General features: G+C 67.9%; 50 protein-coding genes, 2 tRNA genes, 3 rRNA genes and 1 pseudogene (1 of these 56 running past the window's edge). 21 read left to right on the top strand and 35 right to left on the bottom strand.

From position 1 onward, the window contains the following. The 5 genes in view from AUV07_RS13260 to AUV07_RS13240 are tightly spaced (at most 48 nt apart) and all read right to left on the bottom strand, a layout consistent with a single transcriptional unit that may run on beyond the window. Positions 1-103, bottom strand: the start of a protein-coding gene (locus AUV07_RS13260; protein ID WP_062636757.1) for an ABC transporter permease. Its footprint begins 683 nt before the window's first position; only the first 103 of its 786 coding nucleotides appear in the window; it begins with the start codon at positions 101-103; its stop codon lies off the left edge, out of view. Between the two features lie 4 nt (positions 104-107). Next, the gene (locus AUV07_RS13255) at positions 108-1,055 is read right to left on the bottom strand and encodes an ABC transporter ATP-binding protein (protein WP_062636755.1); all 948 of its coding nucleotides are present in this window, start codon (positions 1,053-1,055) and stop codon (positions 108-110) included. 48 nt (positions 1,056-1,103) lie between these two features. Beyond that, positions 1,104-1,304 carry a helix-turn-helix transcriptional regulator gene (locus AUV07_RS13250; RefSeq protein ID WP_062636753.1) on the bottom strand — a complete coding sequence of 67 codons (201 nt, stop codon included), beginning with the start codon at positions 1,302-1,304 and terminating at the stop codon, positions 1,104-1,106. Continuing rightward, positions 1,301-1,720 (bottom strand): hypothetical protein, encoded by a 420-nt coding sequence (locus AUV07_RS13245; protein WP_062636751.1) that lies wholly within the window; start codon positions 1,718-1,720, stop codon positions 1,301-1,303. Before AUV07_RS13245 ends, AUV07_RS13250 begins: the two co-directional genes overlap by 4 nt. Further along, positions 1,717-2,793 (bottom strand): ABC transporter permease, encoded by a 1,077-nt coding sequence (locus AUV07_RS13240; protein WP_062636749.1) that lies wholly within the window; start codon positions 2,791-2,793, stop codon positions 1,717-1,719. The genes AUV07_RS13245 and AUV07_RS13240 overlap by 4 nt, the downstream gene beginning before the upstream one ends. A 159-nt stretch (positions 2,794-2,952) precedes the next feature. On the opposite strand from AUV07_RS13240, the gene AUV07_RS13235 reads away from it, so the two are divergent. From AUV07_RS13235 to AUV07_RS13220, 4 genes are all read left to right on the top strand, one after another. Further along, positions 2,953-3,267, top strand: coding sequence for a hypothetical protein (locus tag AUV07_RS13235; protein ID WP_157524069.1), 315 nt, complete (start codon positions 2,953-2,955; stop codon positions 3,265-3,267). 34 nt (positions 3,268-3,301) lie between these two features. Continuing rightward, the gene (locus AUV07_RS13230) at positions 3,302-3,919 is read left to right on the top strand and encodes a hypothetical protein (RefSeq protein WP_062636746.1); all 618 of its coding nucleotides are present in this window, start codon (positions 3,302-3,304) and stop codon (positions 3,917-3,919) included. 83 nt (positions 3,920-4,002) lie between these two features. Then, entirely contained in the window at positions 4,003-4,458 is a 456-nt protein-coding gene (locus AUV07_RS13225; protein ID WP_062636744.1) for a hypothetical protein, read from the top strand. Then, complete coding sequence (locus tag AUV07_RS13220; protein ID WP_062636742.1) at positions 4,455-5,894, top strand: tetratricopeptide repeat protein; 1,440 nt, start codon at positions 4,455-4,457, stop codon at positions 5,892-5,894. The genes AUV07_RS13225 and AUV07_RS13220 overlap by 4 nt, the downstream gene beginning before the upstream one ends. Positions 5,895-5,915: 21 nt before the next feature. On the opposite strand, the gene AUV07_RS17390 is transcribed toward AUV07_RS13220, so the two are convergent. The 7 genes and pseudogenes from AUV07_RS17390 to nrdH all read right to left on the bottom strand — a co-directional run bounded on the left by AUV07_RS17390 (position 5,916) and on the right by nrdH (position 11,766). After that, on the bottom strand, positions 5,916-6,527 hold the full coding sequence (locus AUV07_RS17390; protein WP_082802955.1) for a metallophosphoesterase: 612 nt from the start codon (positions 6,525-6,527) through the stop codon (positions 5,916-5,918). Next, positions 6,524-6,976, bottom strand: coding sequence for a hypothetical protein (locus AUV07_RS13215; RefSeq protein ID WP_231868269.1), 453 nt, complete (start codon positions 6,974-6,976; stop codon positions 6,524-6,526). Before AUV07_RS13215 ends, AUV07_RS17390 begins: the two co-directional genes overlap by 4 nt. A 159-nt stretch (positions 6,977-7,135) precedes the next feature. Then, positions 7,136-7,306, bottom strand: a pseudogene (locus AUV07_RS18235) (nucleotidyltransferase domain-containing protein); the annotation flags it as partial. A 534-nt stretch (positions 7,307-7,840) separates the two neighbouring features. After that, positions 7,841-8,821 (bottom strand): class 1b ribonucleoside-diphosphate reductase subunit beta, encoded by a 981-nt coding sequence (gene nrdF, locus AUV07_RS13210; RefSeq protein WP_025102609.1) that lies wholly within the window; start codon positions 8,819-8,821, stop codon positions 7,841-7,843. A gap of 79 nt (positions 8,822-8,900) precedes the next feature. Beyond that, positions 8,901-11,045, bottom strand: coding sequence for a class 1b ribonucleoside-diphosphate reductase subunit alpha (nrdE, locus tag AUV07_RS13205; RefSeq protein WP_062636739.1), 2,145 nt, complete (start codon positions 11,043-11,045; stop codon positions 8,901-8,903). Continuing rightward, complete coding sequence (nrdI, locus tag AUV07_RS13200) at positions 11,042-11,476, bottom strand: class Ib ribonucleoside-diphosphate reductase assembly flavoprotein NrdI (protein WP_062636737.1); 435 nt, start codon at positions 11,474-11,476, stop codon at positions 11,042-11,044. Before nrdI ends, nrdE begins: the two co-directional genes overlap by 4 nt. 56 nt (positions 11,477-11,532) lie before the next feature. After that, positions 11,533-11,766 carry a glutaredoxin-like protein NrdH gene (nrdH, locus tag AUV07_RS13195; protein WP_017202656.1) on the bottom strand — a complete coding sequence of 78 codons (234 nt, stop codon included), beginning with the start codon at positions 11,764-11,766 and terminating at the stop codon, positions 11,533-11,535. A gap of 422 nt (positions 11,767-12,188) precedes the next feature. Here nrdH and AUV07_RS13190 point away from each other — a divergent pair, with 422 nt between their 5' ends. From AUV07_RS13190 to AUV07_RS13170, 5 genes are read left to right on the top strand one after another with little or no spacing between them, the layout of a single operon-like run. Beyond that, positions 12,189-13,352, top strand: coding sequence for an MFS transporter (locus AUV07_RS13190; protein WP_051582162.1), 1,164 nt, complete (start codon positions 12,189-12,191; stop codon positions 13,350-13,352). Beyond that, positions 13,349-14,266 carry a sugar kinase gene (locus tag AUV07_RS13185; RefSeq protein WP_062636735.1) on the top strand — a complete coding sequence of 306 codons (918 nt, stop codon included), beginning with the start codon at positions 13,349-13,351 and terminating at the stop codon, positions 14,264-14,266. The genes AUV07_RS13190 and AUV07_RS13185 overlap by 4 nt, the downstream gene beginning before the upstream one ends. A gap of 40 nt (positions 14,267-14,306) precedes the next feature. Then, positions 14,307-15,065 carry an alpha/beta fold hydrolase gene (locus AUV07_RS13180; RefSeq protein ID WP_062636733.1) on the top strand — a complete coding sequence of 253 codons (759 nt, stop codon included), beginning with the start codon at positions 14,307-14,309 and terminating at the stop codon, positions 15,063-15,065. Further along, positions 15,062-16,222, top strand: coding sequence for an acyl-CoA dehydrogenase family protein (locus tag AUV07_RS13175; RefSeq protein ID WP_062636731.1), 1,161 nt, complete (start codon positions 15,062-15,064; stop codon positions 16,220-16,222). The genes AUV07_RS13180 and AUV07_RS13175 overlap by 4 nt, the downstream gene beginning before the upstream one ends. Positions 16,223-16,277: 55 nt before the next feature. After that, positions 16,278-16,745, top strand: coding sequence for an Lrp/AsnC family transcriptional regulator (locus AUV07_RS13170; protein WP_025102615.1), 468 nt, complete (start codon positions 16,278-16,280; stop codon positions 16,743-16,745). A gap of 9 nt (positions 16,746-16,754) precedes the next feature. On the opposite strand, the gene AUV07_RS13165 is transcribed toward AUV07_RS13170, so the two are convergent. Continuing rightward, on the bottom strand, positions 16,755-18,269 hold the full coding sequence (locus AUV07_RS13165; protein WP_062636729.1) for a PucR family transcriptional regulator: 1,515 nt from the start codon (positions 18,267-18,269) through the stop codon (positions 16,755-16,757). Positions 18,270-18,393: 124 nt separating this feature from the next. Here AUV07_RS13165 and AUV07_RS13160 point away from each other — a divergent pair, with 124 nt between their 5' ends. Together AUV07_RS13160 and AUV07_RS13155 are read left to right on the top strand one after the other, a co-directional pair. Next, entirely contained in the window at positions 18,394-19,878 is a 1,485-nt protein-coding gene (locus AUV07_RS13160; protein ID WP_062636728.1) for a CoA-acylating methylmalonate-semialdehyde dehydrogenase, read from the top strand. Between the two features lie 15 nt (positions 19,879-19,893). Continuing rightward, a complete protein-coding gene (locus AUV07_RS13155) occupies positions 19,894-21,282 on the top strand; it encodes an aspartate aminotransferase family protein (protein WP_062636726.1) in 1,389 nt (462 codons plus the stop codon). A 20-nt stretch (positions 21,283-21,302) separates the two neighbouring features. Here the strand turns inward: AUV07_RS13155 and AUV07_RS13150 are convergent, their stop codons facing one another. After that, positions 21,303-21,575, bottom strand: coding sequence for a metal-sensitive transcriptional regulator (locus tag AUV07_RS13150; protein ID WP_025102619.1), 273 nt, complete (start codon positions 21,573-21,575; stop codon positions 21,303-21,305). Between the two features lie 36 nt (positions 21,576-21,611). On the opposite strand from AUV07_RS13150, the gene AUV07_RS13145 reads away from it, so the two are divergent. Then, positions 21,612-22,889, top strand: coding sequence for a DUF445 domain-containing protein (locus tag AUV07_RS13145; RefSeq protein WP_062636723.1), 1,278 nt, complete (start codon positions 21,612-21,614; stop codon positions 22,887-22,889). A 1-nt stretch (position 22,890) separates the two neighbouring features. Then, the gene (locus tag AUV07_RS13140) at positions 22,891-23,805 is read left to right on the top strand and encodes an arginase family protein (RefSeq protein WP_062636721.1); all 915 of its coding nucleotides are present in this window, start codon (positions 22,891-22,893) and stop codon (positions 23,803-23,805) included. 12 nt (positions 23,806-23,817) lie between these two features. Here the strand turns inward: AUV07_RS13140 and hutI are convergent, their stop codons facing one another. From hutI to hutH, 3 genes are read right to left on the bottom strand one after another with little or no spacing between them, the layout of a single operon-like run. Next, a complete protein-coding gene (hutI, locus tag AUV07_RS13135) occupies positions 23,818-24,984 on the bottom strand; it encodes an imidazolonepropionase (protein WP_062636719.1) in 1,167 nt (388 codons plus the stop codon). Next, complete coding sequence (gene hutU, locus AUV07_RS13130) at positions 24,981-26,639, bottom strand: urocanate hydratase (protein WP_062636717.1); 1,659 nt, start codon at positions 26,637-26,639, stop codon at positions 24,981-24,983. The genes hutI and hutU overlap by 4 nt, the downstream gene beginning before the upstream one ends. Continuing rightward, the gene (hutH, locus tag AUV07_RS13125; protein ID WP_062636715.1) at positions 26,632-28,173 is read right to left on the bottom strand and encodes a histidine ammonia-lyase; all 1,542 of its coding nucleotides are present in this window, start codon (positions 28,171-28,173) and stop codon (positions 26,632-26,634) included. Before hutH ends, hutU begins: the two co-directional genes overlap by 8 nt. 94 nt (positions 28,174-28,267) lie before the next feature. Here hutH and AUV07_RS13120 point away from each other — a divergent pair, with 94 nt between their 5' ends. After that, positions 28,268-29,005 (top strand): IclR family transcriptional regulator, encoded by a 738-nt coding sequence (locus AUV07_RS13120; protein ID WP_231868275.1) that lies wholly within the window; start codon positions 28,268-28,270, stop codon positions 29,003-29,005. Between the two features lie 81 nt (positions 29,006-29,086). On the opposite strand, the gene rrf is transcribed toward AUV07_RS13120, so the two are convergent. The 9 genes from rrf to AUV07_RS13070 form a co-directional block, all read right to left on the bottom strand. After that, positions 29,087-29,203 (bottom strand): 5S ribosomal RNA (gene rrf / locus AUV07_RS13115). A 111-nt stretch (positions 29,204-29,314) separates the two neighbouring features. Then, positions 29,315-32,417, bottom strand: a 23S ribosomal RNA gene (locus tag AUV07_RS13110). 409 nt (positions 32,418-32,826) lie between these two features. Continuing rightward, a 16S ribosomal RNA gene (locus AUV07_RS13100) occupies positions 32,827-34,351 on the bottom strand. Together the 16S, 23S and 5S rRNA genes form the textbook arrangement of a ribosomal RNA operon. Positions 34,352-34,843: 492 nt before the next feature. After that, positions 34,844-36,196 carry an MFS transporter gene (locus tag AUV07_RS13095; protein WP_231868268.1) on the bottom strand — a complete coding sequence of 451 codons (1,353 nt, stop codon included), beginning with the start codon at positions 36,194-36,196 and terminating at the stop codon, positions 34,844-34,846. 42 nt (positions 36,197-36,238) lie between these two features. Further along, positions 36,239-37,453, bottom strand: coding sequence for an alpha-hydroxy acid oxidase (locus tag AUV07_RS13090; RefSeq protein WP_062636711.1), 1,215 nt, complete (start codon positions 37,451-37,453; stop codon positions 36,239-36,241). Between the two features lie 151 nt (positions 37,454-37,604). Beyond that, positions 37,605-38,333, bottom strand: a complete 729-nt coding sequence (locus AUV07_RS13085) for a GntR family transcriptional regulator (RefSeq protein WP_062636709.1) — start codon at positions 38,331-38,333, stop codon at positions 37,605-37,607. Positions 38,334-38,474: 141 nt separating this feature from the next. After that, positions 38,475-38,547, bottom strand: a tRNA-Ala gene (locus AUV07_RS13080). Between the two features lie 91 nt (positions 38,548-38,638). Further along, a tRNA-Ser gene (locus AUV07_RS13075) sits at positions 38,639-38,729 on the bottom strand. 45 nt (positions 38,730-38,774) lie between these two features. Then, positions 38,775-39,821: a hypothetical protein gene (locus tag AUV07_RS13070; protein ID WP_062636708.1), complete on the bottom strand. Its 1,047-nt coding sequence runs from the start codon at positions 39,819-39,821 to the stop codon at positions 38,775-38,777. Positions 39,822-39,997: 176 nt separating this feature from the next. Here AUV07_RS13070 and AUV07_RS13065 point away from each other — a divergent pair, with 176 nt between their 5' ends. Next, on the top strand, positions 39,998-40,780 hold the full coding sequence (locus AUV07_RS13065; protein WP_025105489.1) for a hypothetical protein: 783 nt from the start codon (positions 39,998-40,000) through the stop codon (positions 40,778-40,780). Positions 40,781-40,783: 3 nt separating this feature from the next. Here AUV07_RS13065 and cydC read toward each other — a convergent pair whose 3' ends face one another. Genes cydC through AUV07_RS13040 form a run of 5 tightly spaced genes read right to left on the bottom strand, consistent with a single transcriptional unit; the run spans position 40,784 to position 47,222 of the window. Then, on the bottom strand, positions 40,784-42,451 hold the full coding sequence (cydC, locus tag AUV07_RS13060) for a thiol reductant ABC exporter subunit CydC (protein ID WP_157524067.1): 1,668 nt from the start codon (positions 42,449-42,451) through the stop codon (positions 40,784-40,786). Then, positions 42,448-44,106, bottom strand: coding sequence for a thiol reductant ABC exporter subunit CydD (cydD, locus tag AUV07_RS13055; protein WP_062636706.1), 1,659 nt, complete (start codon positions 44,104-44,106; stop codon positions 42,448-42,450). Before cydD ends, cydC begins: the two co-directional genes overlap by 4 nt. Further along, positions 44,103-45,131 (bottom strand): cytochrome d ubiquinol oxidase subunit II, encoded by a 1,029-nt coding sequence (cydB, locus tag AUV07_RS13050; RefSeq protein ID WP_025105486.1) that lies wholly within the window; start codon positions 45,129-45,131, stop codon positions 44,103-44,105. Before cydB ends, cydD begins: the two co-directional genes overlap by 4 nt. Positions 45,132-45,145: 14 nt before the next feature. Continuing rightward, complete coding sequence (locus AUV07_RS13045) at positions 45,146-46,561, bottom strand: cytochrome ubiquinol oxidase subunit I (RefSeq protein ID WP_025105485.1); 1,416 nt, start codon at positions 46,559-46,561, stop codon at positions 45,146-45,148. Next, positions 46,548-47,222, bottom strand: coding sequence for a helix-turn-helix transcriptional regulator (locus AUV07_RS13040; RefSeq protein WP_025105484.1), 675 nt, complete (start codon positions 47,220-47,222; stop codon positions 46,548-46,550). Before AUV07_RS13040 ends, AUV07_RS13045 begins: the two co-directional genes overlap by 14 nt. Before the next feature lie 100 nt (positions 47,223-47,322). On the opposite strand from AUV07_RS13040, the gene radA reads away from it, so the two are divergent. After that, a complete protein-coding gene (gene radA, locus AUV07_RS13035) occupies positions 47,323-48,690 on the top strand; it encodes a DNA repair protein RadA (protein WP_062636704.1) in 1,368 nt (455 codons plus the stop codon). 17 nt (positions 48,691-48,707) lie between these two features. On the opposite strand, the gene AUV07_RS13030 is transcribed toward radA, so the two are convergent. The 4 genes from AUV07_RS13030 to AUV07_RS13015 form a co-directional block, all read right to left on the bottom strand. Continuing rightward, a complete protein-coding gene (locus tag AUV07_RS13030; RefSeq protein ID WP_025105482.1) occupies positions 48,708-49,127 on the bottom strand; it encodes a hypothetical protein in 420 nt (139 codons plus the stop codon). A gap of 241 nt (positions 49,128-49,368) precedes the next feature. Beyond that, positions 49,369-50,013, bottom strand: a complete 645-nt coding sequence (locus tag AUV07_RS13025) for a hypothetical protein (protein ID WP_062636702.1) — start codon at positions 50,011-50,013, stop codon at positions 49,369-49,371. 61 nt (positions 50,014-50,074) lie between these two features. After that, entirely contained in the window at positions 50,075-50,575 is a 501-nt protein-coding gene (locus AUV07_RS13020) for an amino-acid N-acetyltransferase (protein WP_025105480.1), read from the bottom strand. A 110-nt stretch (positions 50,576-50,685) separates the two neighbouring features. Beyond that, positions 50,686-53,217 (bottom strand): ATP-dependent Clp protease ATP-binding subunit, encoded by a 2,532-nt coding sequence (locus tag AUV07_RS13015; RefSeq protein WP_025105479.1) that lies wholly within the window; start codon positions 53,215-53,217, stop codon positions 50,686-50,688. Between the two features lie 175 nt (positions 53,218-53,392). Here AUV07_RS13015 and AUV07_RS13010 point away from each other — a divergent pair, with 175 nt between their 5' ends. The 5 genes from AUV07_RS13010 to AUV07_RS12990 all read left to right on the top strand — a co-directional run bounded on the left by AUV07_RS13010 (position 53,393) and on the right by AUV07_RS12990 (position 56,950). Next, positions 53,393-54,016, top strand: a complete 624-nt coding sequence (locus tag AUV07_RS13010) for a hypothetical protein (protein ID WP_062636700.1) — start codon at positions 53,393-53,395, stop codon at positions 54,014-54,016. Continuing rightward, positions 54,016-54,648 carry a hypothetical protein gene (locus AUV07_RS13005; RefSeq protein WP_062636699.1) on the top strand — a complete coding sequence of 211 codons (633 nt, stop codon included), beginning with the start codon at positions 54,016-54,018 and terminating at the stop codon, positions 54,646-54,648. Before AUV07_RS13010 ends, AUV07_RS13005 begins: the two co-directional genes overlap by 1 nt. Further along, positions 54,645-54,881: a helix-turn-helix domain-containing protein gene (locus AUV07_RS13000; protein ID WP_062636697.1), complete on the top strand. Its 237-nt coding sequence runs from the start codon at positions 54,645-54,647 to the stop codon at positions 54,879-54,881. The genes AUV07_RS13005 and AUV07_RS13000 overlap by 4 nt, the downstream gene beginning before the upstream one ends. A 162-nt stretch (positions 54,882-55,043) precedes the next feature. Next, positions 55,044-55,385: a hypothetical protein gene (locus AUV07_RS12995; protein WP_025105474.1), complete on the top strand. Its 342-nt coding sequence runs from the start codon at positions 55,044-55,046 to the stop codon at positions 55,383-55,385. Between the two features lie 143 nt (positions 55,386-55,528). Further along, the gene (locus tag AUV07_RS12990; RefSeq protein WP_197462145.1) at positions 55,529-56,950 is read left to right on the top strand and encodes a dicarboxylate/amino acid:cation symporter; all 1,422 of its coding nucleotides are present in this window, start codon (positions 55,529-55,531) and stop codon (positions 56,948-56,950) included. The last annotated feature ends 59 nt before the right edge of the window (positions 56,951-57,009 follow it).

The raw sequence follows: 57,009 nt of genomic DNA, 5'->3' as shown, positions 1-57,009 counted from the left end.
GCGACAGGAACATGAAGACGATGACACCGGCGGTGAAACCCGAACGCACGAGTTCTCGGAAACTCGCCGCCGAGACCTGCCCAGTGGAGGAGCGCGTCGCCATCCGACTACGCCGCCCCCTCGGCAGAGGCGTCATCCGCTGAAGCTTCGCTCAGCTCGAGGAACAGATCCTCCAAGGTGCCCCGCTTGATATCGAAGTTCCTCGCGCTGAAGCCCGGGACGAAGGTGATCTTGCGAATGAGGTCGTCCGGCGCCGCCGTGCGCGTACGAACGCGACGCCCACGTCCCGTGACCTCTACCTCGTAGTCGATCACCCCAGGGAGGCCGTCCAGCGCCGCCAGGTCGGCGTGCCCGTCCACGTCGAAGGACACCACCGTTTCGGCCTCGCGAGCGAGGATCAGCGCTTCCGGCGTATCGAGGGCGACGAGCTTCCCGGAGACGAGTATCCCCACCCGGTCGCAGAGCTCCGTGGCTTCGTCCATATGGTGCGTGGAGAGGAGCACCGTCACCCCCCGTGCCGACAAGGCTCGGATTGTGGCCCAGAGCGCCTGACGGGCCGAGGGGTCGAGCCCCGCCGAAGGCTCGTCGAGAATGACGACTTCCGGATCCCCGACGAGCGCCACCCCGAGCAGGAGCCGGCGAAGCTGGCCACCGGACAGATCCTTGACCCGAGTGCGGGCCTGCTCGTCGAGGCCGACCGACTTTCGGATCGCTGTCGGTTCGGCTCCCGCAGCGTAGAAGGACCGGAAGAGAGTGAGCGTCTCGTCGACGGAGAGACTCTGGAAGAGGCTCGCCGATTGCGGCTGGATAGCGACCCGCTCGGCGAATGCTCGCCTGTCGCGATTGGGAGTCATTCCCAGTACCTCGACTGACCCCCTGCTAGGGCTGCGGAGCCCGACAAGGCACTCGATCGTCGTCGTCTTCCCGGCTCCGTTCGGCCCCAGCAGGCCGAAAACCTCACCGGGACGGACGGCGAAGGAGATGCCCCGTACTACCTCCTTATCCCCGTAGCGCTTCTCCAGGTTCTGTACAGAAATCGCTTCCGCTTGCTGCATGGTGGTCTGACTTTCTGTGCGAGGGGTTTGTGTACGGTCCTGCCGCGGTCAGGGTTGCTGCTCGGAGAAGAAGATCTGCTCGATCGGCAGCCCGAACACGGCGGCGATCCGAAAGGCAAGCGGCAGCGAGGGATCGTACTTCCCCACCTCCAGCGCGTTCACCGTCTGCCGCGACGTACCCAGCAGGTCGGCGAGCTGCGCTTGCGTGAGCCGACGCTCGCCCCTGAGCTCCTTCAATCTGTTCCTCATCGTCTCGTCGTCACCACTCCGGCGATGCACCAGGTCATCAAGCCTGCAGACAGGATCAGCCATTCCGAGGCCGCGACCTGTGCTCCGACGAGCGAAGCGAGCCCGAACCCGAAGGCGGTGAGCGTGGTCGCCGCGAAGCTCACCGAGAACGTCACGAGCAGCGCACGCTTCTCGTACTCGGCAGCGCGTCGAAGGTGACGCCAGACCGCCACCACGACCCATCCGGCGCCCCCCATCGCCACCACCGCCGCGACTGTCTGGAGGACAGCGTCCGACGTCTCGCTCGGCGCCTGCATGAGCACTGCCAGGCTTCCCAGCATCAGTGCCAAACCGGGGATCATCTCGAGGAGGTAGCGGCGACTCGCCTTCCGCTCGTGCGCGGAGAACCGGGAATCGTCGACATCGCGTCGGTTCATCGCTTCGTTCCGATCGTGCCGCGACGCACGGGCTCTCTGTCCCAGGAGAACAGCCGTGCAGCGAGGACGAAGGCGACCGCACCGCATACGGCCATGAGCACCCAGAGCGCCGAGAGCGGCAAATCGGGCTCGATCCCCGCGAGGTCGGCTCCCAGCGCTTGAATCATCCACGTCGTCGGGATCACGTTGAACAGCACTTGGAGTGGCCCTGGGATGATCTCGGACGGAAGGATTCCGCCGCCGAGGCCGACGAGCAGCATCGTGAGCGTCACAGCCAACTGCTGCATGTTCGCGGCATTCCGGGCTCGCGAACCCAGCAAGAAAGCGAGGGGAAACAGCATCACCAGGCTCAGCAGCATGGATATCGAAAGCCGCCAGAGCATCCCCGGCTCCACGTAGTGGCGTGTCGCGGCGATGACGAGGACCACACCGAACTCCACCAGGGCGAAGCAGAGCCTGGCGGGAATCAATGACAGCACGAGAGTGTCGTTTCGGAGGGGAGTCGTCCCGAGCAGGCGCAGCGTTCCCCGCTCGCGCATGGAGACGAGGGGGACCGCGGTACCGACGAACGCGATGGCCATGAGCCCCAGGCCGAGCGCAGGAGCCAGGTTCGCTTGGAGGATGTCGGCCTTCCACACGCCTTCCGAATCCACGACCGTGATGTCCATGATCTCGACACCCGCACCCCGAACCGCTTGCCAGACGCCCTGCCAGGCAGGGGTCTCGTCAGCGGACACCACCATCGTGACTTTCCCCTCGGCCTCCTGCACAAGGACGTTCGCTGCGCTCGGATCGTTGACCAGGTCGATACCGCGCTCGGAGAGAACGGAGTCGATGCGACCGGCCAATCCGGCGTCGGAGCCGTCCACCACGACTCGAGGGGACCCGCTACCCGCCAACATCAGACTGAGTGCCCAGATGACCAGCAGGAAGAAGCCGAACAGGAACAGTGTCGCGAACCCGGTCTGAAGAGTCCTGCTGAGGTCCTTGGTGTCAGCGGCGACGAGCTGCCGAAAAGGCGATGGGCGGGGACTGCCGGCCGTCGCGATCCGTTTCCCGGCGTCGTTCGTCATACCCATCCTTCTGTCAAGCGTCCTTGACAGGAAGGTAGGTCAGCAACCTGGCGCAGGTCAAGGTTCGCGATATACCGGCAGTTCCGCAGTCGACCCGGACAGCGTCGAGCGCTTGGTCCGCTGTTCGTCGGGGTATCGCGTGATCGCTAGGATCGCGGGGTGACTCAGATGCCTCCGTTGCCCCGTCGCCGCGCCTTCGGATGCGGAGTCGCCTCCGCCGCCGTGGCGGTCGTCGGGATCCTGCCGACCGCGATCGTCTTCGTCCTGGCGGGGACGGCGGACCCGAACTACGGATGGCTGGTGTTCCTCACGCTGCCGCTCGCGGTCCTCTTCGGTGGCATCGCCCTCATCCTCGGCGTGATCGGGCTCGTCTTCGCCCGCGCCGACGGCGGAGGGTATGCGTGGCCCGTCGTCGGAGCCGTGCTCGGCGTCCTGGCGCTCCTTCCCGCCGCCGCGTTCCTGTGGGGCGGCTGATCTCGTGCGCCAGAACCCGCCCGCCAACAGACTGATGCTCGCGATAGCTGCCGCACTGGCGGCGTTCTTCGTCTGGGGGGCACTCGTGCGCCCCCTGTTGGACGGCGAGCCGCCCGTCGCGACCTCGCTCGTGTTCGGCGCTGGCGTGGCACTCGCCGGTCTGATCATCTGGATCGTGCTCGGACGCATCCAGCGACTGCAGCGCGCCCAGCGGCGAGCGCTGCGGGAGCGTGAGCCGCAGGCACGGATCTTCGGCTCCTACGCCCTCAACGGCGTGGCCACCTACCTTTCGCGCACGATCCCCCTTCTCGGACTCGGCGCCGCACCGCGCGGCCTCCTGACGGCGAGCCCCACCGGGGTCATCGAGCCCTCGGGGTTTCGGCTGGTCCGCGGAGGCGCGCGGCTCCTCACGGCCTACAGCGTTCCCCGGGATCGGATCCAGGGTGTGACGAGAGGCGGCATCCAGGAGGGTGCCTTCCTCTATCCGACCCTGGTGATCGTGGTCTCGCAGGAAGCGGGACAGGTCGCGATCCCGGTGCCGGTGACCAGGGACGACGCGCCGCTTCGCCGGGAGTCGCCGGACGGCATGGATCGCCTCATCTCCGATGCGGCACGGATCTGGGGCGTCCCGGTACTCGGGGACGGCGACTGACGCGAGCGACGCCGCGACCGGAATCGACGCGCGAGAGCGGGTGACTCATGCGTAAATCGACAGCGTGGTGGTTGATTGCAGCGATGACCGCCGTCTCGCTCATCGCCCTCGGCCTCGTCATGACCTACCGCTTTTCGACTCCGCTCGTCGATCCTGCTCCGCCGACGCCGGACTGCGGGGTCCAGGCGCTCGTCGTCGGCGTGACGATGGCGGCAGCGACGGCGGGTGGCCTCGGCGCGGGCGTGTACGCGACGAAACGCGAGGTCGCCCGAGGTCGAATCGTCGGCTGGACCGCCGCCGCGATGCTCGCGGGCACCGTTCTGGGAGCGATTCTGGCCTTCGTGCTGAGCGCACGCACCCATTGTCCGTCGGAGACTCCTGGCGACGACAGAGATGAATTGCGCTACGCCAACGATCCTCCGGAACGCCGCCGCCCTGCCACTGGCTATTGCCGCGTGCAGTCGACCGCACTATTGGTGAAGTCCGTCGAGCCCTCCTGCGCCAGACGACACCCTCGCCTCGGTACAGTCAGTTCGTGACTACAACTCCACTTCCACTGCGGATCTTCTTGGCTACTCCTGGAGACTTGAGCGACGAGCGACAGGTCGTCGCCAATACGGTCGCTGAGCACAACAGACGCCGTCGGGGCAAGACGAACGTAGTGTTCGAGATCGTAGGTTGGGAGCAGGTCCGGGGCACCGCCCGACGCCCCCAAGAGGCGATCAATGAGCTGATCAGCGAAAGCCACTTCATGATCGTCATGTTCAGGCAGAAGTGGGGTAGCGAGCCCGGAAGCCCGTGGGGCTACACGTCTGGTACCGAAGAAGAACTCTTTACCGGCCTGCTAGAACTCGGGCAGGGAGATCAGCCGATGAGAGACGTTTGGGTGGCGTTCATGTCGCACGTAAGCCCGGAAGAACGCGTGACTCGCCTCAAGGAGCAAATGGTGCGCGAGCATTCGATGCTGTTCGAAGCCACCGCCGGTGTCCGGGAACTCAAAGACAAGCTTGCCGAGCGACTCGCTAGTTGGGAGAACATGGCGTCAGCGAAGCGTCCCCGTCATATCGATCTGATCTCGTCGACGGGTCGAGAGATGCTGAAGGCAGCGCGGCTTCGCATCGCCGGGGAGAAGCTGGTCGACTTGGGCCAGCCCGCCGCGGGTCGAGCAAGTCTCGCCGAGGCTGCCGCCATCGGGGGGCCAGTTGAGAACCTGGCCTACGCACGTCTTCTGGCTAGGCAGGGGGAACTCGACGAGGCATTTGACTCAACGCAGCTAGCCATCGATCAGTGCCTCGAAGGAGCGTCGGATCTATACTCCAACCTCACGGCTGAGGCAATCGCCGCCCAAGCAGGCGTGCTTCGAAGGCAAGGCGAAACACACGCTGCGATTGGTCGTCTTGAACACGCTCTCACCCTCCTGATCGAGGATGACCCGTTCACGAATCGGATACGTACAACCATCTTGGACAATCTGGGCATCGCTCATCAGAGCCTGCGTCAGCTTGAAAAAGCGGAAACAGCCTTCCAAGAGTCACTTGAGATTCGGACGAGCTCTTCTCACGAACACGAGATCGCACAGTCCCTTATCAACCTGGCTCGGCTCGCCGTCGCAGCGAGAGACCTACCGGCAGCTTTGGATCGAGCAACGAAGGCTGAAGAACACCTTCAGCACTCCGCAGCAACGGCTCTGCACGCTAATGCCGCGACGCTACTGGCGCAGGTGCATCTCCGCCTCGGAGACCCCGGCGCCGCCATTACACATGCGGAACGCGCGCTCGCGCTGAACCAGCAGTTCGCCAACACTCAAGGCGAAGCCATCTCACTTCTCTTGCTTGCGCAGTGCTTTCGTGCCGCAGGCAATCCAGATGAAGCAATCGATTATGCGAGCCGTTGTCTACGGATCAACGAGGACATGGATAACGCGACCGGAATCGAACGGGCTCGGTGGTTGCTCACCGAACTTGGCGCCGCGTGAGGTCGATGCCCGAAAAGCCATTTAGACGCGCGATCCTCCAAGGTCCACCTGAATGTACTCGCGGCTTGGCCAAAGAAAAGCCGTCAATCGACCCCCCTCGTCGCCACAACCGGTATCAATCTCGGCCGATCGCCAACGAACCTTCGGGAACATTCCGGACGGTCGATGCGCGGTAACAACGAACTTGCCCAGATTCCAGTGGGCTGGCGCGCCCAGCGGCTCATGCTGAGCCATAATACGGAAAGCGCTGAAGCGTCGAGGCATCGCGCGAATAGCATCGAGGTGTACCGCTGGCAACGCCCGATGGAATTCGGAGAAGACTTCAGCTCCAACAACGTCTCCCACATACGACCGTATCGTCGCAGCCCCTCCCATCTTCAAAAACACGCGCAGATCCTGAGTGTCGACGGCGCGGAGCAACTCTGCTTCGTGGTTCCCCCGCAACAGCGTTGCGGAGCCGTCAAGCATCATCGGAACTAGTCGGTCAAGAACACCACTCGAACTAGGCCCCTTGTTTATGTAGTCGCCAAGGAAAACCAGATGGTCCACTGCCCCCTCACGTAGAGAATCCAGAATTCCTTCGAGGGCTTCGATCGACCCGTGTACGTCACCCACAAACGCGAGACTTCTCATAGCAGGATCTTCTCCACCTCTGCATACACCGACCCTGCTCCAGACGAACCGAGGATCAGGAACGCCGCCGAGAGGAGGTCCCCCGGCTTTCCCCATTCGTTGACCACACTTGCCTCCAGCGAACCATGACGGCTCTCAGGGAAGCCGCCCACCAGTGGCGCAAGGCGCTCAAGGCAGTTCTGCAGCTCCGCTGCGGAGGCCGACGTCCGACGCCTCGAAGCGAGCAAGTCGGTGAGATCTGGATCCTCCAGTCGACGAGCGATCTCCCTCACCGAAAAACACGGTTCGCCCTGCTGGATCGCCTCCGCATAAAGGCAACTGCGCAGCAGATATCGAGCCTGCCGGAGCATCCCTTCGAGATATCTGGGCAAGTCGCGCGAGGGGGTTGTGAACAGCGATGACATGGTCTTGGCACGGCTCAGCAGACGCTCCGTATCTACATCGCCCATGGCTTGTACGGAGCGAACGAGGGAACCCGACGGGTCCCAAAGAATCTGCGCGTCTCTGCGGAGGTGCGCGCCAAACAGAGTACCGATTCCAGTCTGCAGTTGCGCCTCGGTGTAAAAGCTGACACTCACATCGGCGGAGCTAAGACTGGGGCGAGAATGAGGGACTAAAGCCAACACATCTAGGTCCGACCCATTGACCGCGTCTCCACGAGCTCGACTCCCATAGATCAACACGGCCTCCGTATCGCGGGGAAGCCGAGGGAATCGCCGGACGATTGAACCCGGGACGTCGAGCGCTCTCAGCGGCTCGACCAACTCAGGTTTGACCATATTCGCTCCAAAAGTAGGAGAATCTCCCTCAGCACACTACTCCGACAACCGGGTTGAGCGTCGAGGCAGCGTGCTCGCTCATTCTTCTTAGCCGGCGTCCGTGCCCGCCCGAGGAAGCTCACCTTCAGGCCAACCTCGTAGCCTGGGTCGTATCTCGCTGCGGCCTATGAGAATACGGAGCATGCGGGGTCGGTTCAGACTGGAACGCACCGCGTCTCTATTTCACGAGTACGCGTACACCAGCTGATGTACCACAGCACCCAAAAGCACGCTTGATCAGCGAGATCTCAGCGATTGGTATCCCGCAAATAACCGCTAACGATCCCGCCCCGAGAATAGTGAGGTGGAGGGGTTGACGCTCGCCGGAGCATCTGAACATCCCGCTTCATTACAGCGCTTGAGTATGGGCCTCTGCCGGGCTTTCACCAACGCGATCGGCTGTAGGCCAAGCAGAAACGCCCAAAGGCCAACTAGCGGCGTCCCCTGTCACGAACCTGGTGCGGCGCCACACTGCGTGACGCCGCACTCACGCGATCAGAAGTCCCAGTCGTCGTCTTCCGTGGCCTCGGCCTTGCCGATGACGTAGGAGGAGCCCGAGCCGGAGAAGAAGTCGTGGTTCTCGTCCGCGTTCGGGGAGAGCGCCGACAGGATCGCCGGGTTCACGTTGGTGACGCTGGAGGGGAACATCGCCTCGTAGCCCAGGTTCATGAGGGCCTTGTTGGCGTTGTAGTGCAGGAACTTCTTGACGTCCTCGGTCAGCCCGACGCCGTCGTAGAGGTCCTGCGTGTACTGCACCTCGTTGTCGTAGAGCTCGTAGAGCAGCGAGAACGTGTAGTCCTTGAGCTCGTCCTTGCGCGCCTGGTCGGCCGTCTCGAGTCCGCGCTGGAACTTGTAACCGATGTAGTACCCGTGCACGGCCTCGTCGCGGATGATGAGGCGGATGAGGTCGGCCGTGTTCGTCAGCTTCGCCTTCGACGACCAGTAGATCGGCAGGTAGAAGCCCGAGTAGAACAGGAACGACTCCAGCAGCGTCGAGGCGACCTTGCGCTTGAGCGGGTCGTCTCCCTGGTAGTAGTCCATGATGATCTGCGCCTTCTTCTGAAGGTTCACATTCTCCGTGGACCAGCGGAACGCCTCGTCGATCTCCTTCGTCGACGCGAGCGTCGAGAAGATCGAGGAGTAGCTCTTCGCGTGCACCGACTCCATGAACGCGATGTTCGTGTAGACGGCCTCCTCGTGAGGCGTGATCGCGTCGGGGATCAGCGACACCGCGCCGACGGTGCCCTGGATCGTGTCGAGGAGCGTGAGCCCGGTGAACACCCGCATGGTGAGCAACTGCTCGTCGGGGGTGAGCGTGTTCCACGACTGCACGTCGTTCGACAGCGGCACCTTCTCCGGCAGCCAGAAGTTGTTCACCAGACGGTTCCAGACCTCGAGGTCCTTGTCGTCCTGGATGCGGTTCCAGTTGATCGCCTGCACGCTGGAGACCAGCTTGAGCGGGGAGTGAGGAGTCATTCTTGTCCTAGTTCCTGGGTCACTGAGCCTGTCGAAGTGTGGGTCACTGAGCCTGTCGAAGTGTGAGCCTGTCGACGTGTCAGAGCATGCACGAGACGCACTCGGTCATGTCGGTGCCCTCGAGCGCCAGCTGACGCAGACGGATGTAGTAGATCGTCTTGATGCCCTTGCGCCATGCGTAGATCTGGGCCTTGTTGATGTCACGCGTGGTGGCGGTGTCCTTGAAGAACAGCGTCAGCGACAGACCCTGGTCGACGTGCTGCGTGGCCGCGGCGTACGTGTCGATGACCTTCTCGTAGCCGATCTCGTACGCGTCCTGGTAGTACTCCAGGTTGTCGTTCGTCATGAACGCCGCCGGGTAGTAGACGCGACCGAGCTTGCCTTCCTTGCGGATCTCGATCTTCGAGGCGATCGGGTGGATCGAGGAGGTCGAGTTGTTGATGTAGGAGATCGAGCCCGTCGGCGGCACGGCCTGCAGGTTCTGGTTGTAGATGCCGTGCTCCTGGATCGACGCCTTGAGCTGGACCCAGTCCTCCTGCGTCGGGATGTGCTTGCCCGCGAAGAGCTCCTTGACCTTCTCGGTCTCCGGGACCCAGGCGCGGTCGATGTACTTGTCGAAGAACTCGCCGGACGCGTAGGTCGAGTCGGCGAATCCGTCGAACGCCGTGCCGCGCTCGATCGCGAGCTGGTTCGAGGCGCGCAGCGCGTGGAACAGCACGGTGTAGAAGTAGATGTTCGTGAAGTCGACACCCTCCTCCGAGCCGTAGAAGACGTGCTCGCGGGCGAGGTAGCCGTGCAGGTTCATCTGACCCAGGCCGATCGCGTGCGACCGGTCGTTGCCGTCCTCGATCGAGCGGACCGAGCGGATGTGGCTCTGGTCGCTGACCGCAGTGAGCGCGCGGATCGCGGTCTCGACCGTCTGGCCGAGGTCGTCGGCGTCCATCGACAGCGCGATGTTCATCGAGCCGAGGTTGCAGGAGATGTCCTTGCCGATCTCCTTGTACGACAGGTCGTCGTTGTAGGTGGTCGGCGTGTTCACCTGCAGGATCTCGCTGCAGAGGTTCGACATGTTGATGCGCCCCTTGATGGGGCTGGCCTTGTTGACCGTGTCCTCGAACATGACGTACGGGTAGCCGGATTCGAACTGGATCTCGGCGACAGTCTGGAAGAACTCGCGGGCGTTGATCTTCGTCTTCTTGATGCGCGGGTCGTCGACCATCTCGCGGTACTTCTCGGTCACCGAGATGTCGCCGAAGGGCACGCCGTAGACCTTCTCCACGTCGTACGGCGAGAACAGGTACATGTCCTCGTCGTTCTTGGCGAGCTCGAACGTGATGTCCGGCACCACGACACCGAGCGACAGCGTCTTGATGCGGATCTTCTCGTCGGCGTTCTCGCGCTTCGTGTCGAGGAAGCGCATGATGTCGGGGTGGTGGGCGTTGAGGTACACCGCACCCGCACCCTGACGCGCGCCGAGCTGGTTGGCGTAGCTGAAGCTGTCTTCGAGGAGCTTCATGACGGGGATGATGCCCGAGGACTGGTTCTCGATCTGCTTGATCGGGGCGCCCGCCTCGCGGATGTTCGACAGCAGCAGGGCCACGCCGCCGCCGCGCTTCGAGAGCTGGAGTGCGGAGTTGATGCCGCGGGCGATCGACTCCATGTTGTCCTCGATGCGCAGCAGGAAGCAGCTGACGAGCTCGCCGCGCTGGGCCTTGCCCGCGTTGAGGAAGGTCGGGGTGGCCGGCTGGAAGCGACCGGAGATGATCTCCTCGACGAGGTTCACGGCGAGCTTCTCGTCGCCGTCCGCCAGGGCGAGCGCGGTCATCACGACGCGGTCCTCGAAGCGCTCGAGGTAGCGCTTGCCGTCGAACGTCTTCAGCGTGTAGCTCGTGTAGTACTTGAAGGCACCCAGGAACGTCTCGAAGCGGAACTTCTTCGAGTAGGCGAGATCGTTGAGCTTCTGCACGAAGTCGAACGAGTACTTCTCGATGACGGCGCCCTCGTAGTACTCCTTCTCCACGAGGTAGTCCAGGCGCTCCTTGAGCGAGTGGAAGAACACCGTGTTCTGGTTCACGTGCTGCAGGAAGTACTCCCGTGCGGCGCGCTTGTCGGCGTCGAACTGGATCTTCCCGTTCGCGTCGTACAGGTTCAGCATCGCGTTGAGCGCGTGGTAGTCCAGGCCCTCGTACGCGGGGTTCACCTTGAATGCCACTGTCTCGGTCACCGAAGATTCCACCGTCGTTCCAATCCGTCGCTCACGCGATCCACGTCGTCCTGTGTGCCGAAGATCTCGAGCCGATACAAGTGAGGCACGTGACACTTGCGGCTGATGATGTCGCCGGCGAGGCAGAACGCGTCGCCGAAGTTGGTGTTGCCCGCGGAGATGACGCCGCGGATGTGACGCCGGTTGCGCTCGTCGTTGAGGAACCGGATCACCTGCTTGGGCACGGCCCCCTTCTCGACCCCGCGCCCGGCACCCCCGCCATAGGTGGGGGTGACCAGCACGAAGGGCTCGTCGACGACGAGGTCCTCTTCGTTCCGGTGGAGGGGGATGCGTCGGGCGGGAAGCCCGAGCTTCTCGATGAAGCGCGCGGTGTTACCCGACACGCTCGAGAAGTAGACCAGGAGCGGCGCTGCGGTCGCGACGGCGCTCATAGCTCTCTCCTTGGGTTCCTGAGCCTGTTGAAGGGCCGGGTGGCGAGCCTGTCGGACTACGCCAGGCGGGACGCGAGCTCGTCGATCTTGTCGGGACGGAAGCCCGACCAGTGGTCCTCGTCCGTGACGACGACCGGCGCCTGCATGTAGCCGAGCGCCTTGACCTGCTCCAGGGCCGTCGGGTCCTCCGACAGGTCGTGGATCTCGTACTCGATGCCCTTGGCATCCAGGGCACGGTAGGTCGCGTTGCACTGGACGCAGGAAGGCTTGGTGTACACCGTGATCGACATCTGAACCCCTCAAATCTCTGGTTTCTCCGGCAGACCTCCGCCGGGATCTCAATACTACATATAGGGACGGACATTCGGTGCGACCACAAGGGGTAGTAGTTACATCCGTGTAGTTTTTCCACCGCTCTCCACTGATACAACACAGGTTGTCCACCGTTTCTTCCACAGGCGGACCCCCTCTCCCGGGGTCGTCGACCCGCGGGAAATCGCGGCTGGGAGGAGCCTGTGAGAGATCCATCCACAGGCGGCACCATACGAGGGGCTTCCGACATCCCCAGGCCTGTGGAATTCGCCCGTCGGCGTGTCCACGGCGTGTCGCGGCGTGTCGGTCACCGAACCGTCCCACCGACGTCCGCGCCGCCCGGTACCGTTGTCGAGTGGCGGGCTATCGGGATCTTCTTCGCACGCCGGGAGTGGGCCGCATGATCGCCGCCCAGCTCACCGCGCGCTTCCCCAACGGGATGATGTCCTTGGCGATCCTGCTGCACGTCGAGCAGCAGACCGGATCGTACGGATCGGCGGGCCTCGTGCTCGCCGCGACCAGCGTCGGCCAGGCGGTCGCCGGCCCCATCACCAGCCGGTGGATGGGCGCGTGGGGCATGCGGCGGGTGCTGACCCTCACCCTGTCCGTCTGCGTGATCGCCGTGCTCGGTCTCGGGCTGCTGCCGCTCTCCGTCCCCGGCTACATGGCTCTCGGCATGATCGCCGGCCTGTCGACTCCGCCCGTGCAGGCGGCCGTCCGCACGATCTACCCCAAGCTCGTGAACGCCGGCCAGCTCACGCCGCTGTTCTCCCTCGACGCGTCCCTGCAGGAGATCATCTGGGTGCTGGCCCCGGTGGTCATCACCCTCGTCTCCACCCAGGTCGGCACCATGGAGGGTCTGCTCCTGGTGGCGATCGTCCTCGTCGCCGGCGGCGCGTGGTTCATCCTCTCCCCCGAGGTCGGCCGCGTGCGCATCCCCCGCAGCCGCAATGCGCTGGGCAAGGTCGTCCTTAAGCCGCCCGTGCTCCTCGCCACGGTCATCGGCTTCCTCCTCATCGGCGCCTGCTCGGCGGTCGAGGTCGGCGTGGTCGCGACGTTCGAACACGGCAGCCTCGCGGCGGGCCTCATCCTCGCCGTCTTCTCCGCCGGCAGCCTGGCCGGCGGTCTCGCCTTCGGCCACATCCCGATCGGCCCGTGGGCGATGGCGCGCCGCCTGCTCATCGTCACCGTGGGCCTGGCCCTCACGATGGTGATGCTCAACGTCTTCTGGCTGGGCGGCACGCTCATCCTCGCCGGCATCGGCATCGCTCCCGCCCTCGCGGTGCTGTTCGCCATCACCACGGCCAGCGTGAAGTTCAGCGAGACCGCCGAGGCCTTCGGCTGGGCGGGCACCGGACAGCTCATCGGCGCCGCGGCCGGATCGGCGGTCGCCGGCTTCCTCGTCGACGTCGGCGACTGGCGCGGCGCCTACCTGGCCGCCACCATCTTCGCGGGCGTCGGACTGCTCGTCTCGATCGTGTTCGTGCGCTCCTTCCCCGATCTGCGTCACCGCGACGCGAGCCCCCATCCCGACACCGAGCCCCTGGCGGTCACCCCCTCATGAGCCCCTCCGTCCCGTCCTCCTCCCCCGCGATCGTGTGCGTCGGCGAGTCGATGGCACTGATCACGCCCACCGGCGCCGACCTCGCGTCCGCCGACACGGCGTCGATCACGCACGCGGGCGCGGAGGCGAACGTCGCGGTCGGCGTGGCGGCCGCGGGCCACCGCGCCGCCTGGGCCTCCCGCCTCGGCGACGATCCCCTCGGCCGGCGTCTCACCGCTGAGCTGGAACGGCGCCGCGTCGAGCTGTGGACCGAGCTCGACGCCGAGGCGCCGACCGGCGTGATGTTCAAGGATCCCGGCGTGGAGTCGTCGGCCGTCTACTACTACCGCCGCGGCTCGGCCGCCTCGCGCATGGCACCGGGGTTCCTGTCCCCCGCGCAGCTCGCCGGCGTGCGCATCGTGCACACCACGGGCATCACCCCGGCACTGTCCGCGACGTGCCTGGCGATGGTCGACCAGCTCTTCGCCGACGCGCGCACCGCCGGAGCCGTCGTCTCGTTCGATGTCAACGACCGCCGGGCACTGTGGAGTCCCGAGGAGGCGTCCGCCACCCTGGCTCGCCTGGCCGACGCCGCCGACATCGCCTTCGTCGGCCGCGACGAGGCCGAGCGCATCTGGGGCACCGCCACGGCGGCGGAGATCCGCGCCCACCTCCCGCACTGCGGTCTGCTCGTCGTCAAGGACGGCGACGTCGGCGCGACGGCGTTCGCGGGCGACGCGGACCCGGTGTTCGTTCCCGCGCCGGTGGTCGACGTCGTCGAGCCCGTCGGTGCCGGCGACGCCTTCGCGTCCGGGTTCCTCGCCGCGACGCTCGACGGCGCCGACCTCGAGACCCGCCTGGCTGCCGGACACGAGGCCGCCGCACGGGTGCTCCGCATCGCGGCCGACCTGCCGCCCCTGGAGCCCGCGCGCTGACGCCGCCCGCCACGTCCCGGCGCGGTCGTAGGCTGGTGCCATGCCCGCTCCCGTCCCCCTCCCCCGCCTGAGCTGGGGCGATGCCGCTGCGCCGCGACGCGCCCTCCTCGTGCACGGTCTGGGATCGTCCGGCGCGCTCATGTGGCGGCTCGGCGACGCCCTCGCAGCGGCCGGCTGGCACGCGACGGCGGTGGACCTGCGCGGCCACGGAGACGCCCCGCGCACGCTCGACTACTCCGTCGCAGCGTACGCCGCGGACCTCGCCGCCACGCGCCCTCCCGGTGCGGGCGCCTGGGATGCCGTCGTCGGACACTCGCTCGGCGGCGCCGCCGGGACGGTGGCCGCCGCGGACGACGCGGACTGGACACGACGCCTCGTCCTCATCGATCCCGCGATCCATGTCGTCCAGCAGGACGCGGCCGACGTCCGCCGCAGCCAGGAACGCGCCTTCGCCGACAACCGCCTCGACGCGGTGCGGCAGGAGCACCCGCACTGGCACCCGCAGGACCAGGAGCTCAAGGTCGACGCTGTCCGACGGGCGAGCGCGTGGGCGGTCGAGCAGACCAGCGCACAGAACCAGCCGTGGGACGTCCGTGCGCACGCAGCCCGCCTGACCGTGCCCACGCACGTGATCGGCGGCGATCCCGCCGTCTCCAGCATCTTCACCGGAGCCCTCGCCGACGAGGTGCTCGCGAGCAACCCCCGCATCTCCCTGTCGGTCGTGGCCGGCGCCGGTCACTCGGTGCATCGCGACCGCCCGGAGGAATCCATCCGACAGCTCCTGGAGGCTCTGGCATGACCGACTTCGACCCGTCGGCGTATCTCCCCGACGACCTGCTCGACCGCATCCGCGAGCGCGCACCCCTCCACGACAGGGAGAACACCTTCCCCCAGGCCGACCTCGACGAGCTCCGCGCGGCCGGCTACCTGTCGATCCTCGTGCCCCGGGAGCGCGGCGGCGCGGGACTCGGCCTCGAGCAGGCCGCCCTCCTCCAGCAGCGGCTCGCGGGGGCCGCGCCCGCGACCGCTCTGGCGATCAACATGCACCTCGTCTGGACCGGCGTCGCCAAGGTCTTCTCGGACCGCGGGGTCCCCGGTCTCGAGTTCGTGCAGGACGGCGCCGTGGCCGGCGAGGTCTTCGCGTTCGGCATCAGCGAGGGCGGCAACGACCTCGTGCTGTTCGGGAGCGATACGGCGGCGGTCCCGGACGGCGCCGGGGGTTACGCCTTCACCGGCACCAAGATCTTCACCTCGCTCGCGCCCGTGTGGACGAAGCTCGGCCTGCACGGACTCGACACCACGAGCCCGGACGCGCCGAAGCTCGTGTTCGCCTTCGTCGACCGCACGTCCGCGGTCACCACCGCCGACGACTGGGACACCCTCGGTATGCGCGGCACCCAGAGCCGGACCACGCGCCTCGACGGGGCCGTCGCGGACGCGGCGCACGTCGTGCGGCGCATCGACCCCGGCCCGAGCCCCGACCCGATCGTCTTCGGCATCTTCGCGGTCTTCGAGATCCTCCTCGCCTCCGTCTACACCGGCATCGCCCGGCGGGCCCTCGAGCTTGCGGTGGCGACGGCCCATCGACGTCGCTCCAAGAAGAGCGGCGCCGCGTACAGCCAGGACCCGGACATCCGCTGGCGGATCGCCGACATGGCCCTCGCCTACGACGCCCTCCCTCCGCAGATCGCCGCCCTCGCCCGCGATGTCGACGAGCGCGCGGACCGCGGCGCCGGCTGGTTCCCCGCACTCTCGGGCGTCAAGCATCGCGCGGTGACGATGGCCAAGCACGTCGTCGACGAGGCCATGCTGGTGGCCGGCGGCGGCTCGTACTTCAGCGCCAACGAGCTCTCCCGGCTGTATCGCGACGTCCTCGCCGGCGCGTTCCATCCCTCCGACCCGGAGTCGGCGCACGCCACCGCGGCGAGCGCCTGGCTGGGCCCGATCGAGGCCTGAGCGGGCTCACGCACACCCCGTTGTCCACGACCGTCCGCGGTGCCAAGATCACACCATGGCACCGTCGAAGAAGGACCATACCCTCGACGCGATCTCCAAGACCATCGTCGAGATGCTGCAGGAGGACGGGCGGCGCTCGTACTCCGAGATCGGCCGGATCGTCGGCCTGAGCGAGGCCGCCGTCCGGCAGAGGGTGCAGCGGCTCACCGAGTCCGGGGTGATGCAGATCGTCGCGGTGACGGATCCGATGCAGCTCGGCTTCCACCGGCAGGCGATGGTCGGCGTCAAGGTCGCTGGGGACGCTCGAGGCGTGGCCGAGGCGATCGCCGACATCGACGAGGTCGACTACGTCGTGATCACGGTCGGATCGTTCGACGTGCTCGTCGAGGCGGTGTGCGAGGACGACGACCATCTGCTGGCTCTCGTCAACGACCGCATCCGGCCGATCCCGGGCGTGGTGTCGACGGAGACCTTCATCTACGCGAAGCTCCAGAAACAGCAGTTCGCCTGGGGCACGCGCTGACGGTCGGTCTCAACGCGGCCGCGTCTCCTCGCGGCGGCGGGCGAGGAGGGCGAGGTGCAGGGCGGCGAGGGTCTCCCCGTCGTCCAGATCGGCGCCGAGCAGGTCGCCGATGAGCGCGAGGCGCTGATAGAACACCGAGCGCGAGAGATGGCTCGCGGCCGCCGCCGCCGAGCGGTTGCCCGGGTGCGCGACGAGGGCGGCGAGGACCGCGATCAGGTCTCCGCGGCGATCCCGGTCGTGACGGACGAGGGGATCCAGCATCTGCTCGCTGTGCGCCTGGAGCCGCCGGTCGTCGCGCAGAGCGGATACGAGGCGTTCGAGCGGCCGGTCGGCGACGCGGCGGACCGCCGGCACGTCGCCCCCGGACGGCCGTGCGGCGAGGTCGAGCGCGGCGCGGATCGAGGCCAGGAGCCCGCGGACGCCTTCCGCGCTCGGTCCGACGGTCACGGGCGCACCGTCGGAGAGGTGCGCGAGGACGGCATCGGTCAGCGCGTCGGATCCGGCAGCCACGAGCAGGACCAGGTCCGCTCCCCGCCGAGCCCCCACCGCGGACAACCCCGCCGCACGCGCGCGGGCGACGAGCGTCTCGGCGTCCTCGTCCGTGCGGAAGACGAGGCCGGAGACGGTCCCGCCCGAGAGGTCGAGCCCGAGTCTCCGGAGCCGGACCTCGACGTCCTCCTCGCGGGCGAACCGCGCGCCGAGAAGATCCTCGACGAGGCTGCGATGGGCGAGCACGGTCCACGCCCCCTCCCCATCGGCGAGGCAGCCGAAGGCGAGGGCCGTCGCTCCCAGCTCCAGGACCGTGGACCGACCGGCGGGATGCGGCGGACCCTCCGCCGCGATGAGCCAACCCCAGCGCACACCGCGCGCCTGCACGGGCACCCGATCGCCGCCCCGCTCCGCCTGGCGGAGGGCCTCGCCGACCGGGACGCGGAGCGCTTCGACCGCGACGACCTCCCCCGCCGGATTCTCGAGGTGGACCGGGGCGTCGAGCGCGCGGGCGACCTCGGACACGATGAGGTCGGCCGGCGCGCCGCGGAGGCTGAGGGTCGTGAAGAGGTCGTGCAGGCGCTGACGCTCGCGGAGCGCCGCGGTCTGGGCCTCGATCAGCGCGCGGTGCACGGCCTCGGTCACCGCGACGAACTTGACCTCCGCCCCGAGCGCGATCAGGGCGAGGCCCGAGGCGGCACAGGCCTCGACGACCGCGACCGGGACGCGGGGCATCCGCGGGCCGAGTTCGACGACGATGCCGCACACCCCGACCGCCGCCAGCTCCGCCACGAGCACGCGCAGCGCTGCGGGGCTCGTCGGCCAGGCCGCGCCGGTCGTGAGCAGCAGCTCGCCGCCGTCGAGCAGGCGGGCGACGGCGGCGCTGTCCGAGGCGTGGACCCACCGGACCCCGGCGTCGAGCGCCGGGCCCCCGACGAGGACGGTCGGCGCCCCCGCCTGCACCGCAGGAAGCGCGAGCACGTCCTCGACACGCAGCACCGACGGCGATCGATCCGGACGATCTGTCCGATCCATCGGAAAGTCCTGACGCTCTGCCACTCCGCACGCGCTCCGTTTCCTGTCAACATGGGCCGAGCCCCAGCGTAACGACCCTCGGTCAGAGTGTGCGAGACGCGATCCCCTCTGCGAAGGAGCACTCGTGGACATCGTCCGTCACGTCATCAACGGCACCGAGACCGCCGAGGCGGCCCGCCGCGGCCCCGTCTTCGATCCGGCGACAGGAGCCGTCACGAAAGAGGTCGCCTTCGCCTCGGCTACCGAGGTCGACGCCGCCGTGGCCGCCGCTGCTGCCGCCCTCCCGGCGTGGCGGGAGACGAGCCTCATCAAACGCGCCGACGTCTTCTTCCGGCTCCGTCAGCTCCTCAAGGAGCGCACGGACGAGCTCGCCGCCATCGTCACGTCCGAGCACGGCAAGGTCCTGTCCGACGCGGCCGGCGAGGTGTCCCGGGGCATCGAGAACGTCGAGTTCGCCGCCGGGCTGGTGCATCTGCTCAAGGGGGAGCGCAGCGAGCAGGTCGCCCGCGGGGTCGACGTGCACTCCGTCAAGCAGCCGGTCGGCGTGGTCGCGACCATCACCCCGTTCAACTTCCCGGTCATGGTGCCGCTGTGGATGGTCGCCTCCGCCATCGCGTGCGGCAACACCGTCGTCCTCAAGCCCAGCGAGAAGGATCCGTCCGCGGCGGTCTGGCTCGCACGGCTGTTCCGCGAGGCCGGTCTCCCGGACGGCGTCCTCAACGTCGTGCACGGCGACCGGGAGGCCGTCGACGCGCTCCTCGGCTCCCCGCGGGTGCAGGCGGTGAGCTTCGTCGGGTCGACCCCGATCGCCCGCTCGATCTACGAACGGGCGTCCGCCGCCGGGAAGAGGGTCCAGGCGCTCGGCGGCGCGAAGAACCACATGGTCGTGATGCCCGACGCCGACATCGACGCGGCCGCCGACGCCGCCGTCTCCGCAGCCTACGGCTCCGCGGGCGAACGCTGCATGGCGGTGTCCGTACTCGTGGCGGTGGGCGACATCGCCGACGACCTCGTCGCCGCGATCGCCCGCCGCATCGACGGCCTCTCGATCGGCCCCGGCACGGACCCGGCGAGCGAGATGGGCCCCCTCATCACCGCGGAGCACCGTGACCGGGTCGCCTCCTACGTCACGGAAGCTCCCGGGGAGGGCGCCACGGTCGTCGTCGACGGCACCACGAAGCGGTTCGACGGCGACGGCTTCTTCCTCGGGGTGAGCCTGATCGACGACGTCACACCCGGCATGCGCGTCTACGACGACGAGATCTTCGGCCCGGTCCTGTCCGTCGTGCGCGTGAGCTCCTACGCGGAGGCGGTCGCCCTCGTCAACGCGAACGCCTACGGCAACGGGACCGCGATCTTCACGCGCGACGGCGGGACGGCGCGGCAGTACGAGTTCGACATCGAGGTCGGCATGGTCGGCGTCAACGTCCCGATCCCGGTGCCCATCGGCGCGTACTCGTTCGGCGGGTGGAAGGACTCGCTCTTCGGCGACGCGCACATCTACGGCCCGGAGTCGGTGCACTTCTACACGCGGTCGAAGGTCGTGACGACGCGGTGGCCCGACCACACCCCGTCGCAGATCGACCTCGGCTTCCCGAGCAACCACTGACGAGGAGCGATCACGATGACGACCTTCACCGACCGCCACGGAGTCTCCTCTCCGCTCCCCGCCCCGGACGCCGAGGCGCAGGTGCGCGCCGACGACCGCGCCCATGTCTTCCACTCCTGGAGCGCGCAGGCGCTGATCGACCCGCTGCCGGTCGCCACCGGTCGGGGCTCGACGTTCTGGGACTACGAGGGCACCGCCTACCTCGACTTCTCCAGCCAGCTCGTGAACCTCAACCTCGGCCACCAGCACCCGGACCTCGTCGCCGCGATCCAGCAGCAGGCCGGGCGGCTCGCGACCATCCAGCCGTCGATGGCCAACGACGTGCGCGGGGAGCTCGCCCGTCTCATCGCCGAGGTCGCTCCCGACGGGTTCGAGAAGGTGTTCTTCACGAACGGGGGTGCGGAGGCGAACGAGTACGCGGTGCGCATGGCCCGGCAGGCCACGGGCCGCCGGAAGGTGCTGTCGATGTACCGCAGCTACCACGGCTCCACCGCGACCGCGATCTCCCTGACCGGCGACCCGCGCCGCTGGGCGAACGACGTCACGGACACCGGGGCCGTGCGGTTCTTCGGACCGTACCTCTACCGCTCCCCGTTCCACAGCGAGACGCTCGAGCAGGAGACGGAGCGCGCCCTCGCGCATCTGGAGCAGACCATCCAGCTCGAGGGGCCGCAGACCATCGCCGCGATCATCATCGAGACGGTCGTCGGCACCAACGGGGTGCTGCTTCCGCCGCCCGGCTATCTGCCCGGGGTGCGCGCGCTCTGCGATCGCTACGGGATCGTCTTCATCGCGGACGAGGTGATGGTGGGATTCGGCCGGCTCGGCGAGTGGTTCGGGATCGACGCCTTCGAGGGCCGCCCCGACCTGATCACCTTCGCGAAGGGCGTGAACTCGGGCTACGTGCCCCTGGGCGGCGTCGTGATCTCCGACCGCATCGCCGCGGCCTTCGACACCGTCCCGTTCGCGGGCGGACTGACGTACTCCGGGCACCCTCTCGCCTGCGCGGCCGGTGTGGCCACGTTCGAGGTGTTCCGCCGCGACGGCATCCTGGAACGGGTGCGCGACCTCGGCGAGCGGGTCGTCGGTCCGACCCTGCGCTCGTGGGCGCAGTCGCATCCGAGCGTGGGCGAGGTGCGCGGTCGCGGGCTGTTCTGGGCGGTGGAGCTCGTGCGGGATCAGCAGACCAGGGAGCCGCTGGTGCCGTTCAACGCGAGCGGTGCCGACGCCGCCCCGATGACGGCGTTCGCCGCCGCCGCGAAGCGGGCAGGGGTCTGGCCTTTCACGCACTTCCACCGCGTGCACATCGCTCCGCCGCTGGTGATCGAGGAGGCGGAGCTGGTGCGGGGGTTGGCAGCGATCGAGGAGGCGCTGGCGGTCGCCGACGGGTACACGGTCGGCTGAGAGGCGTCCCCCGCCGGCCACTACTTTCGGTCGAAGTCGAACGCCTTGAGCAGCTCGCCGACGGCCTTGTCGCGCTCCTCGCCGCCGTCCTCGAACATGTGGGTGACGTGCGTGCGGAGGTGGTTCTCCAGCAGCAGACGGTTGAGCGACTCGAGGGAGCGCTGGATCGCGCGGGACTGCGTGATGATGTCCATGCAGTACTCCTCGTTCTCGATCATCCGCGCGACGCCGCGCATCTGACCCTCGAGGATGCTGGTGCGGTGCAGGGCGCGCTTCTTGATGTCTTCGATCACGTATCGAGGCTACTCGCCCCGTGAAAGGATGACGTCATGCCGCGAACACCCACGACGCTGCTCTCCGTCGCCGACCAGGAGCGCCGGCGCGCGCTGCGGCGGATGAAGGCCGTCGCGCTCGGGGCGCTGATCTTCATGGCCCTCGCCTTCGTCGTCGCCTTCGCGTTCCAGGAGCGGGTCGGCGGGCTCGCGTACGTCCGCGCCGCCGCGGAGGGCGGCATGGTCGGCGCGCTGGCGGACTGGTTCGCGGTGACCGCGCTGTTCCGCCGTCCGCTCGGCCTGCCCATCCCGCACACTGCGATCATCCCGAACCGCAAGGACGAGATCGGCCGCACGCTGGGCGAGTTCGTGGAGACGAACTTCCTCGCCGCCGACGTCGTGCGCACCAAGCTGACCAGCACCGCGATCGCCCTCCGCGCCGGGGAGTGGCTCCGCGAGACCCCGCACGCCGAGCGCGTGGCGGCCGAGGGGGCGACGGTCGCGACGGCCGTGCTGAACGCGCTGAGCGACGATGACGTGCGCGACCTCCTCGCCGACCTCGCCCGCGAGCACCTCGTCGCACCGGAGTGGGGGCCGCCCGCCGGAACGTGGCTGGAGAAGATCGTGGAGGCGGAGGCGCACCACGGTGCCGTCGACCTCGCGGTGGACAGCATCGGGCGATGGCTCGACGCGAACGCCGCCTCCTTCACCGGACTCGTCTCCCGGCGCCTCCCCGGATGGATGCCGAAGATCGCGCACCGCCTCATCGACGACACGGTGTACAACGAGGCGGTCAAGTTCGTCCGCGCCGTGCAGGCCGACCCACGGCATCCGGCCCGCCTCGCGATCGACGGGTACCTGTCCCGCCTCGCGGACGCCCTGCAGAACGATCCCGCGACGCGCGAGAAGCTGGAGAACGCCAAGGCCGCCCTCTTCGACAGCCCGCGCGTCGGCGCCCTCGCCGCGGAGGCGTGGAACACCGCCAAGAACGGACTCCTCACCTCCCTCGCCGACCCGGAGAGCGGGCTGCGGCGCCGCGCCGTGCAGGCGCTGCAGGAGGTCGGCGAGCGGCTCACGACCGACGCCGCCCTGCAGCGCCGCGTCGACACGTGGGTCTCCGATGCGGCCGTCTTCCTCGTCGACCGGTACCGGCACGACATCGCCTCGATCATCACCGACACCGTGGAGCGCTGGGATCCCGCCGAGACCACCGAGAAGATCGAGCTCATGGTCGGCCGCGATCTGCAGTACATCCGCCTGAACGGCACCGTCGTCGGCGCCCTCGCCGGCCTCGCGATCTTCACCGTCGCCCACGCCCTGATCCCGGGAGTCTGACATGGCACTGTCCCACGATCCGCTCTGGCCGCGCGCCGGCGCCTGGCCCGCGTTCGAGGGCACGGCCGATGCGGTGCTCCTCGGCGTCCCGACCTGGCGCACCTCCCTGTCCCCGACCGGGGCGCACGCGACCCCGGCCGCGATCCGCGAGGCGCTCCCCCGCTACGGCACGACGGTCCTCGGCCCACCGACGATCGACCTGGACGAGGTGCTCCGCATCGCGGACGCCGGGGACGTGCCGGAGCCGGACGGCGACGCGGGAGAGGCGCGGACGATCGAGCGGGTCCGGGAGCTGTCGGACGCCTCAGACCTCGTCATCGCCCTCGGCGGCGACAACTCCCTCACCTACCCGGTCGCGCTCGGCGCCCGGGCGACGGGCCTGATCACGTTCGACGCCCACTTCGACCTGCGCGACGGTGTCTCCAACGGCACCCCGGTGCGGCGACTCGTCGAGGACGTCCCCGCCGCGGCAGGCGTCCCGACGGCCCGCGTCGACCCCACCCGCATCGTGCAGATCGGCCTCGCCGACTTCGCGAACTCCGCCGCCTACGCCCGGCGCGCGGCGGACTGGGGCATCCGGGTCATCACCCTCGACGACGTGCGCCGTCGCGGCATCGCCGACGTCGTGGCCGAGGCGGTCGAGGTCGCGGGCGCGGGCGACGCCGCCCGGGTACACCTCGACATCGACGTGGACGTGTGCGACCGCGCGGTCGCACCCGGCTGCCCGGCCAGCGTCCCCGGAGGCCTGGCGGCGTGGGAGCTGCGCGCCCTCACCCGTGGTGTCGCCATCGATCCGCGGGTCGCGAGTGCCGACATCGCCGAGGTCGACGCGACCGCGGACGCGGAGGACGGTCGCACCGTGCGACTCGCTGCCCTCTGCGTGCTCGAGCTGCTCGCCGGTCTCGCGGCACGCTAACCCGAGCCACCCTCAGACGACGGCCGTCCCATCCTTCCAGACGCGCTGCACCAGCGGCACGCCCGGGCGATACGCCAGGTGCACGCGGGAGGGGGCGTCGAGCAGCACGAGGTCTGCGCGCGCCCCGGGGGCGATCCGGCCGATGTCGTCGCGCCGGAGTGCCCGCGCCCCGCCGGCGGTGGCGGCCCAGACCGCCTCCGCCGTGGTCATACCCATGTCCCGCACGGCGATGGCGATGCAGAAGGCCATGGACGAGGTGAAGCTGGACCCCGGGTTCGTGTCGCACGCCAGCGCGACCGTCACACCCGCGTCGAGGAGCCGGCGCGCATCCGGATAGGGCTGCCGCGTGGAGAACTCCACGCCGGGCAGCAGCGTGAGCACCGTGTCCGATGCGGCGAGCGCGGCGATGTCCGCGTCGGTGAGGTAGGTGCCGTGATCCACCGACGCCGCCCCCAGCTCGACCGCCATCCGCACGCCGTCGCCCCGACCGAGCTGGCTCGCATGCACCCGAGGAGCGAGACCCCGGGTGATGCCCGCCTCCAGGATCCGCCGTGACTGCGCCACCGTGAAGGCGCCGGTCTCGCAGAAGACGTCGATCCACCGGGAGTGCGGGGCGCAGGCGTCGAGCATCGGCCCCACGACGAGGTCGACATAGGCATCGGGGTCGTCGGCATACTCGACCGGGACCACGTGCGCACCGAGGAACGTGACCTCCGGCGTCACCTCGGCGGCGAGGCGCACGAGGCGCTCCTCCTCCGCGACGGCGAGACCGTAGCCGCTCTTGATCTCGACCGTGGTGGTGCCCTGCGTCCGCAGCTCCTCGATGAACCCGTGCAGTCGGGCGCGGAGCTCGTCGTCGGTCGCCGCCCGCGTCGCCTGGACCGTCGACCGGATGCCGCCCGCCGCGTACGGCTGCCCCGCCATGCGCGCCTCGAACTCCGCCGCCCGATCGCCGCCGAAGACGAGGTGGCTGTGGCTGTCGACGAATCCGGGGATCACGGCCCGACCCCCGGCGTCGACGACCTCATCGGCCGCGGGAGCCGTGGCGGACGAGCCCACCCACGCGATCCGCGCGCCGTCGATCAGCACGGCCGCCTCGCGGAGCGTGCCGGTCGGGTCGCCCCCGGCGGTGACGTTGGTCGTCAGCTCCCCGATCCCGGAGATGAGCGTCGTCGTCACAGCATCGGCACCTTCAGTCCGCGGTCGCGCGCGACCTCCTTGGCGTGGTCGTACCCGGCGTCCACGTGTCGCATGACACCGGTGCCGGGGTCGTTCGTCAGCACCCGGGCGAGCTTCTCCGCCGCGAGGGCCGAACCGTCCGCCACCGTGACCTGCCCGGCGTGGATCGAGCGTCCGATCCCCACCCCGCCGCCGTGGTGCAGCGACACCCACGACGCCCCGGAGGCGGTGTTGAGGAGGGCGTTGAGCAGCGGCCAGTCGGCGATCGCGTCGGAACCGTCCTTCATCGCCTCGGTCTCGCGGTACGGCGACGCGACGGAACCGGAGTCGAGGTGGTCGCGGCCGATGACGATCGGCGCGGACAGTTCTCCCGAGGCGACCATCTCGTTGAACTTGAGTCCGGCGAGGTGCCGCTCCTGGTAGCCGAGCCAGCAGATGCGCGCCGGCAGGCCCTCGAAGTGGACGGCCGACCCCGCCTTGTCGAGCCAGCGGTGCAGGGCGGTGTCCTCGGGGAACAGCTCGGCGATCGCGCGGTCCGTCTTGAAGATGTCCTCCGGGTCTCCGGACAGCGCCACCCAGCGGAACGGTCCTCGCCCTTCCTCGAACTGCGGGCGGATGTAGGCGGGGACGAATCCGGGGAACGCGAACGCCCGGTCGAAGCCGCCGAGCTGCGCCTCCGCGCGGATCGAGTTGCCGTAGTCGAACACGGCCGCCCCCGCGTCCTGGAAGCCGACCATCGCGGCGACGTGGGCGGCCATGGACTCCCTCGACCGCCGGGTGAACTCCTCGGGGTCGCGTGCGGCGTCCTCCTTCCACCGGGCCACGTCGACACCGATCGGCAGGTAGGCGAGCGGGTCGTGGGCGCTGGTCTGGTCGGTGACCACGTCGATCGGCACGCCCCGGCGCAGGAGCTCGGGGAAGATCTCCGCGGCATTGCCCACGACGCCGACCGAGAGGGCGTGACCGGCGTCCTTCGCCGCGACGACCCGGGCCACCGCCGCATCGAGGTCGGTGGTGTACTCGTCGAGGTACCGATGCTCGACGCGGCGGGCCAACCGCGTCTCGTCGACGTCCACGATCAGGACCGCGCCCTCGTTGAGGGTCACCGCGAGAGGCTGCGCCCCGCCCATCCCGCCCGCACCGGCCGTCAGCGTCAGCGTCCCCCGCAGGGAATCGCGCCCGAGCGAGCGGGCGACCGCGGCGAACGTCTCGTATGTCCCCTGCAGGATGCCCTGCGTGCCGATGTAGATCCAGGAGCCCGCGGTCATCTGGCCGTACATGGTCAGGCCCAGCTCCTCCAGACGACGGAACTCTGGCCAGGTCGCCCAATCGCCTACGAGGTTCGAGTTGGCGATGAGCACGCGCGGCGCCCACTCGTGGGTGCGGAACACGCCCACGGGCTTGCCGGACTGGACGAGCAGCGTCTCATCCGGCTCCAGCTCGTCGAGCGTACGGACGATCGCCTCGTACGCCGCCCAGCTGCGTGCCGCCTTGCCCGTCCCGCCATAGACCACCAGGTCTTCCGGGTGCTCGGCGACCTCGGGATCGAGGTTGTTCATGAGCATGCGCTTGGCCGCCTCGGCGCCCCAGCTTTTGGCGGTGCGCTCGGCACCGCGGGCTGCGCGCACCGTGCGCGCTGCGTTCTCCTCAGTCATGCATGTGCTCCTTTGCGACACGGGCGATGGCACCCGACTGGACGAGGGCGGTCACGGCTTCCATCTCGGGCGAGAGGTGGCGGTCAGGGCCGGGGCCGGCGGCGACCGTGCGGATGAGATCGCGCACGGCGCCGGTCGCCGGGCCCGCCTCGAGCGGCGCGCGGAGATCCAGCGCGCGGGCGGCCGTGAGGATCTCGATCGCGAGGACGCGGGAGAGGCCGTCGATCGCCCGACGCAGCTTCCGTGCTGCGGCCCAGCCCATCGAGACGTGGTCCTCCTGCATCGCCGAGGAGGGGATGGAGTCCACCGAGGCGGGAACCGCGAGACGCTTGAGCTCGGAGACGATGCCGGCTGCCGCGTACTGCGCGATCATCAGCCCGGAATCGACCCCGACCTCCGCCGCGAGGAACGGCGGGAGCCCGTGGCTGCGGGCCGGGTCCAGCGCGCGGTCGGTGCGCCGCTCGGACACGGAGGCGACGTCGGCGATCGAGATCGCCAGGAAGTCGAGGACCGCGGCGACGGGCGCGCCGTGGAAGTTGCCGTTGGACTCGATGCGGCCGTCGAGGGTGATGATGGGGTTGTCGATGACGCTGGAGAGCTCACGCTCCGCGATCATCGCGGCATGCCAGAGCGTGTCGCGCGCGGCGCCGTGCACCTGCGGCGAGCAGCGCAGGGAGTACGCGTCCTGGACGCGGCCGTCTTCCGGGCCCTTGTGGCTCGCGACCATCGGCGACCCGGCGAGCAGCGCCCGGAGGTGACCGGCGGATACCGCCTGCCCCGCCTGCGGACGCAGCGCCATGAGATCGGCGGCGAACACCGCATCGGTGCCGAGCTGCGACTCCACCGACATCGCCGCCGCCACATCCGCCGTCAGGAGCAGCGTCTCCAGGTCGTGGAGCGCGAGCACCAGCGTGCCGAGCATCCCGTCCGTGCCGTTGATGAGGGCGAGGCCCTCCTTCTCCACGAGCGTGAGCGGCTCGATGCCGGCGTCCGCGAGGGCATCGGCCGCCGGGACGAGTCGGCCCGTAGCGTCGCGCACCTCGCCCTCCCCCATGGTGGCGAGAGCGATGTGGGCGAGCGGTGCCAGATCTCCCGAGCACCCCAGCGAGCCGTACTCGCGGACCACGGGGACGATGCCCGCGTTGAGCAGAGCGGCGTACGTCTCGACCACGATGGGGCGGACCCCGGTGCGGCCGGACGCGAGCGTCTGCAGGCGCAGCAGCTGGAGCCCGCGTACGACCTCCCGCTCGACCTCGGCGCCGGTTCCCGCGGCGTGGGAGCGGATGAGACTCGCCTGCAACTGCCGGCGCCGTTCCGGAGCGATGAACGTCGTCGCCAACGCGCCGAAGCCGGTGGACACCCCGTAGTGCGGGTGAGGGTCCGCGGCGAGGCCGTCGATCACTCGCCGGGTCTCGGCGACCCTGGCCAGCGCCGCAGGGTCGACGACGACGGGCGCATCGTGACGGACGACGCGGACGACCTCCGCCGGGGAGAGAGGGGTGGCGCCGACGAGGACAGGGGCAGGATCGCTCATGTGTCGATTCCACACCCGCGGAGTCGACGCGCACGCGGCTTCGTGGCAACCTGTGTCTGTGATCCCAGACATTTCCGAGAGCGTTGACGCCCAGGTGCCCGCCGCGGCGCAGACCCTGCGGATCCTGAGCTACTTGGCGGGCCGGCCGGCGCCGGTGGCCGCGTCCGCGATCGCCCGCGAGCTTGCTCTTCCGCGATCGACGGTCTATCACCTGCTGCGCACGCTCGCAGCCCACGGCTTCGTGCTGCACCTCCGCGAGGAGCGCCGGTGGGGGCTTGGGACATCGGCCTTCGAGCTGGCTGGAGGCTACGCCCGGCAGCAGCCGTTGGCACGGCTCGGCCGACCGCTCATCGCCGCTCTCTCCGACCAGCTCGGGGAGAGCGCGCACCTGGCGGTCATGAGCGGCGGGGATGTGCTCTACATCGTGGAAGAGCGCGCGCCGCGGCGGCCCGCCCTGGTCACCGACGTCGGCGTGCGCCTCCCCGCGCACCTGACGGCGACCGGGCGGGCGATGCTCGCCGCTCTCCCCCGCGAACAGGTACGCGCGCTGTACCCGGAGGCGTCGGCATTCTCCGACCGCACCGGACGAGGTCCCCGACGCCCCGGGGAGCTGCGCGAACTCCTCCGGGACGTACGCTCTCGGGGGTATGCGACGGAGGACAGCGAGGTCGCTGAGGGTCTGCGTTCGGTGGGCGCCGTCGTGCGCGACGTCGCCGGCTGGCCGGTCGCCGGGGTCGCCGTCACCTGGGCCGGCGACGACGGTGCGGAGGTCGTGCTGGCGAACGCGGTGCGAGAGGCAGCGGCGACGCTCGAGGCGCGCCTGGCCCGCTGAAGCGATGCCCCGGCCGTGCGAAAGGGGCGCGTTAACGCAAGAAGGCCACCCAGCATTGGGTGGCCTTCTTGTCTAAAAGGAGTCCGGCGGTGTCCTACTCTCCCACAGGGTCCCCCCTGCAGTACCATCGGCGCTGTGAGGCTTAGCTTCCGGGTTCGGAATGTGACCGGGCGTTTCCCTCACGCTATGGCCGCCGAAACACTATTGATGTTTCAATCAAACCTAAAGCAATGATGAATCATTGTTGAAGGTAGTTCTCGACCGTACATCGAGAACCACTCAGTGGACGCAAGCACCAACAAACGGTGTGTTATCAAGTCATCGGCTTATTAGTACCAGTCAGCTGCACACGTTACCGTGCTTCCACATCTGGCCTATCAACCCAGTAGTCTGGCTGGGAGCCTCTCACCCGAAGGTATGGAAGTCTCATCTTGAGGCCGGCTTCCCGCTTAGATGCTTTCAGCGGTTATCCATCCCGAACGTAGCTAATCAGCGGTGCTCCTGGCGGAACAACTGACACACCAGAGGTTCGTCCAACCCGGTCCTCTCGTACTAGGGTCAGATCCTCTCAAACTTCCTACGCGCGCAGCGGATAGGGACCGAACTGTCTCACGACGTTCTAAACCCAGCTCGCGTACCGCTTTAATGGGCGAACAGCCCAACCCTTGGGACCTACTCCAGCCCCAGGATGCGACGAGCCGACATCGAGGTGCCAAACCATGCCGTCGATATGGACTCTTGGGCAAGATCAGCCTGTTATCCCCGAGGTACCTTTTATCCGTTGAGCGACAGCGCTTCCACAAGCCACTGCCGGATCACTAGTCCCGACTTTCGTCCCTGCTCGACCTGTCAGTCTCACAGTCAAGCTCCCTTGTGCACTTACACTCGCCACCTGATTGCCAACCAGGTTGAGGGAACCTTTGGGCGCCTCCGTTACTTTTTGGGAGGCAACCGCCCCAGTTAAACTACCCACCAGGCACTGTCCCTGAACCGGATTACGGTTCGAAGTTAGATATCCAGAGTGACCAGAGTGGTATTTCAACAATGACTCCACGGTAACTGGCGTCACCGCTTCAAAGTCTCCCACCTATCCTACACAAGCCACACCGAACACCAATACCAAGCTGTAGTAAAGGTCACGGGGTCTTTCCGTCCTGCTGCGCGTAACGAGCATCTTTACTCGTAATGCAATTTCGCCGAGTTCGCGGTTGAGACAGTTGGGAAGTCGTTACGCCATTCGTGCAGGTCGGAACTTACCCGACAAGGAATTTCGCTACCTTAGGATGGTTATAGTTACCACCGCCGTTTACTGGGGCTTAAATTCTCAGCTTCGCCTTGCGGCTAACCGGTCCTCTTAACCTTCCAGCACCGGGCAGGCGTCAGTCCGTATACATCGTCTTGCGACTTGGCACGGACCTGTGTTTTTAGTAAACAGTCGCTACCCACTAGTCTCTGCGGCCTCCAAACGCTTTCGGAGCAAGTCCTAATACGTCGAAGGCCCCCCTTCTCCCGAAGTTACGGGGGCATTTTGCCGAGTTCCTTAACCACGATTCTCTCGATCTCCTTGGTATTCTCTACCTGACCACCTGAGTCGGTTTGGGGTACGGGCAGCTAGAACCTCGCGTCGATGCTTTTCTCGGCAGCATAGGATCATCCACTTTTTATCCGCATCGTGTCTCAGCCTGTATGAGTCGCGGATTTGCCTACGACTCGGCCTACGCACTTGCACCAGGACAACCATCGCCTGGCTTGGACTACCTTCCTGCGTCACACCTGTTAATACGCTAACCGCACCAGCATGGGGTCACGTGCTCCCCTCCACGGTGTCACCCGAAGGCAACGATGTGAAGGCTCGGACGTTTAGCACCACTGGATTAGCTTGGGCGGTTCTTCGCCGGTACGGGAATATCAACCCGTTGTCCATCGACTACGCCTGTCGGCCTCGCCTTAGGTCCCGACTTACCCAGGGAAGATTAGCTTGACCCTGGAACCCTTGGTCTTTCGGAGGACGTGTTTCTCACACGTCATTCGCTACTCATGCCTGCATTCTCACTCGTGTAGCCTCCACGGCTGGTTTCCACCGCCGCTTCGCTGGCCACACGACGCTCTCCTACCCATCAACACGGCTGGACCACGAAGGCCTACCAATAATGTCAATGCCACAACTTCGGTGGCGTGCTTGAGCCCCGTTACATTGTCGGCGCGGAATCACTTGACCAGTGAGCTATTACGCACTCTTTCAAGGGTGGCTGCTTCTAAGCCAACCTCCTGGTTGTCAGAGCAACTCCACATCCTTTCCCACTTAGCACGCGCTTTGGGACCTTAGTTGGTGGTCTGGGTTGTTTCCCTCTCGACTATGAAGCTTATCCCCCACAGTCTCACTGCTGCGCTCTCACTTACCGGCATTCGGAGTTTGGCTGACGTCAGTAACCTTGTAGGGCCCATCGGCCATCCAGTAGCTCTACCTCCGGCAAGAAACACGCAACGCTGCACCTAAATGCATTTCGGAGAGAACCAGCTATCACGAAGTTTGATTGGCCTTTCACCCCTATCCACAGCTCATCCCCTCAGTTTTCAACCTAAGTGGGTTCGGTCCTCCACGACGTCTTACCGTCGCTTCAACCTGGCCATGGATAGATCACTTCGCTTCGGGTCTAGGACATGCGACTGAATCGCCCTATTCAGACTCGCTTTCGCTACGGCTACCCCACACGGGTTAACCTCGCCACATATCGCTAACTCGCAGGCTCATTCTTCAAAAGGCACGCTGTCACACCTACCAGGGGTGCTCCAACGGTTTGTAAGCAAACGGTTTCAGGTACTATTTCACTCCCCTCCCGGGGTACTTTTCACCTTTCCCTCACGGTACTTGTCCGCTATCGGTCATCTGGGAGTATTTAGGCTTATCAGGTGGTCCTGACAGATTCACACGGGATTTCACGGGCCCCGTGCTACTTGGGATACTCTCCACGCCAGAACACGCATTTCGACTACGGGGTTGGCACCCTCTATGACCGGCCTTTCAAGACCGTTCGTCTATACGCTTCTGTAACGTCGCCAGCTCGGCAGAACTGACTGGTGAGTCCCACAACCCCGAATATGCAACTCCTGCCGGATATCACACACACTCGGTTTAGCCTGATCCGGTTTCGCTCGCCACTACTAACGGAATCGCGGTTGCTTTCTCTTCCTGTGGGTACTGAGATGTTTCACTTCCCCACGTTCCCTCTACCCGCCCTATATATTCAGGCGGGAGTCACTAGGTCGGCACGCCGCCCAGCGGGGTTTCCCCATTCGGACACCCTCGGATCAAAACTTGCTTATCAGTTCCCCGAGGCTTATCGCAGATTGCTACGTCCTTCTTCGGCTCCAGATGCCAAGGCATCCACCGTTTGCTCTTAAAGACTTGAAATCACATGAGTTTGAATCAAAAACCCGACCAGTCCGAAGACTGAATCAGAAATTGACTAATGATCTTTAAGATCATCTTGCGCAACTGATCAAAGACCAGTTGCAAGATGCTCGCGTCCACTGTGTAGTTCTCAAAGTACGGGCGGTACCCCTCACCACCTCCCCAACCGGAGAGACAACAAGAGGCCCAGAGGTACAGACCAGATCCCGAAAGACCCGCATCCGGTCCCTCAGGACCCAACAGCGTGCAGGCACCGAAACCCATCCCCCCCAACGTTCCTGCAGCAAGCTGCGTACTAATCAGAGAAACAATCTCGATGCCATGTCAAATGTTCCACCCATGAGCTCCCAGCGAAGAACGTGTGCCTTCGATCTGGGTTCTGGACGCCGAAGCGTCAGATGCTCCTTAGAAAGGAGGTGATCCAGCCGCACCTTCCGGTACGGCTACCTTGTTACGACTTAGTCCTAATTACCGATCCCACCTTCGACGGCTCCCTCCACAAGGGTTAGGCCACCGGCTTCAGGTGTTACCGACTTTCATGACTTGACGGGCGGTGTGTACAAGACCCGGGAACGTATTCACCGCAGCGTTGCTGATCTGCGATTACTAGCGACTCCGACTTCATGAGGTCGAGTTGCAGACCTCAATCCGAACTGGGACCGGCTTTTTGGGATTCGCTCCACCTCACGGTATTGCAGCCCTTTGTACCGGCCATTGTAGCATGCGTGAAGCCCAAGACATAAGGGGCATGATGATTTGACGTCATCCCCACCTTCCTCCGAGTTGACCCCGGCAGTATCCCATGAGTTCCCACCATTACGTGCTGGCAACATAGAACGAGGGTTGCGCTCGTTGCGGGACTTAACCCAACATCTCACGACACGAGCTGACGACAACCATGCACCACCTGTTTACGAGTGTCCAAAGAGTTGACCATTTCTGGCCCGTTCTCGTATATGTCAAGCCTTGGTAAGGTTCTTCGCGTTGCATCGAATTAATCCGCATGCTCCGCCGCTTGTGCGGGTCCCCGTCAATTCCTTTGAGTTTTAGCCTTGCGGCCGTACTCCCCAGGCGGGGAACTTAATGCGTTAGCTGCGTCACGGAATCCGTGGAATGGACCCCACAACTAGTTCCCAACGTTTACGGGGTGGACTACCAGGGTATCTAAGCCTGTTTGCTCCCCACCCTTTCGCTCCTCAGCGTCAGTTACGGCCCAGAGATCTGCCTTCGCCATCGGTGTTCCTCCTGATATCTGCGCATTCCACCGCTACACCAGGAATTCCAATCTCCCCTACCGCACTCTAGTCTGCCCGTACCCACTGCAGGCCCGAGGTTGAGCCTCGGGATTTCACAGCAGACGCGACAAACCGCCTACGAGCTCTTTACGCCCAATAATTCCGGATAACGCTTGCGCCCTACGTATTACCGCGGCTGCTGGCACGTAGTTAGCCGGCGCTTTTTCTGCAGGTACCGTCACTTTCGCTTCTTCCCTGCTAAAAGAGGTTTACAACCCGAAGGCCGTCATCCCTCACGCGGCGTTGCTGCATCAGGCTTTCGCCCATTGTGCAATATTCCCCACTGCTGCCTCCCGTAGGAGTCTGGGCCGTGTCTCAGTCCCAGTGTGGCCGGTCACCCTCTCAGGCCGGCTACCCGTCGACGCCTTGGTGAGCCATTACCTCACCAACAAGCTGATAGGCCGCGAGCCCATCCCCAACCGAAAAATCTTTCCAAACGCAGACCATGCGGTCACGTCACATATCCAGTATTAGACGCCGTTTCCAGCGCTTATCCCAGAGTCAGGGGCAGGTTGCTCACGTGTTACTCACCCGTTCGCCACTGATCCCACAGAGCAAGCTCCGTGTTCACCGTTCGACTTGCATGTGTTAAGCACGCCGCCAGCGTTCATCCTGAGCCAGGATCAAACTCTCCGTAAAAAGAAATTGCATACGAACCGGGGAAAAACCGGAACGCAGCGAGTTTGATGCTGACCAAAGAGACGAATTCATTGCTGACTTCATCCGTTGCCAACCCCACAAAGAGGTTGGTCTTTGATCCAAAGGAATTCTCACCCAGCCGAAGCTAGACGAGGATAATTTGGCATTTGACAAGTGCACGCTGTTGAGTTCTCAAGGATCGGATGCTCCCACGACCCAGCCATCACAACCAGGCCCGCAGGGCAACTTCTCTATCTTACCGATCTCGTTTCCGTTGTCAAGTCCGAGTTTCTTCGGCCTGACCGTGGGAACGGATCAGCATCCTTCATCCTGTTCACTCTGTGAGTGTGTGGGATTCGGGAGGTGTTCGATGCTTGACGGGAGCCGGTCCGAGGACCTCCGCTCAACCGTTTGGGGCGAACAGGTAATAACTTACGTGGGTTCCGGGCATCGGGCAAATCACCGCCGATTCCCGGGCGTGTCGCCCGCCCCTCAGTCCGCGGCCCTTCCCGTCGGCGCGAACCGGGAGGAGTCGGGGTGGTCCTCGGGCTGCAGGTCTCCGACGCGCTTCGGCGTCGCGACGACGGCCAGCAGCGACACCAGGCAGGCGCCGATGACGAACAGCACGACGAGCCAGAGGCCTCCCCCGGCGGCCGCGACGAGCGCCGTGGCGATGAGCGGGGTCGGGCCGGCGACCAGGGCGCCGTTCAGCTCCCGGGCCGTCGCGACGCCGGTGAAGCGGTACCGCGTCGGAAAGAGGTTCGTGAGGAACGTCCCGGTGGAGGCGGCGGTCGCCCCCACGGCGATGACGCCGAGGGCCGTCATCCCGAGAGCCGCCCACACCGGGTCGCCCGACTGCAGCGAGAGGAAGACCGGGTAGGTGAGGACGATCCCGGCGACAGAGCCGAAGATGACGACGCGCTTGGCGCCGAAGCGATCCACCGCGATCCCGCCGAGGACGGGTGCGAAGGCGGTGAGGAGCGAGGCGACGAGCACGGCGACCAGTGCCTGGACCCGGGGCATCCCGACCGTCAGCGTGAGGTAGCTGAGGGCGAAGGCGCTGAGCACGTAGTTCGTCACGTTGTGGCCGCACACGCTGAAGAAGCCGACGATGAGCTCGCGGGGGCTGCGGCGGAACAGCTCCGCCAGAGGCACCTTCGTCGAGGCCTGCTCGGCGTTCGCGACCGCGGCCCGGTACTCGGGTGTCTCCTCGAGGCGACGACGGATCCACAGCGCGAGGACGAAGAGCACGGCGGAGACCAGGAACGGGATGCGCCAGGCCCCGCCCAGCAAGACGTCCCCGGGCAGCATCGAGGCGAAGGTGAAGGCCAGCGTCGCGAGGAAGGCGCCCCCGGGAGCACCCGAGGTGACCAGTCCGATGACCCGGCCACGGCGGCGCTCGGGGGCGTACTCGGCGACGAGCGTGAGCGCGCCCGCGAGTTCCGCACCGGCACCGAAGCCCTGGACGAAGCGGAACAGGATCAGCAGGATCGGCGCCGCCACCCCGATCGCCTCGGCGGTCGGGAGGAGCCCGATCCCCACGGTCGCGATGCCCATGAGCACGATGGTCAGGATCATTGCCGGCTTCCGGCCGACCCGATCCCCGAGGTGGGAGATGATGAGGCCGCCGAGCGGCCGCACCACGAAGCCGACGGCGAAGGTCGCGAAGGCCAGCATCGAAGCGGAGGCCGGGATGACGTCCGGGAAGAAGAGCGGGCCGATCACCAGGCCGGCGGCGGCGCCGTAGAGCGCGTAGTCGTACCACTCGATGAGGGTGCCGAAGTAGGCGGCGGTGATCGCCCGCCTCGCCTGCGGGGTCATGGTGCGCTGCTGTTCGTGGGCCATGGGGTGTCCTTTCGTCATTGAAAAGTGCTGGCGTGGTCGTGGCTATCCGGTCGGCGCGAGGACGGCAGTCCCCCGGCCGCGCAGCTCGGCGGTCGTGCGCACGCCGAGAAGCTGCATCGTCGACAGGGTCTCGTTCGCCACCAGGTCGAGCGCCCTCTCGACCCCCACCCGGCCGCCCGCCATCAGGCCGTACATGTATCCCCGGCCGAGGAAGACGAAGTCGGCTCCGCACGCGATCGCCGCCACCACATCGAGGCCGCTGCGGATTCCGGAGTCGAGCAGGATCGGCACATCGTCGCCGACGGCGGCGCGCACGGCGCCCACGACCTCGACGGGCGCGATCGCACGGTCGAGCTGACGACCGCCGTGATTGGAGACCCAGATGGCATCCGCGCCGGCGTCGATGAAGCGTTCGGCGTCGACGGCGGAGAGCACGCCCTTCACGACGATCGGCCCGCTCCAGTGTGTCCGCAGCCAGCGCACGTCGTCCAAGGACAGCGCGGGATCGAACATGCTGCCCACCACATCGGTGACGCGTCCGGAACGCGGGCCGAAGTTCGCCATGGCCGGAGCGTCGTGGGCCAGCAGATCGAGGGTCCAGGAGGGATGCAGTGCCGACTGCACGGCGGTGCGCAGGGTCAGACGCGGCGGCATCGAGAGCCGGTTGCGGTCGTCGCGGTAGCGCTGCCCGGGCACCCGGGTGTCGACGGTCAGCACGAGGGTGTCGAAACCCGCAGCGACGGCCCGCTCGACGAGCGCGAGGGACGCGTCGCGATCGCGCCGCAGGTAGAGCTGGAACCAGCGCCGCGCGGCGGGTGCGGCGTCGGCGACGTGCTCGATGCTCCGCGTTCCCATCGTGGAGAGCACGAACGGCACGTCGCGGTTGGCGGCCGCACGGGCCCCGTCGGTCTCGCCGGCCGCACGCATGAGGGCGGTGAGGCCGATCGGGGCGATGCCGATGGGCATCGCGTGCTCGCGTCCCAGCAGGCGGGTGGTGAGCGTCGCCCCCGCGGCACTCTCGGTGACCGTGGGCACGAACCTCCGGCGGGCGAAGGCCGCCTCGTTGTCCCGAGCGGCCTGTTCGGTCACCGCGGCGCCCTCGACGTAGTCGAAGACGAATCCGGGCACCCGTCGCTTCGCGAGCCGTCGCAGGTCGTCGAGACAGCGCGCCTCGGCGACGCGCGTCGCCTCGGTGGGAAGGGCGGGCGGAGCGAAGCTCAACAGCTCGGTGAAGGTGCGGATGCGACGTCGCAACAAACCTGGATCCTCTCGGCAACTCCCATCGAGGCCGAAGAGCCGACCGCGGTGTCGGCACCACCATAGCCTCCAAATATCTTGCGCACAATAGAGGTATTCCTCAGATATATCTGATGCGGACGCGACGGCTTACGCGTGCGGCGAGGAGGCGTCAGGCTTCGAGGAACGCCTGGAGGACGAACTCCCGCAGCTCGACGAGGTGCCGGCGCATGGCCTCCTCAGCCGCCCGCGGATCGCCGGTGCGGATCGCCTCGAGCACCTGCTGGTGACCGTTGTTCTCGACGTCCGAGTGGATGCGCGCATCGATCGCCGGGATCAGATGATGACTCCGCGTCGTCTCGTCGAACAGGCCGCTCATGAGCGTCTTCGCCCGAGCGTTGCGCGCCGCACCGAGGATGCACTCGTGGAACGCGCGGGCCGCATCGGTCAGCTCCGCCGTGCCGGAGCCGCTGCGCTGCGCGTCCAGGATCGAGCTGAGTTCCTCGACGAAGGCCTCGCTGCCGTAGCGCGTCGCACTCGCGGCCATCGGCGGTTCGATGATCACGCGCAGATCGAGCACCTCGCGCACCTCGTTGATGCCCAGCGGCCGCACGACGTATCCGCGTCGGGGAAGGGCGACGACGAGTCCCTCGACGACGAGGATCTGCAGGGCTTCACGCACCGGCGTCTTCGACACCCCGAAACGCTCGGCCAGCTCGGGTTCGATGACGACCTCGCCCGGGGCGAGCCGGGTGCGGACGATGTCGTCCCGGAGCGCCACGTACACCTTTTGCGTACGCGACAGCACCCGATTCCCCTCGCCGAGGGCCGCGGCACGGCGCTGGCTGTCGACGGCATGCGTGTGCAGGGTCGAGCCGGATTCGCTGGGCGTCGCGTCCATGTCCTCAGCCTAGGGGCACCCAATCGGACCCCCGCCGCCGAGCGGTCGTCTCGCGGCGATCGGATCAGCCCCGTGCGCCAGCTCCAACGAAAGAACCTCGCCCCGCGAGCTGCGGGGCGAGGTTCTTTCGTTCAGTTCCTGTGGACCTAAGGGGATTCGAACCCCTGACCTCCTCGATGCGAACGAGGCGCGCTACCAACTGCGCCATAGGCCCGTGAACGACATCTACGTTATCACGCTCGCGATCCCGGACATGACGAAGGCCCCGCATCTCCGTGTTTCCAGGGGAGTCGGGGCCTTCGTGGTGGCGGTGACGGTGGGATTTGAACCCACGGTAGGGGGTTACCCTACACAACTTTTCGAGAGTTGCACCTTCGGCCGCTCGGACACGTCACCGCGGATCAGTTTACGACACCGGGGCCGAGCGCGCGAATCGGCGGGTCACCAGGCGGTGGCGACCTCGGCGTGGGCGCGGAGGATGCCCTCCGTGGAGCCGGCGGGGGCGCGCCCGATTCCACACTCCGTGGCGACGCCGAACTCCGGCGCGAACGGGACGGCGGCGGCGATCCGGCGACGCGCACCGTCCGCGCCGTCCTCCCGGTGCACGAGGCCGAGGTAGAGCTCCTCGACCGGGGTGAGCTCCGCGAGCGGGGCGAAGTAGGCCTCGTCATCGTGGGCGATCGGCACGGGAAGGTGCAGCCAGGTGAGCGGACGGTGGGCCGCGGCGATGACGGCGTTGGCGTAGCGGACGAGGGAGCCGGCGTCGGTCGGCTCGAAGAAGTGCTTCTCCCCCGCGTCGCCGTAGCAGAGGTGCACGCCCACCTCGACGTCGTCCGGGACGGCGTCAACGAGGGCGGCGAGACGCGAGACGAGGCCGTCGAACGGGTCACCGGGCCACCACGCCTCCATGACGGCGCCGTAGCCGGAGGCGCCCTCGAGGATCCCCATCTCGCTGGCGACATCCCACTGCACCGCGAGGTCGTCGTGCGGGATCGCGGCGAGGATCTCGTCGAGCTCGCGGAGCATCGCGGCGGTGTACACGGGCTCGATCGCGGCCCGGTCGTCGCCGTGGAAGAACGAGGAGATGACGGCGAGCGGGGTGGGCAGCGACACCTGGAACCGGGTGCCCGCCGCGACCACTCCCTCCTCCCGCAGCCGGGTGAAGAGCCCGTACGACTCGATCGCCGCGGAGGCGTACCCCAGCGGAGGCAGCGCGATGGTAGCCGGGTCCACGCCCTCGGCGATCCGGAGGCCCCGGGCGTCGATGCCGACGGGGAACGGGATGGGCTCGTCGCCGATCCGCTCGATGCCGTCCGCCTGGCCGATGACGTCGGGCTGGAACATGATCCAGTGGAACCGTTTGCCCACCTCGCCGTCCGGGATGCGACGCAACCGGTCGCCCAGCAGCTCCGCCGCAGTGCGCATCGTCGTCTCGGCGTCGTCGAAGTTCACACTGCCCACGAGAAGGGCACCCTGGGGCTGCGTCATGGCCTCAGGATATCCCTCGCCGACCCACCCCCTTCAGGCCGAGCCACCCCTCTGCGTGCGGCCGGAAGGGGGTGGGACACACGCAAGGGGGTGGGTCGGCGAGGGGAGGTCGGGATTAGGATTGCCTAAGAACCCGCCGCCTCCGGGGGCAGAACGACGGGAAGGATGCAAGCAGCATGGGATTCATCACGTCTGCGGCGCTCGCCGAGACCGGATACGTGGTCCTCGACGACGAGACCACCCCGGTGGACCCGTCCGAGTGGCAGGACCTCGAGTACGTCGGCTGGCGCTCCTCCGGCATCACCCGCTTCGCACCCCTGACGAGCTACGCGGGCGAGATCGACTGCAACGGCTTCTGGAACCACACGCCGCCGCGCACCGACAAGGACGGCGTCTGGATTCCCTCACAGGTCGCGATCGCCCCGACCCTGCAGCGCCGCGCCCTGGCCCCCGGGGCCGGCGTCGGCCGCTGCCGGGTCATCGAGCTCCAGCCGAACGACTACGCCGACGCGATCTACAACCTGCACCAGGACGACAACAACCGCCTCAACGAGCCCGGCACGGGATGGGTGGTCCGCGGGTATTACAACCTCACCGACGACACCGACTCGATGCTCATCCTCCGCTCCGACCGGTTCGACCCGGCCACCGAGGTGCGGCTGCCGCTGCGCGCCGGCTCCCGGATCATCGTCGACACGCAGCGCTTCTGGCATGCCGTGTGGCATCGCGGGACAGGTCCCCGGTACGCGCTCATCACCTCCTGGACCAGCGGCCCTGAGCTCGACGCATACATCGCCGCGCACCACGGCGACCCGCATCCCCCGACGGTCGACCTCGACCCGCGTGTGGTGGACGAGGCCCAGGTCGAGATGCACCGCCGGATCGAGGAGCGCCGTCGCGCGTTCGAGGCGCAGGGCATCGTGATGGAGCCGCCCGCCGACATGAACCTCGTCGGCTGAGGCTCAGACCGTCCGGCCGCCCTCGATCCGCACGACCCGGTCGACCGTCCCCGCGGGCGGCGCCACGTGCGAGATGAGCAGCACCGACTGCTCCCCCGTGGCCTGCAGCAGGTCGCGCAGCAGAGCGTCCGAGGCCTCGGGGTCGACGCCCGCCGTCGGCTCGTCCAGCACGAGCACCGGGAAGCCGCGGAGCAGCGCGCGAGCCAGAGCGATCCGCTGCGCCTGACCGCCGGACACCAGCGCACCGCGGTCGCCCACCCGCGCATCGAGCCCTCCGCGCTCGCGCACCCACGCCGCGAGTCCCACACGGTCGAGCACGGCGAGGAGTTCGTCGTCGGTGGCGGTGTCCCTGGCGAAGAGGAAGTTCTGCCGCACGTCCTCGTCGAAGAGCTGCGGCTGCTGCTCGCACAGGCCGACGACGCGGCGCAGCGAGGGCCCGGACAGCGCCGCCGCGTCGAGATCGCCGATCCGGTACTCGCCGTCCACGCGGAGGAAGCCCACGAGCGCAGCCGCCAGCGAGCTCTTGCCCGCTCCGCTCGCGCCGGAGACGAGCACCCGCTCGCCCGGCGCGAGGTCGAGGTCGATGCCGGTCAGCGCCGCCGCTCCTCCGGGCCAGTGCGCCGTGGCTCCCCGCAGCGTGAGCGCGGGGACGCCGTCGACCGCGACGTCCTCCCCCGCGTCGGTCCGCAGCTCTGGCGGCATCCGTTCGGGCAGCACGTCCACGATGCGCTCCGCACTCGCGCGGACGCTCCGCCACGAGGCCGCCGCGACCGGCACGGCGCCGAACACCTCGAACACGACCATCGGCACGAGCACCGCGACCGCGAGCCACGGGGCGTCGATGGCTCCGGTGGCGAGGCCGGGAGCTGCCACCGCCAGTGCCCACACCGAGGCGGCGCCGGCCATCAGCGAGACCACTCCGGCCGCGACGGCCTGTGCGAGCGACGCGCGGCTGACGACCCGGCGCAGGGCGGCATCCGCGACGCGGATCCGCTCTCGGGCCTGCGCCTCCGCGCCGAACGCGAGCAGCACGTCGAGGCTGCCGAAGTAATCGACGAGGGCCGCGGACACCTCAGCCCGACGCGCCGACACCGCGGCCTCCGCACGGGAGCCGAAGATCCAGCCCAGCCCGACGGCGGCGAGCGCGGCGACGAGGAGGCAGACGGCGAGGGTCAGCGCGGCGGGCGGCGATACGAAGGCGAGGAAGCCGACGGCCCCCAGGGCGACGACGCCCGAGACGGCGAGCGGCTGCACGACCCGGAGCGGGAGGTTCTGCAGGTTCTCCACGTCGTCGACGAGCGCCGCGAGCACCTGACCCCGGTCCGTCGCGCCGAGGCCCGCCGGCGAGAGCGGGATGAGGCGGCGCACCATGTCGGACCGGGTCGTCGCGAGCTGCCGGAGGGCGGCGTCGTGACCGCTCAGTCGCTCGAGGTACCGCGTGACGGCCCTGGTCACGGCGAAGAACCGCACCCCGACGACTGCGATGGACAGCGGCACGAGGGAGTCGACGATCGACGCGCTCACGATCAGCCAGCCGCTCACCGCGAGGAGGCTCACGGCGGCGGCCGCCGACAGCACGCCCCAGATCAGCCCGGGGAGGAAGCGGCGGAACGGCGGCTGCGCGAGCCGGAGCACCTCCCGGACCCGGTCGCTGCGTGTCATCTCGCTCATGCACTCACCCCCAGCGCCACGATCCGGTCGGCGATGTCCCTGGCCGAGCGGCGGTGCGAGACGAGCAGGACGGTGGCGCCGGCATCCGCCCGCGCGCGCAGCGACCGCCAGAGCCGCTCCTCTGTGTCGGCGTCGAGGGCGCTGGAGGGCTCATCGAGCGCGAGCACCCGCCCCGGCATTCCGTCGTGGCGGTACAGCGCCCTGGCCACCGCGACGCGCTGCGCCTGTCCTCCCGACAGCCCTGCGCCCTGCACACCCAGCACGCGGTCGGCCTCGATGCCCTCGGCGCACGCGGCATCGAGAGCCCGGCGCACACGGGCGAGGTCGGGAGCCCCCTCGCCGAGGGCGACGTTCTCCGCGACCGTGCCGCGCATCAGCCCCGGCGTCTGCCCGGCCCAGGCGAGCCAGTCGGAGGGCGCGAGCTCGGCGATGTCCCGTCCGCCCCAGGTCGCCGTGCCCGTGGAGTCCACCGCCCCGCGGAGGGCGGCGAGCAGACTCGACTTCCCGGAGCCGCTCGGCCCCTCGATCAGGGTCACCGACCCGGGCTCCGCGACGAACGACATCGGCGGAAGGTCTCGCACGCGGAGTCCCTCGACCACGAGTTCCCGCCCCGCCTGCACGACGTCGGCCCGGCTGCCGGACGAGTCCACGGGGTTCGGTCGTGCATCCGTGCCGGGGTCGTGCGGGCGCATGCCGCCCCGGTCCCGGTCGCGCGCCGCATCCAGCACGTCGAACACGTCTTCCGTGGCTGCGACGCCCTCGGCCGCGGCGTGGAACTGCACGCCCACCTGACGGATGGGGAGGAACGCCTCGGGGGCGAGCAGCAGCACGAAGAGACCGACCTCCAGGCTCAGGTCGCCCGACAGCAGCCGGAACCCGACCGCGACCGCGATGAGCGCGACCGCGAGCGACGACAGCAGCTCCATCGCGAACCCCGACAGGAACGAGAACCGCAGCACCTTCATGGTCTCGCGGCGGTACTCGTCGGCGGTCAACTCGATGCGGTCGGCTGCCCGACGGTCCCGGCCGAACAGCCGCAGCGTCGACAGCCCCTGCACCGTGTCGGCGAAACGGGCGGCGAGGTGCTGCAGCGTCTGCCACTGCTTCTTCTGCACCGTGCGGGTCGCGATCCCGATGAGGATGAGGAAGAGCGGGATGAGCGGCAGGGTGATGACGGCGGTGAGTCCGCTCGGCCAGTCCTGCCACCACATGACCGCGACGAGCACCGGCGTCGCGATGACGGTGAGCACGAGCTGCGGGATGTACCGCGCGAAGTACGCGTCCAGGGCTTCCAGGCCGTGACCGGCGGTGACGGCGATCTGCGTCTGATTCCGCTGCGCGAGCCACCCGGGGCCGAGGCGTCCGACGGCCGCCACGAGCGCGGCCCGCAGCTGCATCCCGGTGCGGGCGGCGGCCTGCGTGCCCGCGGCGTCGGAGGCGGCGATGAGCAGACCCCGAAGGAGAGCGGCCCCGAGCAGCCAGACCAGGGTCACGGTGACGTCGCGCCCCGCGATCGCCCCGACGACCGCCTCGGTGAGGAGCCACGCGAAGGCGATCGTCACCGCGGTCTGGAAGACGCCGATCGCGGCCGACGCCAGGAGGAACCCCCGGGCGGCGGCCGCGTATCGGAGCAGCCTCGGATCGACGGGTTTCACGCGTGCGCCGGAGCCCCCTCGATCGACCGGCGGGTGACGCGCTTGCGGAACACCCAGTAGGTCCAGGTCTGGTACGCGATGACCAGCGGGAGGGCGATCAGCGCGGTCCAGCTCATGATCTGCAGCGTATACGGAGTGCTGGACGCGTTGGCGATCGTGAGACTGTACGCCGGATCGATGGTCGACGGCATCACGAACGGGAACAGGGCGGAGAACAGCATGACGACGGCGAACATGACCGTGAGCATGCCGGCGAAGAACGCCCACCCGTCGCGGCGGACGAGCGAGAAGCCGACCGCCGCGATCAGGCTAACCGCCGCGAGCGCACCGGCTCCGATGACGAGCCAGAGCAGCGGAGCCTCCCGGCCCATCGCGATCGCGACCGTCCAGATCACCGTCGCGGCCGCGACGAGGATCGTCGGGATGGCTGCCTTCTTCGCGAGCTTCTGCGCGTCCTCGTGCACCTGGCCGTCCGTCTTCAGCGCGACGAACAGCACGCCGTGCAGGAAGAAGAGCAGCAGGGTCGTCACGCCGACCAGCAGCGCGTACGGGTTGAGCAGCGAGAAGAAGCCGCCGACGTAGATGTGGTTCTCATCGATCGCCACCCCCTGCACGATGTTGCCGAAGGCGACGCCCCAGAGCAGTGCCGGGACGACCGAGCCGATCACGATCATCCGGTCGAAGCCCTGCTTCCACTTCCGGCTCTCCCGCTGATGGCGGTACTCGAACGAGACGCCGCGGAGGATGAGCGCGAGCAGGATGAGCAGCAGCGGCAGGTAGAACCCGCTGAACAGCGTGGCGTACCACTCGGGGAACGAGGCGAAGAGCGAGGCCCCGGCCACGATGACCCACGTCTCGTTGAGGTCCCACACGGGACCGATCGTGTTGATGACCTGTCGGCGCGACACGTCGTTCTTGCCGAGGAACGGCAGCGACATGCCGACACCGAAGTCGAACCCGTCGAGGACGAAGTAGCCGACGAACAGGAAGGCGACCACCCAGAACCAGATCGTTGCGAGATCCATGATGCTCGTTCCTCTCAGTACACGACCGACGGCAGCTGAGCCGTCTCCTCATGGGGCTGTTCGTCGGTGTCCGGCCCCTTCTGGGCGGCCTTGACGATCAGCCGGACCTCGACCACGGCCAGCGCGGCGTAGATCGCGGTGAAGGCGATCAGCGAGATCAGGACCTCGAGTCCGCTCACGCCGGGCGAGACGCCGTCGCGGGTGGACATCAGACCGAACACGATCCAGGGCTGTCGACCCATCTCGGTGAACACCCAGCCCATGATGTTGGCGGCGAGCGCGAGCGGGAACGACCAGATCGCGACCTTCCACATCCACGGCGCGACCGGCTTGGTGGCCTTCTTGCGGGTGACCCAGAGGCCGGCGACGGCGACGAGGGCGGCGGCCATGCCGAGGCCGATCATCCAGCGGAACGACCAGTACGTGATCCACAGGACAGGGGCGAAGTCGGTGAGACCGGTGCTCGCATACGTCTGGGCGTACTCGGCGTTCAGGTCGTTGATGCCGTGCACACAGGCGTCGAGCGTGTGGGTCGACAGCAGCGACAGCAGATACGGCACCCGGATCGAGAACAGCTCCGAGCTGCCGTCCGGCGTGCCCAGCGTGAAGATACTGAAGGAGGCGTCGGCGCCGCAGACGGTGTTGAACGTCGCCTCGGCGGCGGCCATCTTCATCGGCTGCGCGGCGTACATCGCCAGACCCAGCTGGTCGCCCGTGAGCACGACGCCCGCGGTGGAGAAGATCATCGCCCAGAGGCCGAACTTCAGCGAGACGCGCATGGTGTCGAAGTGCTGCCCGCGGGCCAGGTGCCAGGCGGACACCGAGATGACGACACCCGCGGCGAACATGAGCGCGCCGAAGATCGTGTGCGGGAACGCGGCGAGCGCGACGGGGTTGGTCAGCAGCGCCCAGAAGTCGGTGAGCTCGGCCCGGTTGGTCACCTCGTTGTACGTGTAGCCGACCGGGTTCTGCATGAACGCGTTGGCGGCGATGATGAAGTACGCCGAGAGGATGCTGCCGATCGAGACGCACCAGATGGTGGCCAGGTGGATCTTCTGCGGGAGCTTGTCCCAGCCGAAGATCCAGAGGCCGATGAAGGTCGCCTCGAAGAAGAACGCCAGCAGGCCCTCGAAGGCGAGCGGGGCGCCGAAGACGTCGCCGACGAAGCGGGAGTAGTCCGACCAGTTCATGCCGAACTGGAACTCCTGCACGATGCCGGTGACGACCCCCATCGCGAAGTTGATGAGGAAGATCTTGCCGAAGAAGCGGGTGAGGTGCAGGTACTGCACCTTGCCGGTACGCACCCACGCCGTCTGGAAGATGGCGGCGACGAGCGCCATGCCGATCGTCAGCGGGACGAAGAGGTAGTGGTAGACGGTCGTCAGGCCGAACTGCCATCGGGCCAGGGCGAGCGGATCAAGCCATTCCATGAGCGACTCCCGTTCTGTTCGACGCCTGCGCGGCGGTGTCGCGCAGCTGCACGGTGCATTCGGAGGGCAGCGCGGCCTCGCGCACGCACTCGGCTTCGAGCGGACCCCCCGCTTCTGCCAGGATGCCCTGCATCAGCCCGAGATGCACCTGGCACAGCATCGGGCGGTCCTCCGGCCGGCCGGCCGCGTGCGGGCACGGGCTCAGATCGACGGTGAGACCGCGGTCGTCCACGACCGGCTCGAAGCCGCTCTCCTCCAGGTGCTCGACGAGGGCGTCGAGCTGGTAGGTGGCGTCCTTGCCGAGGGCGGTCCCGGTGCCGGGGAGGACGCTGCGGAGCAGGTCGCCGCGACGGGCGGCGGCCTTGGCCTTGTTCCGCGCGACCGGACTGGAGGCGTCCGGGGCTCCGGTGGCGGCGCGGTACAGCGTGCGCGGGCGCCCCCGGGTGGTGCGGTGCTCCACGGTCGGGATGACGTAGCCGCCCTCGATGAGCCGCTGCAGGTGCTCGCGTACGGTGTTCGGGTGGAGGCCGGTGGCCTCGCACAGGTCGCCGATCGCGAGTTCTCCGGAGGCACCGGAGTGCCCGGCCTCGAAGAGGAGGTGCAGGATGCGCACCCGGGAGTAGCTGGAGATCGGCCCGCAGACGGACCCGCCGTTGGACATGTTTCAATTATCGGCCGGGGCCGGGGGCCGCCGGGGGAACCGGGCCGTGAATAATCGCCTGGTCGATAGGGATGTCTGATCCCGCCGATAGCCTGGGGGCATGGCCACCCGGAAACCCGCTCCCCCCGCGTACGTCTGCACCGAGTGCGGGTGGACGACGGCCAAGTGGGTGGGCCGCTGCGGGGAGTGCCAGCAGTGGGGCACGGTCCAGGAGCAGGCCGCGGAGACCGGGATCCTCCGTCGCGTGAACGCGCTCGCACCGACCGCCGATCGCGCGGCGCGGCCGATCACGCAGATCACGACGCAGGACGCGCCGCGCCGCACGAGCGGGGTCGGCGAGTTCGACCGGGTGCTCGGCGGCGGCATCGTGCCGGGGGCCGCGATCCTCCTCAGCGGTGAGCCCGGCGTCGGCAAGTCCACTCTGCTGCTCGAGGTCGCCGCGCAGGCCGCGCGGAGCGGGCGACGGGTGCTCTACGCCAGCGCCGAGGAGTCGCCGGCCCAGGTGCGCCTGCGGGCGGAGCGGACGGGCGCCCTGCACGACGAGCTCTACCTCGCGAGCGAGACCGACCTCGCCACCATCCTCGGTCACATCGACGAGGTGCAGCCGCAGCTCGTCATCGTCGACTCCGTGCAGACCGTGTCGTCGTCGCTCACCGACGGCGCGGCCGGTCAGCCCAGCCAGGTGCGGGAGGTCGCCGCGACCCTCATCCGGGTGGCGAAGGAGCGCGATCTTCCGATCATCATCGTCGGCCATGTGACCAAGGACGGTCAGGTGGCGGGGCCCCGGGTGCTGGAGCACCTCGTCGACGTCGTGTGCCACTTCGAGGGCGACCGGCAGACCTCGCTGCGATTCATCCGTGCCCTCAAGAACCGCTTCGGTCCCACCGACGAGGTCGGCTGCTTCGAGATGACCGGAGACGGCATCGCCGAGGTGCCCGACCCCTCCGGCCTGTTCCTGTCGCAGGGTGCCTCCGAGCCGGGGACCTGCGTGGCCATCTCCCTCGAGGGCCGTCGCGCCCTCCCCGTCGAGGTGCAGGCGCTCACCGTGCCGAGCAACGCGCCGAACCCCCGGCGCATCGTGCACGGCCTCGACTCCTCGCGGGTGGCCATGGTGCTGGCGATCCTCGAGCGCCGGGCGGGCGTGCCCACCGGCAGCCTCGACGTCTACGTGTCCACGGTGGGCGGGGTGCGGTTCACGGAGCCCGCCGCCGATCTCGCCATCGCGATCGCCGTCGCCGGGTCCATCCAGATGATCTCGGTGCCGCGCACGGTCGCCGCCGTCGGCGAGCTCAGCCTCGCGGGCGAGGTGCGGCCGGTGACGCAGGCGGCGCAGCGGCGCTCCGAGGCCGCCCGGCTCGGCTACGAGCAGGTGGTGGACGACCGGTCGAAGACCCTGCGCGCGGCGCTGGGCGACGTCAGGGCGCGGAACAGCGCCCGTCGCCCCGACCGCGACATCCCGCCGTTCTGAGTCGGAGGGGCGCCCGGTCAGGCGTCGAGCGCCTTGAGCAGCTCCACCGGGTCGGCCTGCATCGGGTGAGGCCCGGCGATGTCGAGGAACACGGTCGTGATCGGGTGGGCGGAGAGGAACGCACGCAGCCAGGCGGCGTCGTAGATGCCGACCCCGGGCGGCAGGTTGGCGGGCTTGTTCTTCGCGTCGCTGAAGAGCAGCAGGGCGAGGTCACCCGAGTTCGGGTCCCGATAGGTCCACACCTCGCCGCTGTCGAGCGGGTTGTCGCGCGCTCCCGGCTTGATGAGCGGGACGACGGTGGTGCCGTGCCGCAGCGCGAGGGCCACTGCGGCGACGTCCTGCTTCTCGAGGGCGAGCGCCAGAGCCTCGGACCGGAAGTCCTCGGGCGCCGGCTTCTTCTTCGCGCTCTTCCCGGACTTCGCCTTCTTCGCTGCCATGCTTCCAGCTTAGGCATCGGGGCGGCGCGGCGGCGCCGGGGAAAGATTGGGGCCCTCTCGAGTCCTCCATTGGGGACTGGGGTACTCGAGAGGGCCCTCGGACTCTCGAGCGGCGGTGTCGAAGCGCTGGGGACGCTGTAATTCGACGCCACTGGGGATGGCATGGTGCCGCATAGCGGGAGAGTCACCTCTATGGTATCCCAAAGATCGGGCCCTGTCAGCACAAGTGCCCGTCGCGCGCTCAGAACAGGAGGAACTGGGTGGTCGTGGCGCTGGGGAACCCGCCGATCGAGACGCCCACGTGGTACGAGGCGCCGCCGCCGGGAGCACGCTGCCGGTTCTCCTGCGCGCAGGTCTCGACACTGGACCGGGTGCGATCCCAGACGACCGGCTCCTTGCTCACCACGGTGGACCCGGCGGTGAGCGTGGCGATCATGCTGCTGGGGTTCTCCTGGCAGTCCGTCGAGCGCCACCACTCGTCCGTGCCGCTGGAGATCGTGAACACCTGGGTGGTGGAACCGACGTCGATCGTGCAGTCCCTCGTGCCCTTGTTGGTCAGGGAGATGGAGAGCTTCGGCAGAGCGCCGTCGGGATAGGACTCCGCATCCGTGACGGCCGTGACCTCGATGTCCTTCGCCTCGCAGGGGACGACGGCCGGAGTGGCATCCGCCGACGGCGAGGGGGCGGGCGAGGCCGATCCGGACGGCGTGGGCCCCGGGGTGGCGGAGGAGGTCGGTGCGGGTGCCGCCTCCTGCGCGCCCGTGGGCGCCCACGGCCGGGCGATGAGAAGCCAGACGGACGCGCCGACGATCGCGAGGACGAGGATCAGCCCGAGCAGCACCGCCAGACGCCGACGACGGTACACGGCGGCGGAGTGACGGGGCATGCCTCCAGGTTAAGCGATCCCCCTCCGCGAGCCTGGGAGGCGCGAGGCGATGGTCCGGGGCTCAGAGCACCTTGAGCATGCGCGTGTTGCCGAGCGTGTTCGGCTTCACGTGCGCGAGGTCGAGGAACTCCTCGACGCCGGCGTCGCCGCTGCGCAGGAGCTGCGAGTACACGTCCGGATCGACGACCTGCTCCCCGATCGGGGTGAAGCCGCGACGCCCGAAGAAGTCGACCTCGAACGTGAGGCAGAACAGGCGGGTGAGCCCGAGCGACCGCGCGTTCTCCTCGAGCCGCTCGACGATCGCCCGACCGACGCCGTGGTGGAGCCAGTCGTCGCGGACGAGCAGGGTGCGCACCTCGCCGAGGTCTTCCCAGATCACGTGCAGAGCCCCGCAGCCGATCAGCTCCCCGTCCGCCTCGGCGACGACGAACTCCTGCACGGCGCCGTAGAGCACGGCGAGATCCTTGCCGAGCAGGATGCGCTGCTCCACCATCGGCTGGAGCAGGTTCCGGATGCTGACGATGTCGGCGCTGCGGGCCGGCCGGACGATGTACGCGCTCACCCGACCAGCCTAGGACCCGCCCCTCCCGACGACTCCCAGACGCGGCGGAGTGGGGACGACGAAGGGGCGGATGCTGTCGCATCCGCCCCTTCGGGTGATCGTGTCGAGGATCAGTCGTTGCCGGTGATCGCCAGGTCGGGCGTGCCGGAGATCGCGCCGCCGCCGGTGTTGACGCCGACCGCGACCTTCTCCCCGCGCGGGCCGTGCTCGAACAGGAACTCCCCGTCCTTCGCATCGACCTTCACGTGGTCGCCCGAGTCGAGCTCGCCGTGCAGGATCTTCTCCGACAGACGGTCCTCGATCTCGTGCTGCATCGCGCGACGCAGCGGACGGGCACCCAGGGCCGGGTCGAAGCCGATCTCGATCAGGCGCTCCTTGGCGGACTGCGACAGCTCGATCGTCATGTCGCGGTCGAGCAGACGCTCGCCGAGGCGCTTCGTGAACAGGTCCACGATCTGCACCAGCTCGTCCTTGCTCAGCTGCGGGAAGACGATGATGTCGTCGACGCGGTTGAGGAACTCGGGCTTGAAGTGCCGCTTGAGCTCCTCGTTGACCTTGCCCTTCATCCGCTCGTAGCTCGTGGCGTTGTTGCCCTCGATCTGGAAGCCGACGGGGCCGCCGGCGATGTCGCGCGCACCGAGGTTCGTGGTCATGATGATGACCGTGTTCTTGAAGTCCACGATCCGACCCTGACCGTCGGTGAGGCGACCCTCTTCCAGGATCTGCAGCAGCGAGTTGAAGATGTCCGGGTGCGCCTTCTCGATCTCGTCGAAGAGGACCACGCTGAACGGCTTGCGCCGCACCTTCTCGGTGAGCTGGCCACCCTCTTCGAAGCCGACGAACCCGGGAGGGGCACCGAACAGCCGCGAGACGGTGTGCTTCTCGCCGAACTCGCTCATGTCGAGCGAGATGAGCGCGGCCTCGTCGTCGAAGAGGAACTCCGCGAGCGCCTTGGCGAGCTCGGTCTTTCCGACGCCCGTGGGGCCGGCGAAGATGAACGAGCCCGAGGGACGCTTCGGGTCCTTGAGGCCGGCACGCTGACGACGGATGGTCTTGGAGAGCGCCGCGATGGCCTCCTCCTGACCGATGACGCGCTGGTGCAGCGCCTTCTCCATGAAGACGAGTCGGCTGGACTCCTCCTCCGTCAGCTTGAACACGGGGATGCCGGTCGCCTGGGCGAGCACCTCGGCGATCAGGCCCTCGTCGACGACCGCCTGGGTCGCGACGTCGCCCGCACGCCACTGCTTCTCGAGACGCAGACGCTCGGCGAGGAGGCTCTTCTCCTCATCGCGCAGGGAGGCGGCCTTCTCGAAGTCCTGCTCCTCGGAGGCGATCTCCTTCTGCTCGCGCACGGCGGCGATCTTCTCGTCGAACTCGCGCAGCTCGGGCGGGCTGGACAGGATCGACAGACGCAGGCGCGCGCCGGCCTCGTCGATCAGGTCGATGGCCTTGTCCGGGAGGAAGCGGTCGGAGACGTAGCGGTCGGCGAGGTTCGCCGCGGCCACGATCGCGCCGTCGGTGATCTGCACCTTGTGGTGCGCCTCGTACCGGTCGCGCAGACCCTTGAGGATGTTGATCGCGTGCGGCAGCGTCGGCTCGTTCACCTGCACCGGCTGGAAGCGGCGCTCGAGCGCGGCGTCCTTCTCGAAGTGCTTGCGGTACTCGTCGAGTGTGGTGGCACCGATGGTCTGGAGCTCACCGCGGGCGAGCAGCGGCTTGAGGATGCTGGCCGCGTCGATCGCGCCCTCGGCGGCACCCGCACCCACGAGGGTGTGGATCTCGTCGATGAAGACGATGATGTCGCCGCGCGTGCGGATCTCCTTGGTGACCTTCTTCAGACGCTCCTCGAAGTCGCCGCGGTAGCGGGAACCGGCGATGAGCGAGCCGAGGTCGAGCGAGTAGAGCTGCTTGTCCTTCAGCGTCTCGGGCACATCGCCCTTGACGATCGCCTGGGCGAGACCCTCGACGACGGCGGTCTTGCCGACGCCGGGCTCGCCGATCAGGACGGGGTTGTTCTTGGAACGGCGGGAGAGGATCTGCATGACCCGCTCCGCCTCCTTCTCGCGCCCGATCACCGGGTCGAGCTTGTTGTCGCGCGCGGCCTGCGTGAGGTTGCGACCGAACTGGTCGAGCACCTGCGAGCCGCCCTGCGCACCCGACGGGGTGTCGTTGGACTGCGCGCCGACGGACGCGGGCTCGCGGCCCGGGGCGCCGGAGAGCAGCTGGATGACCTGCTGCCGCACCTTGTTGAGGTCGGCGCCCAGCTTGACGAGCACCTGAGCGGCCACGCCCTCACCCTCGCGGATGAGGCCGAGGAGGATGTGCTCGGTGCCGATGTAGTTGTGACCGAGCTGCAGGGCCTCGCGGAGGCTCAGCTCGAGCACCTTCTTGGCGCGCGGCGTGAACGGGATGTGCCCGGTCGGCTGCTGCTGACCCTGGCCGATGATGTCCTGCACCTGCTCGCGCACGGCGTCGAGGGAGATGCCGAGCGACTCCAGCGCCTTGGCTGCGACGCCCTCGCCCTCGTGGATGAGGCCGAGCAGGATGTGCTCGGTGCCGATGTAGTTGTGGTTGAGCATCTTCGCCTCTTCTTGGGCGAGGACGACCACTCGACGGGCTCGGTCCGTGAATCTCTCGAACATGTTGACTCCTTATTCGCACGGGGCGAAGACGCATGAAGCGCTTGTACATCGAGAGTAACGACCAGAAATGGCGGGTATGCCCGTGTTCGCCGTGGGCATAGCGAGGCCTTGACGGGTTTATCGACAGTCGTTATGTTAACGAAAGTCGATAAACACCGACCCACAGGAGGAGCACATGCTCGCCACGGAAAGACGCCCTTCGCTCGCCGACGGCATCGCGCTCGGGCTCATCGCCACCGGTGCCGTCAGCGTCGGGATCGGCGCCCTCGTCGCCGTCGCCCAGGCCGCCGGTGCCCTGTTCTCCCCCTCGCCCACGGTCGCGATGGCGGTGCACGACGTCGACCTCTCCGCCCTCGACGGCGTGGCCGGTGTCGAGGGCGCCACCGTCGACTCCGCCCTCGTCACGCTCACCGCGCCGCCCACGGGCGCCCGCTGGCTGCTGCTGCTCGAGACAGCGCTCCCCGCGCTCGCCACCGTGGCGCTGTGCGCGGTGGTCTGGTGGCTCGGCGTCTCCCTCACCCGCTCCCGTCCGTTCCGCGCCTCCCTCGGGTGGATGTTCGCCGTCGCCGCCTGCCTGCTGATGGCGGGCACCCTGTTCGGGCAGCTCGCCGGCGGCATCGGGCGGGCCGAGATCGTGAAGGATCTCGCCGCGACCGACCCCGCGGTCGAGGACGTGCTGTGGACGCTGCTCATGGAGTTCGATCTCGCGCCCGTGGGGTGGGCGTTCGCCCTGGCTCTCGTGGCAGGCGTCTTCACCATCGGCCGCCGTCTGCAGCGCGACACGGAGGGACTGGTCTGATGGCCGCCACCACCACCCGCTCCGAGCGGGCCGATGCGATCACCGTCATCCTCTATGCGGCGGCGGCCCTCGTGACCGTCGGCCTCGCGACAACGCTCCGCGTGGGCAGCACCTTCCGGGACGCCGGCATCGCCTGGTCGATCCCCATCGACGAGCAGCCGATCTCGGCGACCACCGATTCCGGGCAGATCTCGATCGAGGGCATCGCGCAGGAGGCGATGGTCTTCGCGACGGGGGTGAACAGCGTGTCGATCGCCGCCATCGTCGCCGCCATCGCGCTGTGGGCCCTGGCCGCCGTCGCCGTCATCGGCGCGGTCACGCTCGTCGCCTGGAACTTCCTCCGCGGACGGTTCTTCGTGCCGGGCAATGCGCGCGCCTTCGATGTGATCGGATGGACGCTCGCCCTCGCGCCGATCGCGATCGTGATGCTCGAGACCATGGGACGCAATGGCGTGACCGCGGCGCTCGGTCTCGGTGACGGGGAGCCCGTGCACCCGATCGAGTTCTGGACGATCGCGCCGCTCTTCGCGACCGGGGTGACCGTCGGGTTGATCGCCGTCGCCTTCCGTCGCGGCATCCGACTGCAACAGGAGAAGGTCGTGCTGGAGCGCGAGACGGAGGGGCTGGTGTGAGCCCGGCGGAGAGCGGCGAGGAGTTCACGGGCATCCACTGCCGTCTCGATGAGCTGCTGGCGGCCCGCAGGATGACGCTGACGGAGCTGAGCGCCGCCGTCGGCGTCAGCATCGTGAACCTGTCGGTGCTGAAGAACGACCGCGCCCGCGCGATCCGCTACTCCACGCTGCGGGCCATCTGTGACGCGCTCGACTGCGAGGTCGGCGACCTCCTCGTCCTCGCCGATCGCTGACCCCTGTCGACCCACCCCCTTCCGCGCGCCCCAGCCCCTTGCGGACGCACGCAGGGGGCCGGGACGCACGAAGGGGGGTGGGTCGGCGGGAGGGGGGGCACGGTCGCGCACGGGATTGCAAGCCCCTTCTATGAGTCGGCTGTGAGCAGGTAGCGTCGTCGCATGATCAGCACCCGCATCCCCTCGCGTCGCGGCCTCCGCCTCCTGGCGATCGTCCCGGCCGCTGCCCTCGCCTTCTCTCTCGCCGCCTGCGCGGGAGAGAGCCGCCCCTCGGTCGACGAGGTCGCCGACGGCATCCAGAAGGTCTTCGAGGGCACCCCGCAGGAGGAGGCCATGACCGACGACGCCGCCACCTGCCTGGCCGAAGCCCTGGTCGACTCCGACCTCAGCGACGAGACGCTCGGCTACATCGCCGACGGCGAGGACAAGCAGCGGGACGAGGCCGACAAGGCCCTCACGACCCAGATCATCCAAGACAACCTGCAGGACTGCGTCACGCCCTGACGGCGGCACGCAGCGAAGGATGACGGTCTCGGGAGGGCGGCCGTCATCCTTCGTCATATCCGCCCAGGGAATTCTCAGGCTCTCCTAGCGTTGAGCCTCATGGCGTGCACCCGGCGCGCCGCGATTCTGGAGTCCCCACCTCAATGAGCACCACCGCACGCGCCCAGAAGGCGCCAGACACCCGCGGGCCGGTCCGGAAGCTGCTGACCTCGTTCGGCTTCCAGATCATCGCCGCCCTCGTCCTCGGCATCGCCGCCGGTCTGATCGGCCGTCAGCTCGGCGCCACGGCCGAGAACCCGACCGCCCTGTCGGCGACCCTCGACACGATCGGCAGCTCGTACGTCACGCTGCTCCGCGCGGCTGTCGTCCCGCTGATCTTCACCGCGATCGTCGCGAGCATCTCGAACCTCCGTCGCGTGCAGAACGCCGCCCGCCTCGCCGGGCAGACGATCCTCTGGTTCGCGATCACCGCCTTCATCGCGGTCGTCATCGGCATCGTCCTCGGCCTCGTGATCCAGCCGGGCAGCCGCGCCGGCGAGGGCCTGGAGCCGGGCGAGCCGTACACGGTCGGCACCTGGTGGAACTTCCTCCTCGGCCTCATCCCGCAGAACTTCCTCGGCCTGACCGTCAGCACCTCCCCCGGAGCGACCGAGGGCGCGTTCACCTCGAGCGTCGGCTTCAACATCCTCCAGGTGATCGTGGTCGCGGCCGTCGTCGGCATCGCGGCGCTCAAGGCCGGCAAGAAGGCGGAGCCGTTCCTCGTCTTCACCGAGTCCCTGCTCAAGGTCATCCAGCGGGTGCTGTGGTGGATCATCCGCATCGCCCCGCTCGGCACGTTCGGCCTCATCGGCTCCGCCGTCATCAAGTACGGCTGGGAGAAGCTCGCGTCGCTCGGCTGGTTCGCGGCCGCGGTCTACATCGGTCTCGCGCTCGTGCTGTTCGTCGTGTACCCGATCCTGGTGCGCACGCACGGCCTCTCCATCAAGCAGTACTTCTCGGGTGTGTGGCCGGCGGTGCAGCTCGCCTTCGTGAGCCGCTCCTCCATCGGCACGCTCCCCCTCACGGAGCGCGTGACCGAGCGCAACCTCGGTGTGCCCCGCTCTTACGCCTCGTTCGCCGTGCCGCTGGGCGCGACGACGAAGATGGACGGCTGCGCCGCGATCTACCCGGCCATCGCCGCGATCTTCGTCGCGCAGTTCTTCGGCATCGAGCTGAACTTCGTGCAGTACCTGCTGATCGTGATCGTCTCGGTCGTCGGTTCCGCCGCCACCGCCGGCACCACGGGCGCGGTCGTCATGCTCACGCTGACGCTGTCCACCCTGGGTCTGCCGCTCGAGGGCGTCGGCCTGCTGCTCGCGATCGACCCGATCCTCGACATGGGCCGCACGGCCGTGAACGTCGCGGGTCAGGCGCTCGTCCCCGCGATCGTCGCGAAGCGCGAGGGCATCCTCGACGAGGAGCTCTACAACGCGCCGCGCGAGGGCCTGCCCTTCGCCGACGACTCCGGCGACGACGCCCCCGAGGCCGACGCCGCCTCCGCCCCGGAGCCCGCCGGCGCACGCTGACCCGGTCTCTCGACGAGCGCCCCACCTCCTTCATCCAGGAGGTGGGGCGCTCTTTTTGT

This window comes from Microbacterium sp. CH1, from assembly GCF_001595495.1.
GTDB lineage: Bacteria > Actinomycetota > Actinomycetes > Actinomycetales > Microbacteriaceae > Microbacterium.
The sequence above is the reverse complement of the archived record's forward strand: the minus strand, read 5'-3'. Positions and strand labels throughout refer to the sequence as shown.

Excerpts from the sequence above, each read along its gene's own strand:
- AUV07_RS13010 (WP_062636700.1), top strand. The coding sequence starts at position 53,393 with ATGCTCGCCACGGAAAGACGCCCTTCGCTCGCCGACGGCATCGCGCTC.
- AUV07_RS13030 (WP_025105482.1), bottom strand. The coding sequence starts at position 49,127 with ATGGCAGCGAAGAAGGCGAAGTCCGGGAAGAGCGCGAAGAAGAAGCCG.
- AUV07_RS13015 (WP_025105479.1), bottom strand. The coding sequence starts at position 53,217 with ATGTTCGAGAGATTCACGGACCGAGCCCGTCGAGTGGTCGTCCTCGCC.
- hutH (WP_062636715.1), bottom strand. The coding sequence starts at position 28,173 with ATGAGCGATCCTGCCCCTGTCCTCGTCGGCGCCACCCCTCTCTCCCCG.
- cydB (WP_025105486.1), bottom strand. The coding sequence starts at position 45,131 with ATGGATCTCGCAACGATCTGGTTCTGGGTGGTCGCCTTCCTGTTCGTC.
- AUV07_RS13190 (WP_051582162.1), top strand. The coding sequence starts at position 12,189 with ATGATCGCCGCCCAGCTCACCGCGCGCTTCCCCAACGGGATGATGTCC.
- nrdF (WP_025102609.1), bottom strand. The coding sequence starts at position 8,821 with ATGACTCCTCACTCCCCGCTCAAGCTGGTCTCCAGCGTGCAGGCGATC.
- nrdH (WP_017202656.1), bottom strand. The coding sequence starts at position 11,766 with ATGTCGATCACGGTGTACACCAAGCCTTCCTGCGTCCAGTGCAACGCG.
- AUV07_RS13185 (WP_062636735.1), top strand. The coding sequence starts at position 13,349 with ATGAGCCCCTCCGTCCCGTCCTCCTCCCCCGCGATCGTGTGCGTCGGC.
- AUV07_RS13040 (WP_025105484.1), bottom strand. The coding sequence starts at position 47,222 with ATGTCCAACGGCGGGTCCGTCTGCGGGCCGATCTCCAGCTACTCCCGG.
- AUV07_RS13250 (WP_062636753.1), bottom strand. The coding sequence starts at position 1,304 with ATGAGGAACAGATTGAAGGAGCTCAGGGGCGAGCGTCGGCTCACGCAA.
- AUV07_RS13145 (WP_062636723.1), top strand. The coding sequence starts at position 21,612 with ATGCCGCGAACACCCACGACGCTGCTCTCCGTCGCCGACCAGGAGCGC.
- AUV07_RS13025 (WP_062636702.1), bottom strand. The coding sequence starts at position 50,013 with ATGCCCCGTCACTCCGCCGCCGTGTACCGTCGTCGGCGTCTGGCGGTG.
- AUV07_RS13065 (WP_025105489.1), top strand. The coding sequence starts at position 39,998 with ATGGGATTCATCACGTCTGCGGCGCTCGCCGAGACCGGATACGTGGTC.
- AUV07_RS12990 (WP_197462145.1), top strand. The coding sequence starts at position 55,529 with ATGAGCACCACCGCACGCGCCCAGAAGGCGCCAGACACCCGCGGGCCG.
- AUV07_RS13175 (WP_062636731.1), top strand. The coding sequence starts at position 15,062 with ATGACCGACTTCGACCCGTCGGCGTATCTCCCCGACGACCTGCTCGAC.
- cydC (WP_157524067.1), bottom strand. The coding sequence starts at position 42,451 with ATGAGCGAGATGACACGCAGCGACCGGGTCCGGGAGGTGCTCCGGCTC.
- AUV07_RS13180 (WP_062636733.1), top strand. The coding sequence starts at position 14,307 with ATGCCCGCTCCCGTCCCCCTCCCCCGCCTGAGCTGGGGCGATGCCGCT.
- AUV07_RS13085 (WP_062636709.1), bottom strand. The coding sequence starts at position 38,333 with ATGGACGCGACGCCCAGCGAATCCGGCTCGACCCTGCACACGCATGCC.
- hutU (WP_062636717.1), bottom strand. The coding sequence starts at position 26,639 with ATGACTGAGGAGAACGCAGCGCGCACGGTGCGCGCAGCCCGCGGTGCC.
- AUV07_RS13170 (WP_025102615.1), top strand. The coding sequence starts at position 16,278 with ATGGCACCGTCGAAGAAGGACCATACCCTCGACGCGATCTCCAAGACC.
- AUV07_RS13230 (WP_062636746.1), top strand. The coding sequence starts at position 3,302 with ATGCTCGCGATAGCTGCCGCACTGGCGGCGTTCTTCGTCTGGGGGGCA.
- AUV07_RS13140 (WP_062636721.1), top strand. The coding sequence starts at position 22,891 with ATGGCACTGTCCCACGATCCGCTCTGGCCGCGCGCCGGCGCCTGGCCC.
- nrdI (WP_062636737.1), bottom strand. The coding sequence starts at position 11,476 with ATGAGCGCCGTCGCGACCGCAGCGCCGCTCCTGGTCTACTTCTCGAGC.
- AUV07_RS13165 (WP_062636729.1), bottom strand. The coding sequence starts at position 18,269 with ATGGATCGGACAGATCGTCCGGATCGATCGCCGTCGGTGCTGCGTGTC.
- radA (WP_062636704.1), top strand. The coding sequence starts at position 47,323 with ATGGCCACCCGGAAACCCGCTCCCCCCGCGTACGTCTGCACCGAGTGC.
- AUV07_RS13095 (WP_231868268.1), bottom strand. The coding sequence starts at position 36,196 with ATGGCCCACGAACAGCAGCGCACCATGACCCCGCAGGCGAGGCGGGCG.
- AUV07_RS13045 (WP_025105485.1), bottom strand. The coding sequence starts at position 46,561 with ATGGAATGGCTTGATCCGCTCGCCCTGGCCCGATGGCAGTTCGGCCTG.
- AUV07_RS13225 (WP_062636744.1), top strand. The coding sequence starts at position 4,003 with ATGACCGCCGTCTCGCTCATCGCCCTCGGCCTCGTCATGACCTACCGC.
- AUV07_RS17390 (WP_082802955.1), bottom strand. The coding sequence starts at position 6,527 with ATGAGAAGTCTCGCGTTTGTGGGTGACGTACACGGGTCGATCGAAGCC.
- AUV07_RS13245 (WP_062636751.1), bottom strand. The coding sequence starts at position 1,720 with ATGAACCGACGCGATGTCGACGATTCCCGGTTCTCCGCGCACGAGCGG.
- AUV07_RS13070 (WP_062636708.1), bottom strand. The coding sequence starts at position 39,821 with ATGACGCAGCCCCAGGGTGCCCTTCTCGTGGGCAGTGTGAACTTCGAC.
- AUV07_RS13005 (WP_062636699.1), top strand. The coding sequence starts at position 54,016 with ATGGCCGCCACCACCACCCGCTCCGAGCGGGCCGATGCGATCACCGTC.
- AUV07_RS13240 (WP_062636749.1), bottom strand. The coding sequence starts at position 2,793 with ATGACGAACGACGCCGGGAAACGGATCGCGACGGCCGGCAGTCCCCGC.
- AUV07_RS13155 (WP_062636726.1), top strand. The coding sequence starts at position 19,894 with ATGACGACCTTCACCGACCGCCACGGAGTCTCCTCTCCGCTCCCCGCC.
- AUV07_RS12995 (WP_025105474.1), top strand. The coding sequence starts at position 55,044 with ATGATCAGCACCCGCATCCCCTCGCGTCGCGGCCTCCGCCTCCTGGCG.
- AUV07_RS13255 (WP_062636755.1), bottom strand. The coding sequence starts at position 1,055 with ATGCAGCAAGCGGAAGCGATTTCTGTACAGAACCTGGAGAAGCGCTAC.
- AUV07_RS13215 (WP_231868269.1), bottom strand. The coding sequence starts at position 6,976 with ATGGGCGATGTAGATACGGAGCGTCTGCTGAGCCGTGCCAAGACCATG.